45 protein-coding genes and 2 tRNA genes (2 of these 47 running past the window's edge) are annotated in these 57,671 nt (G+C 68.5%); 16 read left to right on the top strand and 31 right to left on the bottom strand.

The genetic code is table 11. The features are described 5' to 3' along the window. The 3 genes from AC1DC5_RS02925 to mnmA all read right to left on the bottom strand — a co-directional run. A protein-coding gene (locus tag AC1DC5_RS02925; RefSeq protein ID WP_476864117.1) for an ABC transporter permease crosses the window boundary here: on the bottom strand, positions 1-1,052 show its 5' portion. Its footprint begins 40 nt before the window's first position; only the first 1,052 of its 1,092 coding nucleotides appear in the window; the start codon lies at positions 1,050-1,052; its stop codon lies off the left edge, out of view. A gap of 130 nt (positions 1,053-1,182) precedes the next feature. Further along, complete coding sequence (locus AC1DC5_RS02920) at positions 1,183-2,817, bottom strand: ABC transporter substrate-binding protein (protein WP_441404549.1); 1,635 nt, start codon at positions 2,815-2,817, stop codon at positions 1,183-1,185. 328 nt (positions 2,818-3,145) lie between these two features. Then, complete coding sequence (gene mnmA, locus AC1DC5_RS02915; protein ID WP_476864116.1) at positions 3,146-4,270, bottom strand: tRNA 2-thiouridine(34) synthase MnmA; 1,125 nt, start codon at positions 4,268-4,270, stop codon at positions 3,146-3,148. 224 nt (positions 4,271-4,494) lie between these two features. On the opposite strand from mnmA, the gene AC1DC5_RS02910 reads away from it, so the two are divergent. Beyond that, positions 4,495-5,739 (top strand): NAD(P)/FAD-dependent oxidoreductase, encoded by a 1,245-nt coding sequence (locus tag AC1DC5_RS02910; RefSeq protein WP_476864166.1) that lies wholly within the window; start codon positions 4,495-4,497, stop codon positions 5,737-5,739. On the opposite strand, the gene AC1DC5_RS02905 is transcribed toward AC1DC5_RS02910, so the two are convergent. Then, positions 5,736-6,965 carry a cysteine desulfurase family protein gene (locus tag AC1DC5_RS02905; protein ID WP_476864115.1) on the bottom strand — a complete coding sequence of 410 codons (1,230 nt, stop codon included), beginning with the start codon at positions 6,963-6,965 and terminating at the stop codon, positions 5,736-5,738. The two genes, AC1DC5_RS02910 and AC1DC5_RS02905, sit on opposite strands and share 4 nt — an antisense overlap. 50 nt (positions 6,966-7,015) lie before the next feature. Here AC1DC5_RS02905 and AC1DC5_RS02900 point away from each other — a divergent pair, with 50 nt between their 5' ends. Continuing rightward, a complete protein-coding gene (locus tag AC1DC5_RS02900) occupies positions 7,016-7,945 on the top strand; it encodes a DMT family transporter (protein ID WP_476864114.1) in 930 nt (309 codons plus the stop codon). On the opposite strand, the gene AC1DC5_RS02895 is transcribed toward AC1DC5_RS02900, so the two are convergent. Then, positions 7,935-8,669: a helix-turn-helix domain-containing protein gene (locus AC1DC5_RS02895; protein ID WP_476864113.1), complete on the bottom strand. Its 735-nt coding sequence runs from the start codon at positions 8,667-8,669 to the stop codon at positions 7,935-7,937. The genes AC1DC5_RS02900 and AC1DC5_RS02895 overlap by 11 nt on opposite strands. Positions 8,670-8,758: 89 nt before the next feature. On the opposite strand from AC1DC5_RS02895, the gene AC1DC5_RS02890 reads away from it, so the two are divergent. Beyond that, entirely contained in the window at positions 8,759-9,172 is a 414-nt protein-coding gene (locus AC1DC5_RS02890; protein ID WP_476864112.1) for a hypothetical protein, read from the top strand. A 50-nt stretch (positions 9,173-9,222) separates the two neighbouring features. On the opposite strand, the gene AC1DC5_RS02885 is transcribed toward AC1DC5_RS02890, so the two are convergent. Further along, positions 9,223-9,954 (bottom strand): hypothetical protein, encoded by a 732-nt coding sequence (locus tag AC1DC5_RS02885; RefSeq protein WP_476864111.1) that lies wholly within the window; start codon positions 9,952-9,954, stop codon positions 9,223-9,225. Positions 9,955-10,062: 108 nt separating this feature from the next. Further along, a complete protein-coding gene (locus AC1DC5_RS02880; RefSeq protein WP_476864110.1) occupies positions 10,063-10,965 on the bottom strand; it encodes a diacylglycerol/lipid kinase family protein in 903 nt (300 codons plus the stop codon). 125 nt (positions 10,966-11,090) lie between these two features. Between AC1DC5_RS02880 and AC1DC5_RS02875 the strand changes: the two genes are divergently transcribed. From AC1DC5_RS02875 to AC1DC5_RS02860, 4 genes are all read left to right on the top strand, one after another. After that, on the top strand, positions 11,091-12,047 hold the full coding sequence (locus AC1DC5_RS02875) for a J domain-containing protein (protein WP_476864109.1): 957 nt from the start codon (positions 11,091-11,093) through the stop codon (positions 12,045-12,047). A 21-nt stretch (positions 12,048-12,068) separates the two neighbouring features. After that, on the top strand, positions 12,069-12,536 hold the full coding sequence (locus tag AC1DC5_RS02870; RefSeq protein ID WP_441404540.1) for a tRNA (cytidine(34)-2'-O)-methyltransferase: 468 nt from the start codon (positions 12,069-12,071) through the stop codon (positions 12,534-12,536). 230 nt (positions 12,537-12,766) lie between these two features. Next, entirely contained in the window at positions 12,767-13,372 is a 606-nt protein-coding gene (gene sigK, locus AC1DC5_RS02865) for an ECF RNA polymerase sigma factor SigK (RefSeq protein WP_441404539.1), read from the top strand. A gap of 1 nt (position 13,373) precedes the next feature. Beyond that, on the top strand, positions 13,374-14,264 hold the full coding sequence (locus AC1DC5_RS02860; protein ID WP_476864108.1) for an anti-sigma factor: 891 nt from the start codon (positions 13,374-13,376) through the stop codon (positions 14,262-14,264). Between the two features lie 115 nt (positions 14,265-14,379). On the opposite strand, the gene AC1DC5_RS02855 is transcribed toward AC1DC5_RS02860, so the two are convergent. The 6 genes from AC1DC5_RS02855 to AC1DC5_RS02830 all read right to left on the bottom strand — a co-directional run bounded on the left by AC1DC5_RS02855 (position 14,380) and on the right by AC1DC5_RS02830 (position 20,898). Beyond that, the gene (locus tag AC1DC5_RS02855; RefSeq protein WP_441404701.1) at positions 14,380-15,774 is read right to left on the bottom strand and encodes a GntT/GntP/DsdX family permease; all 1,395 of its coding nucleotides are present in this window, start codon (positions 15,772-15,774) and stop codon (positions 14,380-14,382) included. 55 nt (positions 15,775-15,829) lie between these two features. After that, positions 15,830-16,360, bottom strand: a complete 531-nt coding sequence (locus AC1DC5_RS02850) for a gluconokinase (RefSeq protein ID WP_476864107.1) — start codon at positions 16,358-16,360, stop codon at positions 15,830-15,832. A 74-nt stretch (positions 16,361-16,434) separates the two neighbouring features. After that, complete coding sequence (locus tag AC1DC5_RS02845; RefSeq protein ID WP_476864106.1) at positions 16,435-17,214, bottom strand: PIG-L deacetylase family protein; 780 nt, start codon at positions 17,212-17,214, stop codon at positions 16,435-16,437. Between the two features lie 4 nt (positions 17,215-17,218). Further along, complete coding sequence (locus AC1DC5_RS02840) at positions 17,219-18,172, bottom strand: electron transfer flavoprotein subunit alpha/FixB family protein (RefSeq protein WP_476864105.1); 954 nt, start codon at positions 18,170-18,172, stop codon at positions 17,219-17,221. A gap of 14 nt (positions 18,173-18,186) precedes the next feature. Beyond that, complete coding sequence (locus AC1DC5_RS02835) at positions 18,187-18,987, bottom strand: electron transfer flavoprotein subunit beta/FixA family protein (protein WP_476864165.1); 801 nt, start codon at positions 18,985-18,987, stop codon at positions 18,187-18,189. Positions 18,988-19,242: 255 nt separating this feature from the next. Beyond that, positions 19,243-20,898 carry a S1C family serine protease gene (locus AC1DC5_RS02830; RefSeq protein ID WP_476864104.1) on the bottom strand — a complete coding sequence of 552 codons (1,656 nt, stop codon included), beginning with the start codon at positions 20,896-20,898 and terminating at the stop codon, positions 19,243-19,245. Between the two features lie 308 nt (positions 20,899-21,206). Here AC1DC5_RS02830 and AC1DC5_RS02825 point away from each other — a divergent pair, with 308 nt between their 5' ends. From AC1DC5_RS02825 to AC1DC5_RS02815, 3 genes are all read left to right on the top strand, one after another. Then, positions 21,207-23,249, top strand: a complete 2,043-nt coding sequence (locus AC1DC5_RS02825; RefSeq protein WP_476864103.1) for a TPM domain-containing protein — start codon at positions 21,207-21,209, stop codon at positions 23,247-23,249. A gap of 128 nt (positions 23,250-23,377) precedes the next feature. Beyond that, positions 23,378-24,163, top strand: a complete 786-nt coding sequence (locus AC1DC5_RS02820) for a PspA/IM30 family protein (protein ID WP_441404532.1) — start codon at positions 23,378-23,380, stop codon at positions 24,161-24,163. Positions 24,164-24,329: 166 nt separating this feature from the next. After that, a complete protein-coding gene (locus tag AC1DC5_RS02815) occupies positions 24,330-25,769 on the top strand; it encodes a cryptochrome/photolyase family protein (RefSeq protein WP_476864102.1) in 1,440 nt (479 codons plus the stop codon). A gap of 271 nt (positions 25,770-26,040) precedes the next feature. On the opposite strand, the gene AC1DC5_RS02810 is transcribed toward AC1DC5_RS02815, so the two are convergent. The 4 genes from AC1DC5_RS02810 to AC1DC5_RS02795 all read right to left on the bottom strand — a co-directional run bounded on the left by AC1DC5_RS02810 (position 26,041) and on the right by AC1DC5_RS02795 (position 30,869). Further along, positions 26,041-26,114 (bottom strand) — tRNA-Met (locus AC1DC5_RS02810). A 168-nt stretch (positions 26,115-26,282) separates the two neighbouring features. Further along, positions 26,283-26,356: transfer RNA gene (locus tag AC1DC5_RS02805), tRNA-Met, on the bottom strand. Between the two features lie 187 nt (positions 26,357-26,543). After that, the gene (locus tag AC1DC5_RS02800) at positions 26,544-29,549 is read right to left on the bottom strand and encodes a UPF0182 family membrane protein (protein WP_476864101.1); all 3,006 of its coding nucleotides are present in this window, start codon (positions 29,547-29,549) and stop codon (positions 26,544-26,546) included. Positions 29,550-29,720: 171 nt separating this feature from the next. Then, a complete protein-coding gene (locus tag AC1DC5_RS02795; RefSeq protein WP_476864100.1) occupies positions 29,721-30,869 on the bottom strand; it encodes a YlbL family protein in 1,149 nt (382 codons plus the stop codon). 236 nt (positions 30,870-31,105) lie between these two features. On the opposite strand from AC1DC5_RS02795, the gene AC1DC5_RS02790 reads away from it, so the two are divergent. Next, entirely contained in the window at positions 31,106-32,596 is a 1,491-nt protein-coding gene (locus AC1DC5_RS02790; RefSeq protein ID WP_476864099.1) for a zinc-dependent metalloprotease, read from the top strand. Positions 32,597-32,740: 144 nt separating this feature from the next. Here AC1DC5_RS02790 and AC1DC5_RS02785 read toward each other — a convergent pair whose 3' ends face one another. The 3 genes from AC1DC5_RS02785 to nudC form a co-directional block, all read right to left on the bottom strand. Continuing rightward, entirely contained in the window at positions 32,741-33,421 is a 681-nt protein-coding gene (locus AC1DC5_RS02785; RefSeq protein WP_476864098.1) for a M48 metallopeptidase family protein, read from the bottom strand. Then, positions 33,421-35,562, bottom strand: a complete 2,142-nt coding sequence (locus AC1DC5_RS02780; protein ID WP_476864164.1) for an ATP-dependent DNA helicase UvrD2 — start codon at positions 35,560-35,562, stop codon at positions 33,421-33,423. Before AC1DC5_RS02780 ends, AC1DC5_RS02785 begins: the two co-directional genes overlap by 1 nt. Before the next feature lie 141 nt (positions 35,563-35,703). Next, positions 35,704-36,771, bottom strand: coding sequence for an NAD(+) diphosphatase (gene nudC, locus AC1DC5_RS02775; protein ID WP_476864097.1), 1,068 nt, complete (start codon positions 36,769-36,771; stop codon positions 35,704-35,706). 189 nt (positions 36,772-36,960) lie between these two features. Between nudC and AC1DC5_RS02770 the strand changes: the two genes are divergently transcribed. Then, entirely contained in the window at positions 36,961-38,478 is a 1,518-nt protein-coding gene (locus AC1DC5_RS02770; RefSeq protein WP_476864096.1) for a macrolide 2'-phosphotransferase, read from the top strand. On the opposite strand, the gene AC1DC5_RS02765 is transcribed toward AC1DC5_RS02770, so the two are convergent. From AC1DC5_RS02765 to AC1DC5_RS02755, 3 genes are all read right to left on the bottom strand, one after another. After that, on the bottom strand, positions 38,475-42,026 hold the full coding sequence (locus AC1DC5_RS02765; protein WP_476864095.1) for an ATP-dependent helicase: 3,552 nt from the start codon (positions 42,024-42,026) through the stop codon (positions 38,475-38,477). The two genes, AC1DC5_RS02770 and AC1DC5_RS02765, sit on opposite strands and share 4 nt — an antisense overlap. After that, on the bottom strand, positions 42,023-45,283 hold the full coding sequence (locus AC1DC5_RS02760; protein WP_476864163.1) for an ATP-dependent helicase: 3,261 nt from the start codon (positions 45,281-45,283) through the stop codon (positions 42,023-42,025). The genes AC1DC5_RS02765 and AC1DC5_RS02760 overlap by 4 nt, the downstream gene beginning before the upstream one ends. A gap of 152 nt (positions 45,284-45,435) precedes the next feature. Next, a complete protein-coding gene (locus tag AC1DC5_RS02755; RefSeq protein WP_441404524.1) occupies positions 45,436-45,852 on the bottom strand; it encodes an MGMT family protein in 417 nt (138 codons plus the stop codon). A 151-nt stretch (positions 45,853-46,003) separates the two neighbouring features. Between AC1DC5_RS02755 and AC1DC5_RS02750 the strand changes: the two genes are divergently transcribed. From AC1DC5_RS02750 to AC1DC5_RS02735, 4 genes are all read left to right on the top strand, one after another. Next, positions 46,004-46,714: an exonuclease domain-containing protein gene (locus AC1DC5_RS02750; protein ID WP_476864094.1), complete on the top strand. Its 711-nt coding sequence runs from the start codon at positions 46,004-46,006 to the stop codon at positions 46,712-46,714. 322 nt (positions 46,715-47,036) lie between these two features. Beyond that, on the top strand, positions 47,037-48,113 hold the full coding sequence (locus AC1DC5_RS02745; RefSeq protein WP_476864093.1) for a methionine ABC transporter ATP-binding protein: 1,077 nt from the start codon (positions 47,037-47,039) through the stop codon (positions 48,111-48,113). Continuing rightward, positions 48,110-48,781: a methionine ABC transporter permease gene (locus AC1DC5_RS02740; RefSeq protein WP_441404521.1), complete on the top strand. Its 672-nt coding sequence runs from the start codon at positions 48,110-48,112 to the stop codon at positions 48,779-48,781. Before AC1DC5_RS02745 ends, AC1DC5_RS02740 begins: the two co-directional genes overlap by 4 nt. Positions 48,782-48,886: 105 nt before the next feature. Beyond that, positions 48,887-49,729 carry a MetQ/NlpA family ABC transporter substrate-binding protein gene (locus AC1DC5_RS02735; RefSeq protein ID WP_441404520.1) on the top strand — a complete coding sequence of 281 codons (843 nt, stop codon included), beginning with the start codon at positions 48,887-48,889 and terminating at the stop codon, positions 49,727-49,729. 109 nt (positions 49,730-49,838) lie between these two features. Here the strand turns inward: AC1DC5_RS02735 and hemL are convergent, their stop codons facing one another. The 8 genes from hemL to AC1DC5_RS02695 form a co-directional block, all read right to left on the bottom strand. Further along, positions 49,839-51,170, bottom strand: coding sequence for a glutamate-1-semialdehyde 2,1-aminomutase (hemL, locus tag AC1DC5_RS02730; protein WP_476864092.1), 1,332 nt, complete (start codon positions 51,168-51,170; stop codon positions 49,839-49,841). An 18-nt stretch (positions 51,171-51,188) separates the two neighbouring features. Then, complete coding sequence (locus AC1DC5_RS02725) at positions 51,189-52,295, bottom strand: LLM class flavin-dependent oxidoreductase (RefSeq protein ID WP_476864091.1); 1,107 nt, start codon at positions 52,293-52,295, stop codon at positions 51,189-51,191. Next, the gene (hemB, locus tag AC1DC5_RS02720) at positions 52,295-53,275 is read right to left on the bottom strand and encodes a porphobilinogen synthase (RefSeq protein ID WP_476864090.1); all 981 of its coding nucleotides are present in this window, start codon (positions 53,273-53,275) and stop codon (positions 52,295-52,297) included. Before hemB ends, AC1DC5_RS02725 begins: the two co-directional genes overlap by 1 nt. Beyond that, on the bottom strand, positions 53,272-54,171 hold the full coding sequence (locus AC1DC5_RS02715) for a uroporphyrinogen-III synthase (RefSeq protein ID WP_476864162.1): 900 nt from the start codon (positions 54,169-54,171) through the stop codon (positions 53,272-53,274). The genes hemB and AC1DC5_RS02715 overlap by 4 nt, the downstream gene beginning before the upstream one ends. A gap of 128 nt (positions 54,172-54,299) precedes the next feature. Beyond that, on the bottom strand, positions 54,300-55,298 hold the full coding sequence (gene hemC, locus AC1DC5_RS02710; protein WP_476864089.1) for a hydroxymethylbilane synthase: 999 nt from the start codon (positions 55,296-55,298) through the stop codon (positions 54,300-54,302). After that, positions 55,295-56,575, bottom strand: a complete 1,281-nt coding sequence (locus tag AC1DC5_RS02705; protein ID WP_476864088.1) for a ferrochelatase — start codon at positions 56,573-56,575, stop codon at positions 55,295-55,297. The genes hemC and AC1DC5_RS02705 overlap by 4 nt, the downstream gene beginning before the upstream one ends. Continuing rightward, positions 56,572-57,285 carry a hydrogen peroxide-dependent heme synthase gene (gene hemQ / locus AC1DC5_RS02700; RefSeq protein WP_441404514.1) on the bottom strand — a complete coding sequence of 238 codons (714 nt, stop codon included), beginning with the start codon at positions 57,283-57,285 and terminating at the stop codon, positions 56,572-56,574. Before hemQ ends, AC1DC5_RS02705 begins: the two co-directional genes overlap by 4 nt. A 134-nt stretch (positions 57,286-57,419) precedes the next feature. Beyond that, positions 57,420-57,671 carry the 3' portion of a hypothetical protein gene (locus AC1DC5_RS02695; protein WP_476864087.1) on the bottom strand. It continues 399 nt past the right edge of the window, so the window shows 252 of its 651 coding nt (coding positions 400-651); its start codon lies off the right edge, out of view; it ends in the stop codon at positions 57,420-57,422.

Raw genomic sequence — 57,671 nt, 5'->3', positions numbered from 1 at the left:
TCCACGAAGAAGTTGGTAATAGCCACGATCACGGCCAGGAGGACCACGATGCCCTGGACGGCCACGAAGTCGCGGGCTGTCAGGTAGGTCGCGAGCTGGAAGCCCAGGCCCTTCCATTCGAAGGTGGTTTCGGTCAGCACCGCGCCGCCCAGCAGCACGGCGATCTGGAGTCCCATCACGGTGATGATGGGAATGAGGGCCGGCTTGTAGGCGTGCTTGGTGACCAGACGGTATTCGCTGACACCGCGTGAACGGCCGGCCTCGACGTAGTCCTTGCCGAGCGTGCCGATCACGTTGGTCCGGACGAGGCGCAGGAAGATGCCGGCGGTCAGCAGGCCAAGGGCGAGTGCGGGGAGCACGGCATGCGCCATGACGTCGGCCAGGGCGGCCATGTTGCCGCTGCGGATGGCGTCCAGCCAGTAAATGCCCGTGGGTGACTCGAGCGAGGTCAGGGCCAGCTCATTGGCGGGCGTGGCACGTCCGGCGACCGGGAGCCAGCCCAGCCAGACGGAAAATGTCAGCTTGAACAGCAGCCCGGAGAAGAAGACCGGCGTGGCGTAGCAGAGGATCGCGAAGACGCGCAGCCCGGCGTCCGGACCCTTGTCGCGCCGGTGGGCGGCGATCAGGCCCAGCGGAATGCCGACGACCAGGGCCACCAGCAGTGCGTTGAGGGTCAGTTCCAGGGTGGCCGCGCCGTAAGTGAGGAGCATCTCCGAGACCGGGCGGTTATCGGACAGGGTGGTGCCGAAGTTGCCGGTGATCAGCTGGGCCAGGTACTCGAAGTACTGCACCAGAATTGGCCGGTCATAACCGGCGGCTGTGATGCGTTCCTGGAGCTGTTCCGGCGGCAGCCTGCCGCCCAGGGCAGCCGTAATGGGATCGCCGGTGGTGCGCATCAGGAAGAACACCATGGTGACGAGGATGAGAATCGTCGGGAAGATCAGGAAGAACCTGATCAGGATGTAGCGGCCCAGTCCCCCACCGGACGTTTTCTTCTTGATCGGCAGGAGGCCTTCACCGTCGGTCGGCGGTGCCTCGATAAGTGTTGTCATTGGTACCTAAGTGTGTGTTCCGGAAAGCCTTGTGGGCTGCGGAAGCTGTTGTCCTGTATCACCACCAAAGGCGGGACGCCGTGTGGGCGCCCCGCCTCGTTGGCTGGTCAGAACCGGATGGGGAATGGACCTACTTGGAAATGACACCAAGGCGGGTCTTGAAGGAAGCATCCAGGGTCTGGTCTACGCCCTTGACGTCCTTGCCTGCGACCATGAGCTGGGCGCCCTGCAGGAGCGGCAGCGTGGACAGGTCCTTGGCGACGGCCGTCTGCGCCTCGCCGAGTACCTTTTCGCGTTCTGCCTTGTCGACGGTGGTCAGCTGCTTGCTGATGAGGTCCGTGACGGCGGGGTTTTCGTAGTGGTTCTTCAGGAAGTTGCCGGGGACGAAGAACGGGGTGAGGTAGTTGTCGGCGTCGGAGTAGTCCGGGAACCAGCCGAGCTGGTAGACCGGGTAGGCGTCGGCCGTACGGTCCTTGGAGTAGGTGACCCACTCGGTGGACTGCAGTTCAACCTTGAACAGGCCGGACTTCTCCAGCTGTTCCTTGATCATGGCGTACTCGTCGCCGGAGGACTTGCCGTAGTGGTCCGGGTTGTACTGGAGCTTGATGGTGACGGGACCGGTGACGCCCGCGTCGGCGAAGGCCTTCTTGGCCTTGTCGAGGCTGGGCTTGCCGCTTCCGTCGCCGTACATTTCCTTCAGCGGCTGGATGGCGCCGACGAAGCCGTCGGGAACGACGGAGTAGGCCGGCAGGTACGTGCCCTTGTAGACCTGGCTGGCGATCGCGTCACGGTCAACGACGTCGGCCATGGCCTGGCGGACTGCCAGAGCCTTCGCGGGATCGGCGTCAGCAGTCTTGGCACCAAACGGCATGGTGTCGAAGTTGAAGACGATGTAGCGCAGCTCGCCGCCCGGGCCCTTGTGGACCTTGACCTTGGCATCCTTTTCCAGGTCCGCGACGTCGGTCGCGGTCAGGCTGCGGCCGGCGACGTCGATGTTGCCCTGCTGGACGTCCAGCTTGAGGTTGTTGGGATCGGCGTAGTACTTGATCGTGGCGCCGCCGTTGGCCGGCTTGCCGAGGAGGCCCTGGTAGTCCGGGTTGACCTTGAGGCTGACGAGTTCGTTCTTCTTGTAGCTCTCGATCGTGTAGGGGCCCGCGAACGGCTTGCCCTTGACGATTTCGTCGTCGGTCATCAGCTTGTCGGCCGGGAAGACCTCTTCGTCGATGATCGGACCCGCGTTGGCGGCGAGGACGCCGGGGAAGACCTGGTCGTTGCCGGCCTTCAGCGTGAAGACCACGGTGGAGTCGTCCTTGACGGCGACCGATTCGAGGTTGCCGAGCAGCGAAGCCGGGCCGTTGTCGTCGGCGATCTTGACCACACGGTCGATCGAGAACTTCACGTCGGAGGACGTCAGCGCATGGCCGTTGGCAAACTTCAGGCCGGGCTTGAGCTTGACGGTGTATTCGGTGGGGCTCGTGAAGGAGGCCGACTCGGCAATGTCCGGGGTAGAATCCGCGGTGCCCGGCTTCGAGTTGAGCAGGAACGGATAGATCTGGTTCATCACCATGAAGGAGCCGGCGTCGTACGAGCCGGCCGGGTCGAGGGTGACAACCTTGTCGGTGGTGCCGTACGTAATGGTGCCTCCACCGGCGGCGCTGCCGGTGGCCGTGCCGCCACCGGAGGGGCCGGTGCAGGCGGTCAGCGCGAAGGCGGATACCCCGGCGAGCGCGATGGCGCTCTTGAGGGCCTTTTTGTTCATTGCCATCTGTGAACTTTCTGTTCGATGAGTACTAGTGCGCAGCCCGGAAGTCGCTAAGAGGACTCGGGGGCAGAAACACTGTCCTGATGCCTCGATTCAACCAGACGATCAGTAGGTGAATCGTTACATCCTGTGAGATGAGACACAAAATTTACACGAACGGGCACAACTCATCACTATCTTCAGTAATTCCGCCCGAAATTCGGCAGGCGCACAGACTCCGCACTCGCCTGCTCCGCGCGGCCCCCGCCCCCGCGCAGCAAACGAAAAAGCCGCACACCAACGGTGTGCGGCCTGGTCGCCGGCCTGGTACGGCCGCCGGATATCGGGAGGGTCAGAGTGCGGCCCGCTGCAGCGAACGCGCCGCATCGATCGTGGCCTGGCCCAGCACCCGGCTGCCCTGGTACAGAACAACGGTCTGGCCGGGAGCCACGCCGCGCAGCGGTTCGGTCAGCGTGACCACGAGGTCGCCGGCCCCTGCCGCGCCTTCCATGCGCGCGGTGGCGGGCACGGGATCCCCGTGGGCGCGGACCTGGGCGTAGCAGTCGAATTCCTCGCCAGTGTCGATCTCCGCGATCGGCAGGCCGGCCCAGGAGACCTTGATGCCGCGGATCTCGTCGATAGCGAGGAGTGCCTCGGGCCCCACGACGACCTTGTTTTCCTTCGGCCGGATCTCCAGCACGAAGCGCGGCTTGCCGTCCGCTGCCGGGGTGCCGAGCTTCAGCCCGCGGCGTTGCCCGACCGTGAACGCATTGGCGCCGGGGTGCTCGCCAACCTTGGCGCCGGACTCGTCGACGATGTCGCCGGTGGTCATCTCGATCTTCTCGGCCAGCCAGCCGGCGGTGTCGCCGTCGGGGATGAAGCAGATGTCGTGGCTGTCCGGCTTGTTCGCCACGGACAGGCCGCGGCGCTCCGCCTCGGCGCGGACTTCGGCCTTGGACGGCGTGTCCGCCAGCGGGAACATGGAGTGCTTGAGCTGCTCGTGCGTGAGCACGCCCAGGACGTAGCTCTGGTCCTTGGCCCAGTCCGCGGCACGGTGCAGTTCCGGGTTGCCGTCGGCGTCGCTGATCACCTTGGCATAGTGGCCCGTGCAGACGGCGTCGAATCCCAGGGCGATGGCCTTTTCCAGCAGCGCGGCGAACTTGATCCGTTCGTTGCAGCGCATGCAGGGGTTCGGGGTGCGGCCCGCGGCGTATTCGTCGATGAAGTCCTGGACCACGTCTTCCTTGAAGCGCTCCGAGAAGTCCCATACGTAGTACGGGATGCCGAGCACGTCGCAGGCGCGCCAGGCGTCGCGGGAGTCCTCGATGGTGCAGCAGCCGCGGCTGCCGGTGCGCAGGGTACCGGGCATCCTGGACAGCGCAAGGTGGACGCCGACGACGTCGTGTCCCGCCTCGACGGCGCGGGCTGCGGCAACGGCGGAATCGACGCCGCCGCTCATGGCTGCAAGAACTCGCATACTGACTTTCTTTGGGGTTCAGGGGTTATTGCCGGCACCGGCGGCTGCTGGACGCAGAAATAGCACAATGCCTGCCGCCCCATTCTATCGCCACGCCGAATCCTCACCCAAAAGACCTTGACGGCAGTCGGTGGCGATTCTAAAGTCAAAAATATCGTTTTTAGATGCACCTCCCGCGACATGCGGCCCCGGTTGCGCCGGCAGCCGCAGGAATCGAGCACATGATGGCCTCCGAAAACATTGTGATCGTGGGCGGCGGACTCGCCGGCGCCACCGCTGCCAAGACCCTCCGCGCGGAAGGATACGGCGGACCGGTGATCCTGCTGGCGGAGGAGCGGCACCATCCCTACCTGCGCCCGCCGCTGTCCAAGGAATACCTCCTGGGCAAGGCCGACGACGATGCGCTGCCCGTGGCTCCGGGCGGCTGGTACGAAGAGAACGGAGTCGAACTGCGGCTGGGTGCCACCGTCACGGGGATTGATCCGGCCGCCCGCAGCGTGAACCTCCGGGACGGCGGGACCCTGGGCTACGGCTCCCTGCTGCTGGCCACCGGCGCACGTCCCCGGCGCATTCCGCTGCCCGGAAGCGACGCGGAGGGGGTCAGCACCTTCCGCACCGTGGACGACAGCCGCCGCCTGCGCGCCGCGCTGGCCGACGGCGGCCGGAACGTCGTGATGATCGGTTCGGGCTGGATCGGGATGGAGCTCGCCGCGGCGGCGAGCGCCTATGGAAACTCCGTCACCCTGCTGGGGCTGGAGGAGGTTCCGCTGGGCGCGGCGATCGGGCGGGAGTTGGGCGGGTTCTTCCGTGGGCTGCACGAGGCGAACGGCGTCCGGTTCCGGCTCCCTGCCTCGGCTGCGGAAATCAGGGAACAGTCGGGCCGGGTCACCGGCGTGGTCACGGATGCCGGGGAGGTCCTGCCCGCGGATCTCGTGATCATCGCCGTCGGAGTCGTCCCCGAGGTCTCACTGGCCGAAGCGGCGGGCGTCGCCCTGCAGAACGGCATCCTCACGGATGCCTCGCTGCGGACGTCTGCGCCCGGAATCTTTGCCGCCGGGGACGTCGCCAACGCCCTGCATCCCTTCACCGGCGAGCACCACCGCAGCGAGCACTGGTCCAATGCCCTCAACGGCGGCAAAGTGGCGGCCCGGGCGATGCTCGGCCAGGACGCCGTGCTGGATGCGGTTCCCTACGTCTACACCGACCAGTTCGACGTCAGCATGGAGTACTCCGGCTTCCCGGCACTCGTCTCCGGGCCGCCCACGATCCGCGGCTCCCTCGAGGGCAAGGAGTTCCTCGCGTTCTGGCAGCGGGACAGCCGGGTGGTCGCGGGAATGAGCGTGAACTGGCCGCGCTCCGGCAAGCCGCAAAAGATGATCAAGCAGCTTGTCTCGGCGAAGACCGCAGTGGACCCGGCAGCCCTTGCCGATCCGGATGTCCCCCTCGACAGCCTGCTGCCGGAAGCCTAACCTTTCGCGGCAGTGTGGCGGGCGACGGTCCCGGCGGTCTGGATGCTGGACTCGTGGCCGGCCATGCCGGCCTGGCGTGCGCGGGTGTAGGCGCCGGGCAGGGCAGCCAGCAGCGCATCGACGTCGGCCTCGGTGGAGGAATGCCCAAGGCTGAACCGCTGGGCGCCCCGGGCCGCATCCTCGTCCAGTCCCATGGCCAGCAGCACGTGGGACGGACGGGGTACTCCCGCTGTACAGGCCGAACCGGTGGAGGATTCGACCCCTGCCAGATCGAGCAGGAACAGCAGTGAGTCGCCTTCGCAGCCGGGAAACGTGAAGTGGGCGCTGCCCGGCAGCCGCCCTGCGCCGGGGGCGCCGCGCAGCACGGCGTCCGGCACCGCCGCCAGGACGCCGTCGATCAGCCGGTCCCGGAGCGCGGCAATGCGCGCCGCCTCCTCCGGAAGTTTGGTGGTGACCGCCTCGGCCGCGGCGGCAAAGGCTGCGATGGACGCGGTGTCCAGGGTTCCGGAGCGGACGTCGCGTTCCTGTCCCCCGCCGTGCTGGACGGGGGTCAGCTTCACGGCGCGGCCGAGCATCAGCGCGCCGACGCCGACCGGACCGCCGATCTTATGCCCGGAGATGGACATCGCATCGAGCCCGCTGGCCCGGAAATCCACGGGCACCGAGCCGAAGGCCTGGACCGCATCGGAGTGCACCGGAACGCCGGCCCGGTGGGCCAGTTCGACGATCTCCGCGATCGGCTGGACGCTGCCGACTTCGTTGTTGGCCCACATCACCGTGACCAGGGCGATCGAGCCCGGGTCCCGCGCGAGCTCGGCGGCCAGCACCGCAACGTCCACGACGCCGTCCGCATCCACCGGCAGCCACAACACTTCGGCACCCTCGTGCCGCTCAAGCCATTCGACGGTGTCCAGCACCGCATGGTGTTCGACGGCGGAGCACAGGATGCGCGTACGGGCGGGATTCTCGGCTTGCCGGGCCCAGTACAGGCCCTTCACGGCCAGGTTGTCGGCTTCCGTGCCGCCGGAGGTGAAGATGACCTCGGAGGGGTGCGCCCCGGCCGCCACCGCCAGCACCTCGCGGGCGTCCTCGACGGCGCGGCGGGCGCGGCGGCCCGATCCGTGCAGGGAAGAGGGGTTGCCGGTCCGGGCCAGTTCACGGGTCAGCGCCGCCAGGGCCTCCGGGGCCAGGGACGTGGTGGCTGCATGATCAAGGTATACGGGCACAGGGTAATTCTACCCGCGGGCCCGCTGCTGCCCTGGTGTACATTCGAGCGGTGAAAGCGTCCCTGTACCTCGTCCTGGCCACTCTCTTCTGGTCCGGGAATTTTATTGTTGCCCAAGCTGCCGTCGCCTCAATGACGCCCATGGACCTGACATTCTGGCGCTGGGCGCTGGCCGCAGTGCCGCTGCTGCTGCTGGCCCACTTCGTGGAGAAGCCGGACTGGCGTGCTGTGCTGCGCCGCTGGCCGGTGCTGCTGCTTCTGAGTGTGCTGGGCATGAGCGGCTACACGCTCCTGCTGTATGGGGCCCTCGGCCACACGTCCGCGATGAACGCTTCGCTGATCACCGCTGCCAACCCGGCCCTGATCGTTGTACTGGCGATGGTCCTGACCGGTGAGAGGACCACCCGCCTGGGCTGGCTGGGCATCTGCCTTGGCCTGCTAGGCGTCCTGCTGGTGCTGACCCGGGGCGAGCTGCAGCGCGTGATCAGCCTGTCCCTGAACATTGGTGAACTCCTGATGATCGGCGCGATCTTCGTGTGGGGCTGCTACACGATCATCGCGCGCAGGCTGGGACTTCCCGCCATCGCGGCCACCGCCGTCCAGGTGGCGATTGCGGCCGTGACGCTGGCACCTTTTGCCCTCGCCACGAATGTGAGGCTCCCGGAAACTCCGGCCGAGGCCTGGTCTCTGGCGTACATCGTGGTCTTCCCGTCCCTGGGTGCCTACCTCCTGTGGAACCTTGCCCTGAAGACCACCCCGTCCGGCACCGCCGGGAACTACCTCAACCTCATCGTGGTCTTCACGGCGGTTATCACCGTGGCAATGGGGACACCGCTCACCCTGGTCCAGATCGCGGGCGGCGTGCTGGTGATCGCCGGGGTGCTGCTGACCGGGCTGAGGGGGCAGACCAAACCTCCGGCGATTGCCGCGCCGGGCCCTGCTCCCAGCACCGCTTCGAACGCCCAGGCCCCTAAGGCCTGATCCGGGCGCAGCACTGTGCCGGCAGCGCGGCGCCCTGCGCGCGAAGCTCGTCGATGGCGAGGGCCTGCACGCGGTCCGCGTCGATGCCGCAGCCGGCTGCGGCGCCGCCCAGGAACGCGCCGTTCATGGCGCAGACCACCTCAGTGTGCCCTTCGGCGATCCGGTGGAAGGGACAGTTGAGCAGCACCAGGCCGCCTTCGCCGTCGTCCTCGGGGCGGTAGCCCTCCGCGGCGAGGAACCCGGCAAAGTCGGCTCCCCCGGCGCCCGCCCGGGCATCCGATTGCCCGGCCGGGGCCACCTTGGCCTGGGCTGCCGCCAGCCCCCGCGCGTGGGCTGTCCGCACCAGCGCCTCGCGGGCGGAACCGCCGCGGGCGGTTGATTCCTCGATGGCTGAGACCAGCAGCTCGGCGGCCAGGTCATAGTTCCGGTCCGGCACGGACGCTGCGACCTCCCGGACGGCGGCGAGGTAGAGCTTGGCCGGGCGGCCGGACCCCGGCCCGCCCCTGCCGCCCAGCTTCCGGAATTCCACGGTCAGGAGCCCGTCCTGCACCAGCCGGTCCAGCTGGAAGGACGCCGTGCTCCGGGGCAGACCGAGGGCACCGGCGGCGTCGTCGCGGCTGACGGCACGCCCGGCCGACGCGACGTAGTCGAACAGCTTCCGGCGGCTCTCGTCCCCCAGGGAGGCGACGGCCGCAATCCTGCGGTTCCACGGGGCTCGGATCATGGAATCAGCCTAACTCTAAAAACAAGATTCATTGCTTAACTACTGGTTACATTCTAAAATCAAATTATCCATTTTTAGAAGGAGTCATGATGAAATCCTCTGCATCCCTTGCCTCGCCCGCCAGGCCCCTTGCCTCGGCTCCCGAGCGCCAGGCCCTCCTGCTGCTGCGGACGGTCTTTACGGTCGCCCCGGTGCTGTTCGGCCTGGACAAGTTCACCAACCTGCTCACCGACTGGACCATGTATTTGGCGCCTGTGGTCACAGATGTTGTGCCGCTGCCGGCGCAGACCATCATGTACGTCGTCGGCGTGGTGGAGATCGCCGCCGGCCTGGCGGTGGCACTGAAGCCGCGGTTCGGTTCGCTGCTCGTGGCGGTCTGGCTCCTCGGAATCATCGTCAACCTCATCATCCTGGGCAATTTTTATGACGTGGCCCTGCGCGACTTCGGCCTGCTGGTCGGGGCGCTGGCCCTGAACCGGCTCTCGCAGCCCAGGCAGGGGTGAACGGTTCCCGGCTGACTTATGCCGACGGCGGTCCCAGCCGGACGGAGGTCTCAGTCGGACGGAGGGACGACGGCGATCCGCGCCTCGGCCTCGGACCGTGCCGCAGCAAGGGTTCCGGCGTCGGGGCAGGAAACGGAGAGATACACCGAGGAGTCCGGCCTGCTGAACAGCCGGGCGTAGATCGCGGTGGCCCTGGCGCCGGACCGTTCGCCGCCCTTGAACACGAGCATCTCGACCGCCGGGGCGGGCCCGCCGGGCTCGCCGCCCCAGCGCAGGGCCGCCGGTTCCAGGTAGGCCGGGAGGATGCTGGCGTCCAGGTACTGGAAGAGGGCCTCCGTGGATGCCCTGTCGTCCCCGTCGACGGCAAGGGCTGATTGGTTGGTCCGCACCTTCGCGGAGACCACACAGCCGTCGTCTTTCACATATTCACTCGCGCCGGCCAGGTTCTCCTTGATGGGCTTCCATCCGGGCGCGTCACGCAGCCCGTCGGACAGCTGGATGGGCGCCCCGGCGGCCAGGTTCCCGCCGGCGGTGAAGGGCATGTCCTTCGCCGCGACGGCGGCCGCGTCGTGGCCGGGCGTGATGGTGGGGGTGGCGAGGGTCGGGGCCGCCGGTGCCGTCTTGGGGGCGGAGGGGTCCGGGATGCCGACGCTGCAGCCCGCAAGCGCCGCCGCCACGGCGCCCGCCAAGAATGCACGGCTCGCGCGGCGGGCCAGGCGGGAACCGCCGCCAGTGCGAGTGACGGCCGTTGCCGCGGCCCCGGATTCCAGCCTGTTTTCCATGCCCCCGCCCCAATGTCGCCATGCCCGTTCGCTTTTCCGTCCGGGCCTCCGCACGATTCTAGACTCCCGCCACGGCGAGGCCCGTCCCCTGCGCCCCGCGGCGACGGGCTACGCCAGGACGCGAACCGCCCCGGGAACCACCTCGATGGTGAGGGGCAAGGGACCGATCCGTTCCCCGTCGGCGTAGGCCACCACGTTGTCCGCCGACAGCTCGACCTTGCGGACCCGTCGGATGTGCACTGCCGGATGGCCGAGGTGGCCGCCGGAAAAGACCTTTGGAAAGACCTTCAGCAGGCCTGTCCGGGAGAGCCGGCTGACAATGAAAAGGTCCAGGAAGCCGTCGTCGAGCACGGCGTCGGGCGTGATCTTCATACCGCCGCCGATCGACTGGCCGTTGGCGACGGAAATGAGCATCGCGCCCTGCTGCCAGGTCGCGCCGTCGGCCGTCACGGTGTAGTCGATGGCCCCGAACGAGGCGAGTTCGCGGAGCATGGCCAAGTGGTAGCGCGCCTTGCCGCGGGGCCACCGCCAGGCGTTGGCCCGTTCGTTGACGGCCGCGTCGAACCCGGCGGACACCACCCCGGCGAACCACCGGGATGCCCCTCCGGAAGAGGCACGTCCGGCGTCGATCAGCCGCCCGCCGGAGTCCAGAGCCGCGAGCACCTTCGCGCAGGCGGCGGGGATGTCGTGGACCGGCACGCCGAGCGCCCGCGCCATATCGTTCCCCGTCCCGGTCGGGACTATCCCGAGCGGGACCGTCCCGAAGGGCATGCCCGATCCGGCGAGCGCATTGACGCCGAGGTGGACCATTCCGTCACCGCCCACCACAACGAGGGCGTCCACGCCTGAGGCCAGCGCCTTGTCCACCGACGCTGCCAGCGCGGCGTAGTTGTCCTCGCAGAGGAGCAGAACGTCGGCCCCGGCCGCCTCGAAATGAGCGGCCGCCTCGGTGCCGGCGTGCAGCCCGCGGCCAAAGGACGCACGCGGGTTGACGGCAAGGGCGATAAGCATGCGCTGAATTATGCCAGCCGCCGGGAACCTTCCGTGCCGGTGCGCGCGTTCTTCCCCTAGCCGGTTAAACTGGCCAGGCCGGACGTCCAGGCTGTGCTGGCACCATCGAGGCAAAGGATTCTTGCTTGACGCAGGGCAACAGCTCGCATTACCAGGTCCTCCGGATCCCCGTGACGGCGACGGACAAGGAAATCAAGGTGGCCTACCGCAAGGCCGCCCGCACCGCGCACCCGGACCACGGCGGCGACCCGGCTGCCTTCCGGCGCGTCACCCTCGCCTATGAGACGCTGATCGACGCCAAGAGCCGGGCCGACTACGACCGTTCCTACGGCGGCGGCCGCGGCGCCTTCGCATCCCCGCCTGCCGACGAGGGGGCCCACTTTGATGCCCCGGCTGCCGGCAGCCGCGCGTCAGCAAATGTCCGGCGTCCCAACACCCCCCGGAACACGGCCTCCGACGCGCCGGTCTACGTCCCGTCCTTCGAGCAGTACGCCGGGACCGGCGAGGTGCCGTTGATCCCGAAGGACCTGGCCGTACAGCAGGTCCACGGGCTGCCCCGCAAGCGGGGCATCTTCGGGGCTGAGGCAAGGATCCAGCGGGAAATGCGGACGGTGCAGCTCATCAGCCGGCAGGTCCTCCCCGCCATCCCGGCCGCCCGGCTCATCAACGGGCTGCAGTCCCCGGCGGACAACAGCCACATCGACCATGTGGTGCTCTCCGGCTACCGCATGGCGGTCATCGGCTCCATGCTGCTGCCGCCCGGCGCCTACGCCTGGAACGGCGCCGCCCTGACCCACGGCGGTCGGTCCATCGCCCCGCCCCAGCTGGCCCACGTGGTGCGCCGGATGCAGGACATCTTTCCGGAACTCAACGTCACCGGCTGGACCGTGGTCCACAGCACCGACGGAAACCTGCACGAACCGGTAATCGACCGGCACCGCCGTTCCGGCACCCACGAGACCGTCCAGGTGGTCAACGCCGCCGGGCTGGCGCGCGGCCTCAAGCAGTTCCTCAGTTCTGGCCCGGCCCCCAACACCGTCATCGTTCCCGTGCTTGCCCGGCTGCTGCGCGGGATGCACTAGCAGGCTCGCTAGGATGGGACAGTGTTCCGCATCCTCTTCCACACCCCAGAAATTCCCGGCAATACGGGCAACGCGATCCGGCTGGCCGCCATCACCGGCGCCGAGTTGCACCTCGTCGAGCCCCTGGGCTTCGATTTCTCCGACGCGAAGCTGCGGCGGGCCGGCCTCGACTACCACGACCTCGCCGTCGTGACTGTCCACCGGGACATCGACGCGGCCTGGGCGGCCCTCGCACCGGACCGCGTCTTCGCCTTCACCTCCGACGGAGAGGCGTCCTACACGGACATCAGCTACCGTCCCGGTGACGTGCTCATGTTCGGCCGGGAATCCGTGGGCCTGCCCGAGGACCTCAAACACGATCCCCATGTCACGTCCCGTGTCCGCCTGCCGATGCTGCCCTCATTGCGTTCGCTGAACCTCGCGAATGCAGCCTCGATCGCCGTCTACGAGGCCTGGCGTCAGAACGGATTCGACGGCGCCAAGCTCTAGCCTCCGCAAATTCGTCCCGCGTTACGCCCATCCGGGTCCCGCGCTGCCCCGAATCACCTATGAAGCCCAGTGAGCCAACGGGAGCCGGGGGCGGGGAAGGGAGCGAGGAGCGGCAGGTGACAACATTGCAGGTAGACAGGCGTACAGACCGTCGGTTCGCGGGCGGCCACGCCCCCCGAAGAGACCATCCTGACCCGCGATCGCCGGCAGGCACCTTATGCTTGAAGGTGATGGAAACTCCCAACGCCCCGAATCCCGAGGCCACCGCTCCCCCGGGCACTTCAGCCGATGTAAACCGGAGGCTCGGCGCATTGCTGGAACAGATTGCCCGCGGTGACCAGGCAGCCTTCGCAGAGTTCTATGAACTCACGTCCCGGCGCGTCTTCGGCATGGCCCGGCGGGTCCTGATCGACGTGGAACTCAGCGAGGACACCACCCAGGAGGTCTTCCTCCAGGTCTGGCAGAACGCCGCCAAGTTCAATCCCGAGGCGGGGAGCCCGCTCGCCTGGCTGATGACCATCTCGCACCGCAGGGCCGTGGACAAGGTCCGTTCCTCCCAGTCGTCCACCGACCGGGAAGCAAAATACGGCGCCAGCAGCCAGGACATCGACCACGATTCCGTCTCGGATGAGGTCGGCAGCCGGCTTGAGGCCGAGGCTGTGGTCCGTTGCCTGGAGACGCTGACCGATACACAACAGGAGTCCGTGCGGCTTGCCTACTACGGCGGCCTCACCTACCGGGAAGTCGCAGAGAAGCTCAATGCTGCGGTGCCCACCATCAAGTCCCGCATCCGCGACGGACTAATCCGGCTGAAGACCTGTCTGGGGGTGAGTTGAGATGACTGACATGAACGCACACAACAACGGCCGCGTCCCCGCCGGCTTTGCAGCCGAGATCGCCACTGACCTTTCCTCGGGCCGCGCGGCTGACCTCGCCGAGCTGTACGCCCTGAACGCCGTGGACGGCGCCGAGCGTGCCGCCATCGAGGAGTACCTCGCCTCGGCTCCGGCGGCCGAACGCGCCGCCTTCGACGAGCGCGTCCGGCAGGCCCGCGAGACGCTTGCCACCACCTTCACGGCCGAGGAAGAGCCGCCTTCGGGCCTGCTGGACCGGATCATGGCTTCCCTGCCCGCCCAGGACACGGCAGCTGTGGCAGGCATGCACGCGGGACAGGAGCCGACGGCGGCCCCGCCGGTCGTGGCCCGGCCTGTCCGGGAGACGACGGAGCTCTCCGTCACCGACGAACTCGGTGCCGCCCGCAAGCGCCGGGACGAACGACGCCGGCCGCAGGGCATGCGCAACTGGCTCGTCGGCATCGCTGCCGCAGCCATCATCGCCCTGGGCGGAGTCGGCGTCGGCGCCTACGTTGCGAACCAGAATGATCCGCTGAACCAGGTGCTGCAGGCCGGCGACGTGCGGCAGGCGACGGTCGACGTCACCGGCGGCGGCACGGCCACCGTGTCCGTCTCGCCGTCGAAGGACGCAATCGTCGTCAAGATGAACGACGTCCCGGCGCCTCCGCCCGGCAAGGTCTACCAGATGTGGCTGATCCCCAAGGACGGCTCGGCTCCGGTGTCCCAGGGGCTCATGGACGCGGAAGCGCTGTCCAAGCCGGCCGTCGTCAAGGGCATCAGCTCTGCGGCAGCCCTGGGCATCACGGTGGAACCGACGGGCGGCTCGGCCTCGCCGACCATGCCCACCGTGGCGGCTGCCACCCTGGGCGCGTAGCGTCCGGATACGGCACACCTACCGCCGTACACAAAGCCGCGCAGGCCTTGAACCCTCCAAAGGTTCAAGGCCTGCGCGGCTTTTGTCGTTGCTGAATGACGGGCCGATGACCCGGCTAGATGATCATCGAGAGGAGCATCACGAGGCCGAAGCTGACTACGGAAATTAGCGTCTCCATGACGGACCAGGTCTTGAAGGTCTGGCCGACCGTGAGCCCGAAAAGTTCCTTCACCAGCCAGAATCCGGCGTCGTTCACGTGCGAGAAGAACAGTGAGCCGGCGCCTATCGCCAGTGCCAGCAGCGCGGCGTGCGTCGGCGTGAGCGAGCTTGCCAGCGGCGCCACAATGCCGGCCGCTGTCACGGTCGCGACGGTGGCCGAGCCTGTCGCCAGGCGTAGGGCAACGGCCACAATGAACCCGAGCACCAGAACGGACATGTTCGTCCCCTCTGCCCAGGCCTTCACGGAGTCGCCCACGCCGGCGCCAATCAGCGTCTGCTTGAAGCCGCCGCCGGCACCGACGATGAGGAGGATCCCGGCGATCGGGCCGAGGCTGGCAGCAATCTTGCTCGTGATCTTGCCTCCGTTGAGGCCCACGGCGTAGCCAAAGGTCACCATGGCGAGCAGGACCGCCAAAGTCATCGCGACGAGCGGCTGCCCGACGAAGTCAAAGAAGGTCCGGATGGCCGGCGCAGTCTTGGGGTCGGGCCAGATGATGTCCATGACCGCCTTGAGCAGCATGAGGACCACCGGGAAGAGGATGGTCAATAGCGTGACGAGGAAGCTCGGCGGGCGTTTGACGCCCTCCATGTCCGCTCCGTGCACGGTATCAACGCCGCCGGCGACGGCGGGGGCGCCCACAGGCACCCACCGGGCCGCCAGGCGGGAGAACAGAGGGCCGCAGATGATCACCGTAGGGATGGCAACGATGATGCCGAGGGCCAGGGTGGTGCCCAGTTCAGCCTTAACGGCGCTGATGGCGATCAGGGGTCCCGGGTGCGGTGGCACCAGTCCGTGCAGCACGGACAGGCCGGCCAGGGCCGGGATGGCGATGCGCATCAGCGGCATTTTGGAACGCTGCGTGACCAGCACGATCACCGGCAGCAGCAGGACGAGCCCGATTTCGAAAAACATCGGCAGACCGATGATCACGGCGACGAGCGTAATGGACCAGACCAGCTTGTTTCCGGTGGCCTTGGCCAGCAGGGTGTCGACCACCCGGTTGGCGCCGCCGGAGTCAGCCAGCAGCTTGCCCAGCATCGCGCCGAGCGCTACCAGCAGGCCAACTTCCTTCAGGACACCGCCTACACCGTCCTCAAAGTTGGCAATCACCTTCGCGGGTTCGACGCCAGCGGCGAGGCCGACGAACCCTGACCCCAGAATTAGGGCCAGGAAGGGGTGGAACTTGAATTTGGCGATCAGCACGACGAGGAGGACGATGCCCAGGCCCGCGATGAGCAGTAGTTGGGTGTTGACGCCGGTCCCGGCCTCAACGGCAGCCGGAAGCTGCATTGCTATCAGTGATTTCACAAAAATTTCCTTGGTGACGGCAGAACGCGGGAGAGGCTCAGGGCCTGGCGTCCGCGCCGTCGAGGTGGAGCCGGTCGATGATCTCCTGCGCTTCCTCCGAGGGCGCCGAGCTGACGCTCAGCGTGATGGAGTTTTCCTCAGGCGTGGGGGCTTCGAGCGCCTCGAACTGCGATTCAAGCAGGGCTGCGGGCATAAAGTGCCCGTGCCGGGTCGCCAGCCGGTCCGAGATCCGGTCCCTGCTGCCGTCGAGGAAGACGAACACCACGCCTTCGCCGCGCAGGACATCCCGGTAGCGCTTCTTGAGCGCCGAGCAGGTGACGATGCCGGGGGTGCCGGTCTCGGTGTGCTGCCGGATCCATCCGGCGATGCTTTCCAGCCAGGGCCAGCGGTCCTCGTCGGTCAGGGGCTGGCCGGCGTGCATCTTCGCCACATTCGATGCGGGGTGCAGATCGTCGCCCTCCGCAAAGTCCCAGCCCAGCCGGCCGGCCAGCAGGCCGGCCACGGTTGACTTTCCGGATCCCGAGACGCCCATGATGACGAGTACGGGGTGCTGCGCAGTCTTCACCATTAAAGTCTGCCTTCCTCAATAAATATGATTTAAACAGATTCCAGCTTATGGGAGAAGGGCCGCAGGGGGCAACACTAGAAGCCGGCGATCGTCCCGGCGCCGTTGACTGCCACGACGTGGAACGCCTCGGCACTGCGGCCGGCCGGGAGCCCGCCGCGCTCTGCGGTGCGGACCATCAACCCGCGGACGGTGCGGTCCATGGCCTCGATGTCGGGGTGCTGGCTGACATGGATGTGGATCGCGGCGAGTTTGGCCTCGACATGGTCGGTGACGTCGACGACGTGGTTTTCGCGTTCTTCCGGTCCGGCGAAAAGCCACAGCCACGGCAGCTTGTAGGCCTCCAGCCCGGCTTCGGCCAGCTCCGGGTACGCAAACGGGTTCTCCAGGGCCGGGTACACGGCCCGGGTCACCGCCTCGCCCACGGCGAGGTGGTCAGGATGGCTCTTCTGGAGCCGGTTCCAGTTCCGTTCGGGGTGCATCGAGAGCACGACGTCGGGCCGGAGCTGCCGGATCAGGCGCACCACTTCACGGATCACGTCGTGCGAGGGCTCGAGGTAGCCGTCGCGCTCGTGCAGGTAGTGGATGTCGGTCACCCCGACGAGGGCCGCGGCGCGGCGCTGCTCCTCGTTCCGCAGCCGGACGATCTCGTCACGCTGCGCGGGGTCGAAGCCGCCGGCGTCGCCGTCGGTCATGATGCAATAGCTGACCTCGACGCCGGCGGCGGTCCAGGCGGCGATCGTGCCGGCGGCGCCGAAGTCGACGTCGTCCGGGTGGGCAGTGAAACAAAGCACCCGCCCGATCCGGTGGCGCTCCGGATCGAACGGGCTTTGCGCCTGTGTGGCGAAGGTGTTCAAGGACTCAGCCCCTGCGCTTCTTGATTTCTTCGGTGGCCTGCGGCAGGACCTGGAAGAGGTCCCCCACGATGCCGAAGTCGGCGATCTCAAAGACCGGTGACTCGGCATCCTTGTTGACGGCAACGATCACCTTGGCGGTCTGCATGCCGGCTTTCTGCTGGATGGCCCCCGAGATGCCTGCGGAGACGTACAGCTGGGGCGACACCGTCTTTCCAGTCTGGCCGATCTGGGCGTCGTGGCCGATCCAGCCGGCGTCCGTTGCGGCGCGCGAGGCGCCGATGGCCGCACCGAGGGCGTCGGCCAGGTCCTCGACGGGCCCGAAGTTGCCGTCCACGCCGCGGCCGCCGGCCACCACGATCCGGGCCTCGGAGAGGTCGGGGCGGCCGCTCACGGCCTTCTCGGTGCGGGAGGTGATCCGTGCCGAAGCCGCTGCGGCAGTCGCCGGCACCTCGACGGTGACCGTTGCCGGCGCGGTGCCGGTGACGGCGGGCTCCGGAGTGACGCTGTTGGATTTGACGGTCAGGACCGCGACCGGAGTCGTGGCCTTCGCCGTGGTGGTGTAGGAACCGGCCAGCACGGACTTGTGCGCCGTTCCGTCCGTGTCCACGGCAACGACGTCGGTGATGACGCCGGCGCCGAGCTTGATGCCCAGCCGCGCCGCGATCTCCTTGGCCTCCGCCGAGTTCTCGGTCAGGACGATCGTGGCATCCGCGGTCAGCACCGCGGCGGCAAGATAGGACGCCTTGGGACCCACGAGGTAGTCGTCGAGGTCCGCCGAGGAGGGCCGGTACAGCGCTTGGACGCCGTACGCGGCCAGGGTGGCCGCGACGTCGTCGTGCAGGTCGCCGGTGAACGCGACCGCAGGCTCACCCAGGGAACGGGCAATGGTGAGCAGCTCCAGGCTGGCCTTCTTCAGGGCCTGGCCGGGGGTGTCAATGAATACCAGTACTTTTGCCATGTCTGAGAATCCCCTTAGAGCAGCTTCTGGGCGGCCAGGAAGTCAACCAGCTTGATGCCGGCGTCGCCCTCGTCGGTGATGATGGTGCCCGCGGTGCGCGCCGGGCGCGCCTCTGCGGAGTCGACGGCGGTCCAGGAGCCGGCCCGTCCGACCTGCGCGGAGTCGACGCCGATATCGGCGAGTGCCAGCGTGGTGATGGTTTTCTTCTTCGCCGCCATGATGCCCTTGAAGTTCGGGTACCGGGGGTCGTTGATCTGGTCTGTGACCGAGACGAGGGCAGGCAGCGTCGCCTCGACGGTATCGGCGTGGGTGTCGCCGTCGCGGCGGGCGGTGAGCCGGGCGCCGTCGAGCTCCAGCGAAGACGCGAACGTGACCTGCGGCAGGTCCAGGCGCTCGGCGAGCTGGGCCGGCACCAGAGAGGTCTCGCCGTCGGTGGAGGCCATGCCGGTGATGATGAGGTCGGCGGGGGTGTCCGCGCCGAGGTGGCGGATGGCTGCGGCCAGGGCCAGGGACGTGGCGGCGGCGTCGGATCCGGCCAGTGCGTCGTCGGTGAGGTGGACGCCTTCGCTGGCGCCAATCTGCAGGGACTTCTTCACGGCGTTGACCGCGCCGGCGGGACCCATGCTCAGGGCGATGACTTTGTTGCCTGCGGCCTCCCCGCCGCGGGCCTCGATCAGCTGGAGTGCAGCCTCGAGGGCGTACTCGTCCAGTTCGGAGAGGATGCTCTCGGAGCGGTCCGTCGTGTTACCCTCGCCGGTGAGGTGCCGGTCGAACTGAGTGTCAGGGACGTGCTTGACCAGCACGATGATCTTCAAGGTCTCTTCCACTGTGTTTACAGCAGCCTTCCATGCGGGTGGACAGCCAGCCGGGAGGGGTCGTGGCCACGGAGTTCCGGGTGTGCCGGGTTTCTCCTAGCTAACCATATCGGGGGCGGCCGGCGCGGCTTGGGTTAACGCCTGTGTCAGCGCACAACGGGGCACGGCATAACGCAGTACGCCGAAGGCCGGACCGCTCCTTTTGGAGCGGCCCGGCCTTCGGATTTGTGCGCTGTGCGCTGCTGCTGATGCCTGTTACTGTTCGGCGGCAGTGCCGAGGGTCACATCAAGCTGCTGCTCCTTGCCGCCGCGGAGGACGGTGACCTTTACCGTGGCTCCGGCGGGCTGCTCCCGCACGGCTGCCGTCAGCTGGTTCGGGTCGCTGATGGTGAGGTCCTGGAACTTCGTCACGACATCTCCGACCTTGACGCCGGCCTTCTCTGCGGCGGAGCCGGGCTCGACCGTGGCGACCTCTGCCCCGACGGAGAACCCGGAACCCGAGGAACTCGCGGTCTTCTGCTTCACGCTCACGCCGAACTGGCCGTGGGTGGCCTTGCCGGTGCTGATGATCTCCTGGGCGACGCGTTTGGCGTGGTTGATCGGGATGCTGAAGCCGACGCCGATGTTGCCGCTGCTTGAAGAGTCGCCGCCGGCCGACGCGATGGCGACGTTCACGCCGATAATCTCGCCCTTGGTGTTGACGAGGGCGCCGCCGGAGTTGCCGGGGTTGATGGCCGCGTCCGTCTGGATCACGTTGATGGAGATGCTTCCCTGGTTGGCGGTGCTCTGGCCCTGCCCGCCGTCCGGCGGTGCGAACTGGAAGCCCTGGCCGCCGCCGCCCTGTGAGTTGTCCTCGCCTTGCTTGGGAGCTGCCGAGGAGGCAACGCTGATGGTGCGGTTCAGGGTCGACACGATGCCGTCCGTGACGGTCCCGGTGAGGCCGAGGGGCGAACCGATGGCGACAGCGGTGTCACCGACGTTCAGCTTGCCGGAATCGCCCAGGACTGCCGGGACGAGCCCGGAGCCGTTCTGGATCTTGACTACCGCGAGGTCCGACAGCGGATCCGTGCCGACGATCTCGGCGCTGTAGACCTTGCCGTCACTCATGCGTACTTCGATCGCGGCGTTGGCCGCCGTGCCGTCGAGGGTGACGACGTGGGTGTTGGTAAGGACGTGGCCTTCACCGTCAAGGATGATGCCGGAGCCGGTGCCGCCCTCGCTGCCGTTCGTTGCCTTGATGGTCACGACGCTGGGCGTGGCCTTCAGGGCAGCGGCGGTGATGGCGTTCACGTCTTCCCTGTTGTTCACGATGACGGGGCCGGCCTGGCTGCTGTTGCTCGACCCCGTGGACGTGACAGCCTGATCCCCCAGCAGTTGCGTGGTCCCGGCGACGACGCCGCCGCCGACGAGGCCGGCGGCAAGAATGCTGGCGACGAGGGTGGGAACACCGAACGCGGCTTTGCGCTTCGGGGCGTGGGCCGGGTTGGAGGCGTAGGGGGAACCGGGCTGGTTGCCGCCAAAGCCGCCGTGCTGCGGCTGGCCGAAGGAACCCAGGTTGTGCTGGGCGTTCGCGTACTGGCCCTGCGGCTGCTGGGACTGCCCGAAGGCGGAGCTCCCGGCTGCCTGGCCGTAGCCGGGGGTGTGCTGCGGGTTCGGCTGGCCCTGCTGGGCGGGACCCGGCGGTGCACCGAACTGCTGGGTTTCCGGTGCCGGGGGCCGGCCGTAAGACGGCTGGTGCTGCGGGTAAACCGGCTGCGGGGGGTTGTCCGCGGCACGGTCCATCCGGAGGGTCGGATTCTCGGGCGCTGAGTCCGGCGCGGGGGCAGCCTGCGGGTGCCCTGAAGGCCCCTCGTTCGGCGTGGCCGGCTCCCGGTTCTCTGGTGAAGCGCCCTGCGCTGGGTTCTCAGTCATAAGACTTCCTTTCATCCTCGTCTTCATTAACTATGGACGATTTCACTGAGACTAGGGCACACGTTTGCTGGGAGGTTGCTGTGCATCCGGACGGGGCCACTTCCGGTGCCTTCCCGACGGCGCCGTCGGCCGTTCAGCGCTTTTCGCTGGTGGCATATTCCCGCCGGTGGACGGTCCATTGGGTGCACCATAGAATCAAATGGAATCGCCACAGCGACCTGCGGCTTTACATCTGCGTGGGGGCGCTGCTGCATTCTGTGACGACCGGTTCGGCCCGAACTGGTCGCAGAAGTGCTGAAGGGTTGCACATGCGGTCTACCTATAAACGTTTCCTCGCCGTTCTTGGCGTCGTCGGACTGCTGGCGCTTCCTGCCGCTCCGGCCCTCGCCGAAGATCCGGTGACACTCGACCCCGTAACGAAGGTCGTGGACTCCGCCGGAGTCCTGGGCGACCGGACGGGCGAAGTCGAACAGGCCATCAAGCAGCTCGGCACCGACCACGCGATGACCTACCACGTCGTCTATGTGAAGAAGTTCGAAAACCCCACCGACCGATTTGAGTGGGCTAAAGCGGTGGCGGACAAGGCGAGCCTCGGTGCCAACGCCATGCTGCTGACGGTTGCCACGGATACGAGACAGTACCTGTTGAGCAAGCCCGCCAACAGCAAGATCACGGACGCCCAGCGCGACACCATCGTGAAAAGTGCAGTCGACCCGAACCTCCGCGAAGGGAACTATGCGCAGGCCGCCATCGACAGCGCCGCGGCAATCGGCGACGCCGCCGGCGGCGGCAAGGGCACCGTCCCGTCCGAGGGCGGCGCGGGCAGCGCCGTGCTGGTCGGCGTCGGCGTCGTTGCAGCGGGCGGCGCAGGCGCCTACCTCTACCTCCGCAACCGGCGGAAGAAAGCCGCAGCCGGGTCGGGAGCCGGCGCCGGAGCGCAGGGCGCCGAGCTGGATCCGCTCGCCGGACTCACCGTCGAGGAATTGCGCCGCAAGAGCGGCTCACTGCTGATCGAGGCCGACGACGCCATCAAATCCAGCGAGCAGGAGCTTGGCTTCGCGCAGGCACAGTACGGCGACGCCGCCGTCGGGAACTTCACGAAGGCTTTGGAGGACGCCAAGGGCCACATGTCCGAGTCCTTCAAGCTGCAGCAGCAGCTGGATGACCACATCCCCGATACCGAGGAGCAGCAGCGGACCTGGCTCGGCGAGATCATCCGCCGTTCCGAGGCGGCCCTCGGCTCCCTCCAGGAGCAGAAGGCGGACTTCGATTCACTCCGCGAGCTCGAGAAGAACGCCCCGCAGGCCCTTGCCGCGGTCAGCGCCGGTGCCAGCGAGGCCGAAGCCAAGATCGCCAGCGCCGAGCAGTCGCTCGCCGAGCTGCGCGCCAAGTATGCCGAGAGCGCGCTTGTGCAGGTCGGCGACAACATTAACCAGGCCAAGGAACGGCTGGCCTTCGTGCAGAACGCCTCCGTCACGGCCCAGGAGAAGCTCAGCGCCGGCGAAGGCAGCCTCGCCGCCGTCGCCGTACGGGCGGCCGAAGAGAGCCTGCACCAGACGAACGTGCTGATCGGCGCAATCACCAAGGTCGCAGGCAACCTCGATGAGGCCCGCAACGGCCTTGAGTCCGCCGTCGTCGACACCTCGCAGGACCTGGCCCAGGCCAAGGCCCTCATCCAGTCCGGAGCGCACCCGGAACTTGCCGGTCCCGTCGCCGCGGTGGAGGCATCGCTGGCACGGGTCAAGGCCGACATCCAGGCCGGCAAGATCGATCCGATCGCTACTTTGGAACGGGTCGAGACGGCGCACCAGTCCCTGGACGAGGCCCTGTCCGGCATCCGCGACCAGCAGGACCAGGCCCGCCGCGCGCAGGCCTCGCTGCAGCAGAGCATCATGTCTGCGCAGGCGCAGATCAGCGCGACCTCGGACTACATCACCGCCCGCCGCGGCGGCGTGGGCACCGAAGCCCGGACCCGCCTGGCCGAGGCCCAGCGGAACCTGGACTACGCACTGTCGATCTCGCGCACCGACCCTGTCACCGCCCTGCAGTACGCCCAGCAGGCGCACGCGCTGGCGGCGCAGGCAGCGCAGCTGGCCCAGTCCGACGTCGACCATTTCGGGGGCTACGCCAACCAGGGCTACGGCCGTGGCGGGATGTTCGGCGGCGGAGGTGGCGGCGGCCTGGGTGGCGCCATCCTGGGCGGCATCCTGATCAACTCCATCCTGCATGGCGGCGGTGGTGGCGGCGGCGGCGGCTGGGGCGGCGGCGGCGATTCCGGCGGCGGCTGGGGCGGCGGCGGTGACGCCGGCGGCGGCTGGGGCGGAGACTTCGGCGGCGGCGGCGACTTCTAGCAAGCCGCCACCGGCCGCAGACACAGACTAGGCGCCAGGGGGAACGCTCCGAACGGCGGATAGAAGCAATACGTACATAGTTCACCGAATTCAGTGGGAACCCACTGAGCAGGACGAAAGGTATCACCATGAAGCAGTCCATTTTCGGCCGCATGGCGCAGCTGGCGAAGGCCAACATCAACTCCCTGCTGGACCAGGCCGAGGACCCGCAGAAAATGCTGGACCAGATGGTCCGGGACTACACCAACAACATCGCCGAAGCCGAGGCCGCAGTGGCCCAGACCATCGGCAACCTGCGCATGCTCCAGGATGATTACAACGAAGACATCCGGAACTCCAAGGACTGGGGCAACAAGGCCCTCGCAGCCTCCCGCAAGGCCGACGAGTACCGCGCCAAGGGTGACATCACCGACGCCGAGAAGTTCGACAACCTGGCCAAGGTGGCGCTGCAGCGCCAGATGTCCGCGGAGAACGAGGCGAAGTCCGCCGAGCCGAGCATCGCCTCGCAGTCCGAGGTCGTGGACAAGCTCAAGCACGGCCTGGACCAGATGAAGGGCAAGCTCAACGAGCTCACCAGCAAGCGCAACGAGCTGGTGGCGCGGTCCAAGACCGCGGCTGCCCAGTCCCAGGTGCACGATGCCCTCAAGAGCATCGACTTCATGGATCCCACGTCCGAGGTGGGCCGCTTCGAAGAGAAGATCCGCCGCGAGGAGGCCAAGGTCCGCGGCCAGCAGGAACTTGCCGCGTCCAGCCTGGACGCACAGTTCAACTCGCTGGAGGACCTCGGCGAGCAGACAGAGATCGAGGCGCGGCTTGCCGCGCTGAAGTCCGGCGGCTCCCCCGCCGCCATCGGCGCCGGCGAGGGCCGGGCAGCCGGCTCGACGGTCGACGAAGCCGACTTCGACAAGCTCTAAGCACTCCCCCGGCGGGCTTCCGCCGGGCTGTGGGCGCCGGATAACTGCTGAGGCCGGGCCCGGGACCGTCGGTAGACGGTCACCGGGCCCGGCCTCTGCTGTGTCCTGCCGGGCAGCCGGTCTCCTGCCGTCCCGGGCACGGCGGTTGCGCGTGTACCGTTGATCCATGTCTTCGGGATCCCTGTCTTCGACCCTTGTCTGGCTCCGCGACGATCTCCGGCTGGACGACAACCCTGCCCTGAGCGAGGCGGCCACACTGGGCCAGCCGCTGACCGTGGTGTACATCCTCGACGAGTCCTCCCCCGGTGTGCGTCCCCTCGGCGGCGCCACGAAATGGTGGCTGCACCACTCCCTGGCGGACCTCGCCGCCGGCCTGGAGGCCGCAGGATCACGCCTGCTGCTGCGCCGTGGCGAGGCTGCGGGCATCATCCGTGAGCTCGCCATGGAAACCGGGGCCTCGACGCTGCTGTGGAACCGCCGCTACGGGGGGCCTGAACGCGAGGTGGACGCCGGCGTCAAAACCTGGGCCGCTGACCAGGGCCTCACTGCTTCCAGCTTCCAGGCGAACCTGATGTTTGAGCCGTGGACGGTGCGGACCGGGGCGGGCGGGCCGTACAAGGTCTTCACGCCCTTCTGGCGGGCCTGCCTGGATGCCCCGGAGCCCCGGCTCCCCCTGGACGTCCCGGAGCGCCTCCCGGCGCCTGCTGCGGACGCGGACGGTGGACTCCCCGCCGGCGACGACCTCGACAGCTGGGGGCTGCTCCCCCGCACGCCGGACTGGAGTGCAGGCCTCGCGGACACCTGGCAGCCCGGGGAAGCCGGGGCCCACGAACGGCTTGAGGACTTCCTCGACGGCCCGGCGGAGGACTACGGCAACGGACGGGACACCCCGGGCGTCGAAGGGACCAGCCGGCTCTCCCCCCATCTGCGGTTCGGCGAAATCAGCCCGTTCCGGATCTGGCACACACTGCGCGAACGCTTCGGGCCCGCGGCGCCGGCCGACGTCGGGATCTTCCGGTCCGAACTCGGCTGGCGGGAATTCTGCTGGCAGCTGCTGTACGAGAACCCGGAGCTGGCCACCCGCAACTACCGGCCCGAGTTTGACCGCTTCGCCTGGCAGACGCCGTCGGACGCCGAACTCGGGGCCTGGCAGCAGGGCCGCACCGGCTATCCCCTGGTCGACGCCGGCATGCGGCAGCTCTGGCAGACCGGCTGGATGCACAACCGGGTCCGGATGGCCGCCGCGAGTTTCCTGGTCAAGAACCTCCTGGCCGACTGGCGGCTCGGCGAGGCCTGGTTCTGGGACACGCTGGTGGACGCCGACGCCGCGAGCAACCCCGCGAACTGGCAGTGGGTGGCCGGGTCCGGCGCCGACGCCTCGCCCTACTTCCGGATTTTCAATCCCGTCACCCAGAGCAAGAAGTTCGACGCCGGCGCCCGTTACCTGCGCGAGTTCCTCCCGGAGCTGTCCGGGCTGGACGACAAGGCGATCCACGAGCCGTGGAAGGCCAACGGTGCGGCAGCCGGCTACCCGGACCCGGTGGTCGGGCTGCCGGAGTCCCGCGCCCGGGCGCTGGAGACGTACCAGCGGCTCAAGGACGCCTGAGGCGCTCTCCGCCTGACCGGCCGCAGCTACTGCCGCTCGCCGTCGGGGGCGCCTTTGGACACGATTTCCTGCCCTGAGGTCGGCCTCCGCGGCGTGTCCGTGTCAAAGTGCCCCCGGACCGCAGCGGGCGAGACCGGCGGCGCCCGGGGCCGGCGGCGCCAGGGGCCGGCGGCGCAGGGTCCCGGCAGGACTCAGGCGACAGGACTCAGGCAAACCGGGACAACAAGAAAGGCCCGGATCAGCAGATCCGGGCCTTTCTTTTCTTCTTCAGTTGCGGGGACAGGATTTGAACCTGTGACCTCTGGGTTATGAGCCCAGCGAGCTACCGAACTGCTCCACCCCGCGTCGCTTGATCAACACTACCCTACTTTTGGCGCCGTCCGAGCCACCGCCTGATCCGTCGCCCGGGCGACCGCCATGCCGTCGCCCGAACTGCCCCCTGCCGGCCTAAACTGCCGGCTTAAAGCAGAAGGTCCGGGACACTGTTTCCAGTGTTCCGGACCTTCTTTTCAGTTGCGGGGACAGGATTTGAACCTGTGACCTCTGGGTTATGAGCCCAGCGAGCTACCGAACTGCTCCACCCCGCGTCGCAAGATCAACTCTACCTGCCGGTGAACATGAGGCCAAATCGAGGTGGCGTGATGTGCGTCTCCCGGCGCCGCGCCGTGCAGCCGTCGGCTGCGACACAGTACGGTCCGGGAATGCCGAAGGCCGGGTTCCCGCCCCCAGAGGAGCGCGGACCCGGCCTTCAACCGTGTGTCCTTTAGCTGTGCATCAGCTGCTGGGCGTCGGGGCCGGGGTGGGCGCCGGCGTCGTGGCATCCGGTACCGGAGCGGGAGCCGGTGCCGCCGCCGCGATCTTGGCTTCGGCGTCAATGGCCCGCTGCAGGGCCGCCGAGAGCTTCCGCTGCTCCTCGCCGTAGGCGGCGAAGTCGCCCTTCGCGAGGGCCTCCTGGCCCGCCTTGATGGCGGCGTTCGCCTCGTCCAGGGCTGCCTTGAGCTCCGCCTTGGCGTCGGTGCTGCCCGGTGCGGACGGGGTGCCGCCCGGCGCTGGCGCGGCGGGCGTCCTTCCGTTGTTGGCCGAGTCGCCGGCGCTCGCTCCCGACGCACCGCCGAACAACTGGTTCAGGGCCTCATCCAGGGTGGGCGCGAAACCGATCTTGTCACCAAATGCCACCAGGACGCGCTGCAGCGTGGGGTACGAGGTTTCACCCGTGGACCGCAGGTAGACCGGCTGGACGTACGCCATGCCGCCGCCAACCGGCAGTGTCAGCAGGTTGCCGTTGAGCACTGCCGACGCACCCTGGCGCAGCAGGTTCAACGCCTGCGAGACCGTGGGGTCGGAGTTGAACTTGTTCTGCGCCTGGCCGGGGCCGGGGACGTTGGTCTCCGGCGGGATCTGCAGGAGCCTGAGCTGGCCGTAGCTCTCTGCCTTTACGCCCTTCTCCTTGCCGGCATCGGAGTCGGCGGCCAGGAAGCCGTAGAGCACGTTGCGGGCGTTTCCGTTGACCACCTGCGGAATGAAGGAGGAGGTCAGCTGGAAGGCCGGCTTGTCCTGGTCAGGCATTTTCAAGGACATGTAGTACGGGGGCTGCTTTACGTCGCTCTGTACGGTCGGATCGTTCGGCACGCTCCAGGCGTCGTTGTTCGTGTAGAAGTTGTCCGCCTGGGTCACGTGATAGCGGCCCAGGAGTTCCCGCTGGACCTTGAACAGATCCTCCGGGTAGCGGACGTGGCTCATAAGCGCCCCGGACATTTCCGAGAACGGCTTGAGCGAGGTCGGGAAGATGTTCTGCCACGCCTTCAGCACCGGGTCCTGATCGTCCCAGGCATACAGGGTCACCTTTCCGTCGTAGGCGTCCACAGTGGCCTTGACCGAGTTGCGGATGTAGTTGACGGAGGTGTTCGGCAGGGAGGCTGTCCGCCCCGCAGTGGTCTGCGAGTCAGCCGTGGCCTCGGACAGCTGCTCCTGCTGGGAGTACGGGTAGTACTGGCTGGTGGTGTAGCCGTCCACGATCCACTTCACCCGGCCGTCGACGACGGCGGGGTAGGCGTTGCCGTCCACGGTGAGGTACGGGGCAACCTTTTCGACGCGTTCCCGGGGGTTTCGGTCGTAAAGGATCTGCGACTCGGCGTTCACACCGTCGGAGAGCAGCAGGTCCGAGGACTGGAACTTGATCGAGTAGAGAACCTTGTTGAAGAAGCTGCCCACGTTCGGGCCGCCGTCGCCGGTGAAGGTGTACTGCGTTTCGCCCCCGCCTTCCTTGGCGGCGGGCCGGTCCTGCTCGCGGTTCGGGGCACCATCGGGGGCGCCGACGATTGAGTAGTCGGGCGAGTCTTCGCCGAAGTAGACCCGCGGCTGGTAGGTCGAATCATCGCCGAGAACGCCTGTGGACGGGATTCCGGACTGCAGGAACTCGGGCTTGCCGTCGACGGTGAACTTGTTGCCCTTGGCGGCGACGACGCCGTAGCCGTGGGTGTAGACAACGTGGCGGTTCAACCAGGACTGCTGGTTGGCGCTCAGGCCGTCGGGGTTGAGCTCGCGGACCGCAATGACCGTGTCCTGGATCTTCCCGTCAATCTCGTAGCGGTCCACGTTCAGTGCGCTGGGGAACTGGTAGTAGGGGCGGTACTGCTCGAGCTGGGAGAACGCGTCTGAGATCAGGTTGGGGTCAAGCAGGCGGATGTTGGCCGTGGTCTGCGCGTCAGGGGCCAGGGCGCCCGTGGTGGCGTTGGTGGTGGCGTTATACACCGTCTCCTGGACCTTATCCAGACCGTAGGCCGAGCGGGTCATGCTGATGTTCCGCTCGATGTACTGCTTCTCGAGCGTCTGCTCCGAGGGGCGGACCTGGAACTGCTGGATCACCCAGGGGTAGACGCCGCCGGCCAGGATGGAGGTGATGACCAGCATGGCGGTGCCGATGACAGGGAGCCGCCACTTGCCGATCACTGCGGCAACGACGAACAGCACGGCGACGAGGATCGCGGCCACGGCCAGGATGGATTTAGTGGGAATGACGGCGTTGACGTCTGTGTACAGCGCACCGGCCCAGCGGCCGCCGCTGTTCTGGACGGATGCGTAGCGGTCCAGCCAGAAGTTGGCGCCCAGCAGGAGCAGGAAGGCGGCACCGGTGACGGCGAGATGGATCTGCGCCGCACGGCTGGTGAAGATGCCGCGTTCCATGATCCGGATGCTGCCGTAGAGGTAGTGCGTCAGGATGCCGGCGACGCCGGCGACGATGGTGACGCTGATCAGGAAACCGGTGACGAAGCCCAGGAACGGCAGGGTCATCAGGTAGAAGCTGATGTCGAGCCCGAACTGCGGATCGTTTTGGTTGAAAGGTTCCTGATTCAGGAACAAGAGCACCCTCTGCCATTGACTGGCGGCGGCGCTTCCGGCGAACAGTCCGAAGAGGATGGGCAGGCCGATCATAACGACGCGTCGGACCGGTTCAAGCTGGACCTGGTAGCGGTTCAGGTTGTCGCGGATGTCCGAGTCCGGTGCGTACACCGGGCGCGCATGGTAGGCGATGCGGATGGCGAAGAAGACGGCGGCGAACATGATGGCGAAGCCGGCCAGGAAGATGGCGATGCGTGCCAGGTTCTCGGTCAGGAAAACTTCGAAGTAGCCCAGCTGCTGGTACCAGAGGACGTCCGTCCAGACATTGGCGAAGAAAATGAAGCCGACCACGATCAAGGCCACCACAATCAACGTCGGCGTCAATGCGCCTCGTCGTTGCTGGGGTCTTCCGGGCGGGACAGTGCTGGCGGGACGGGACAAACTCGGTACCTCATAGCTGGTCGTCAGTTACTGGTTTTTAGTTATCAGTGCGGTGCTTCGACGCGGCAACCCAGGTTGCCGCGCCGTGCCTGCCGCCGGCACCGCCCGTAAGGGGCGGCGGAGCCGTCATATGTGCCACGAGTGGCAGCGGTTCTTAGTTCCGCGGCCAGTCTAGTTGGTGGAGCAAATCGGAAGACCGGATGTGTCGGCCCCTGACGCGGCCAGTTCGACCGCCTTCCGCGCTTCGGCCAGGGTCTCGACCCGAACCACCTGCAGTCCGTCCGGGATATGGCCGACGACGTCGTCGCAGTTTGCGGCCGGTGCCAGGAACAGCGTGGCGCCGCCGGACCGCGCGCCGTGCATTTTTTGGCTGATGCCGCCGATGGGCCCAACGGCTCCGTCGGGGGTGATGGTGCCGGTTCCCGCGATGTGCTTGCCGCCGGTCATATCGCCGGGAGTAACGGTGTCCACAATGCCCAGGGCGAACATCATCCCGGCGCTGGGACCGCCGACCTTGTCGAGGGAAATCTTGACGTCGAAGGGGAACTTGAACTGGTACTGCAGCATGACGCCGAGGATGAACCGCCCGGCGGGGGTCTTCGACGGCGTGATGTTTGCCGTCACATTGCTGCCGCCACGGTCGACGACGACGTCCACCGGGGCGCCGTTTCCGGCGGCCAGTTCGGCCTGGACGACGCTCAGCGCGGTGGCCGGTTTGCCGTTGATGGACACCAGCACGTCGTTTTCCTGGAGCTTGCCGGCGGAGGCGGACCCCTCAGGGATACCCGCGACCTGCATTTTCTGCTCGAACGGAATGCCCAGTTCCTTGAGGGCGGCAGCTACGGCGTTCTCCTGCGAGGTGGTCATCGCCACAGCGCTCTCCTGCTGTGACTGTTCCTTCGTGACCCCGGTGGGGAAAACGAGTTCTTCCGGGTAGACGGCCTTGGAGCCATTGAGCCAGGCCGACAGCGCTTCCACGACGGTCACCGGACCGTTGGGACCGCCGTCGACGTAGACGGTGGTGAGGTCCAGGTTGCCTTTCGCCGGGAACGACTCATGGCCGGTGACATTGATGACCGGTTTGCCGTTGTCACTGCCGAGAGTGTTAAACGTCGGGCCGGGTGATTCCACGACGTAGGGGACGGGCAGGCTCACCGCGGTGATACCCAGCGCCAGTGCGAGCAGCCCCGACACCAGCATGGCTGATGAGCGCTTGTCCGGCTTCCCCGCGGAACGTGGTCCGGAGAGGAGCGATCGTCTGCCCCGGGACTGGCCGGCGGCCGGCTCGCTGGCGGGCTGCCCGCCCTGCGTAATTGTCAATGAAGGACCTCTCCGTGCCGGCGCCCGGGGACCCTGCGGATCCCCTGGTCAGCGCACCGCGTCCGCAGCCTGGGCCGCGGCTGCCGCCTGCAAATATTCCAGTGTCTAACACTACGCGCTCGGCTGCCTGCCGGGCTCTTTGCCGACAGCGAACGTGGCGGGGTTTCAGCAGACAGCCCGCTGGCAGCGGGGTACCGTGAACGTGAGAAGCAGCCACACCGACGATCGGCGGGATCATGACCTCCAACCCACTTAATCCGTCCAATGGCGACGAGGAACCCCAGGATCCGCTGGCAGAAATGTTGAAGAACCTGATGGGCGGCCAGGGCATGGGGAACATTGACCCTGCGGAACTGGCGAAGGCCGCGGGGCTTCCGGACGACCCGAACCTCCTCGCCCAGATGTTCTCCCAGGTTCAGGCCATGATGAGCGCCCCGTCGGATGGCCCCGTCAACTGGCAACTGGCGCACGAGAACGCCCGGCGCGTAGCCGCCAGCGGCTCCGACCCGTCTGTCACGGCGCAGCAGTCGCGGGAAGTGGATGAGGCCCTGAGGCTGGCCGAACTGTGGCTTGACCAGGTCACCGGGCTGCCTGCCACCGGGCTGATCGGCCGGGCCTGGTCCCGGGCCGAGTGGGTTGAAGAAACGCTCGGCACCTGGAAACGCCTGACCGAGCCGGTAGCCAACAGCATCGCGAATGCGCTGTCCGCCGCCATGACCGAGCAGATGCCGGAGGAAATGAAGTCCATGATGGGCGGCGCCTCCTCAATGCTGCAGAACATGGGCGGGGCGATCTTCGGCATGCAGCTGGGCCAGGCCATCGGCGCCCTGTCGGCAGAAGTTGTCAGCTCCACGGATATCGGGGTGCCGCTCGCCGACCTCGAAATGGCATTGCTGCCCTCCAACGTGGCCAAATTCGGCGAAGGCCTCAGCCTGCCGGAGAACGACATCCGGCTGTTCCTCGCAGTCCGTGAAGCAGCCCACGCCCGGCTCTTCGTCCAGGTTCCCTGGTTGCGGGGGCACCTCCTCGGCGCGATCGAAGCATACGCCCGCGGCATCCACATCGATACGTCCAAGATCGAGGAACTCGCCCGCGAACTGGATCCGGGCAACCCGGAGGGCATCCAGGAGGCCCTGTCGCAGGGCGTCTTTATGCCGCAGCGCACCCCCGCGCAGGAGCAGGCCCTCGAGAAGCTCGAGACTGCCCTTGCCCTGGTGGAAGGCTGGGTTGATGAACTGAGCTGGGCCGCCACCGAAAAGATGCTGCCCTCGGCTGCCGCGCTGCGCGAGACGGTTCGGCGCCGCCGCGCCACCGGAGGACCGGCCGAACACGCCTTCTCCTCCCTCGTGGGACTGGAGCTGCGGCCGCGCCGGCTCCGGGAGGCCGCCGCGCTGTGGGCCTCGCTCAAGGACGAACGCGGTGTAGACGGCCGCGACGCCATCTGGCACCACCCGGACCTGTTGCCCACCGCCGAAGACCTGGAAGACCCGAAGGGTTTCAGCGAACGCCGGAAGCTTGCCGAGGCCAGCGACTCCGAGGTTGACGACGCGCTGCAGAAGCTGCTGAGCGGCGGATTCGACGAGCCCGAGGACGCGGGTCAGTCCATAGAAGGCACCGAAGACACCGATGGCGCAGGGGAATCAGGGAAACCCGGTGACGCCGGTGAAGAGTCCGGCGAGGCCGGAACCGGCGACGCTGCCGGCAACGGCGAGAACCCCAAGCCCTAGCTGAATACCCGGTGGCCCCGGCCGGAACTTCGGTTTCTGCCGGGGCTTTTGCGTGCCGCCGGCAACCGGTCTTCGGCGACGCGGGCGGGTCGGCTAGGGCCGGTCGTGTGGTGCCAGCCCGAACGGCCAGCCCGAGCAGGGAATTCAGACGCTTATGGTGTCCGCGTCCACGTTGCCCTCGCAGGCGCCGTCCACGTCGTCCTCGTCACCGGCCGGCGCGAGGCCGCGGGACGTGGCGAAGGAGACGCCCTCGAGGAATGCCTTGGCCCGGGCCGTGTCCGGGTAGGCCTCGAGCAGCCGCCAGAACGCGGAGTTGTGGCTGGCCACCAGCAGGTGCGCCAGTTCGTGGAGGAGCACATAGTCGATCACCCACTGCGGCATGGGCTGAAGCTTGTCGGAGAGCCGGATGGTCCCGTCCGACGGCGTCGCGGACCCCCAGCGCGAGTTCTGGTTGCCCACCCAGCGGACAGAGGACGGCACCGCCCGGCCGCCGAAGTACCTGGCGGAGAGCTCCGCGGCGTGCGCCGCCAGGGCGGCATCGCTGCGCGGACGCCGCCTGCCGGCGCCGCGGGTACCGCGCTCCCCCTGGAGCCGCAGCTTCTCCAGCATCCGGTGCACCCATTCGCGTTCCTGGGCGCGGCTGAAGGAGGCCGGTATGGCGACCACGGCGGTGCCGTTTTCCCAGAATGCCGCAACGGTGCGGCGGCGGCGGGCGGAGCGCCGCACTTCCACCGGGGCGCCGTCGGCGGTGGTCAGCGGCGTGGCTGCGGGGGTTGCCGGGCTGCCTGCCTGTTTGCCGGAACGTGTGGTGCTGCGGCCGGCCATCAGACGGTGGCGCTTTCGACCAGCACTGCCAGTACTGCCTCACCGTACTTCTCCAGCTTGGACGGGCCCACACCTGGCAACGTGGCCAGTTGCTCGAGAGATTCGGGCCGGGCTTCGGCGATGGCGGTCAGGGTTGCGTCGGTGAAGACCACGAAGGCGGGGACGTCGGCCTCGAGCGCGATGTCCTTGCGCCATTGCCGGAGCGCATCGAAGGTCTGCTCCTCGTAGCTGGGCGGGCACTGGTTGCAGCGGCCCACCTTGCGTTCGGCGCCGGAGGAGAGCATGGTCCCGCAGACCCGGCAGGTGGCCGGCACGGCGGCCTTGCGCCGCGGCGCGGGTCCCTTGCCGCGGGCCGAGGAGCTGGCCACGGAGTCGGGACGCAGCCCGTCCAGGAAGCGCGAGGGCTTGCGGTTGGCGCGCCCGCCCGGCGTGCGCGCCGTGGACCAGGACAGGAACAGGTGCTCCCTGGCGCGGGTGATCCCCACGTACAGCAGCCGGCGTTCCTCATCGACTGACTCGGGGCTGTCGGCGAAGGAGATCGGCATGAGGCCCTCGCTGAGCCCGACGAGGAACACGGCATCCCATTCGAGGCCCTTGGCGGCGTGCAGCGAGGCGAGGGTGACGCCCTGCACGGTCGGGGCGTGCTGGGCGAGGGAGCGTTCCTGGAGTTCGTTGACGAACTCCGAGAGGGTGAACAGGGCACCGCGGCTGACCACGAGCTCGTCGGCCAGCGCCACGAGCGCCGCGAGGGATTCCCAGCGTTCCCGGAGGGCACCGCCGCTGTGCGGGGCGGCCTCGGTGTATCCCAGCGAGGCGACGATGTCGCGGACGAGCTGGCCCAGCGGCTCGGGGCTGGCGGTTTCCGCCACGGCCCGGGTGGCTGCCCGCAATTGCAGGATGGCGTCGCGGACTTCCTTGCGCGCGAAGAACCGTTCGCCGCCGCGCAGCTGGTAGCCGATCCCGGCGGAGGCCAGCGCCTGTTCGTAGGCCTCGGACTGGCCGTTAGTGCGGAACAGCACGGCGATCTGGCTGGCCGGGGTGCCGGCGTCGAGGAGTCCGCGCACCTTGACCGCCACGGTGGCGGCCTCCGCCTCGTCGTCAGAGCACTCCGTGAATTGCGGGACCGGGCCGGGCGGGCGCTGCGCCACGAGCTGCAGGGGCGTGGCCCAGGCGGCGTCGGCAGCGGGGCCGCCGCTGCGCCGGCCGCCCAGCAGCTCGTTGGCCAGTTTCACCACCTGCGGGGTGGAGCGGTAGTCGCGGATCAGCTTGACCACGGTGGCCTCGGGGTACTGCGCCTTGAAGCCGAGCAGGTGCTTCGGCGAGGCGCCCGTGAACGAATAGATGGTCTGGCTGGCGTCGCCGACGACGCACAGCTCGTCACGACCGCCCAGCCACAGTTCCAGCAGCCGCTGCTGCAGCGGCGAAACGTCCTGGTACTCGTCGACGACGAAATGCCGGTACTGCTCGCGGACGGTGGCGGCGACCTTCGGGTCCTCCTGGAGGATGCCGACGGTGATCAGCAGGACGTCTTCAAAGTCGATGACGTTCCGGTCGGTCTTGACGTCCTCGTAGGACTGGAAGACACGGGCGACGGCGGTCAGGTCAAAGCCCCCCGGCGTGCCGCGGCCCTGGGCTTTTTCCAGGTAGTTGGCGGGCGTCAGCATGGACACTTTGGCCCATTCGATTTCGGAGGCCAGGTCCCGGATCGAGGCGCGGTCGGTGCTGAGGCGCAACCGCCGGGCGGCCTCGGCGATCATCTGGGCCTTGTGGTCCAGCAGGTTGGGCAGGACTCCGCCGACGGCCTGGGGCCAGAAGAACTGAAGCTGGCGCAGCGCTGCCGCGTGGAAGGTCCGGGCCTGGACGTTGCCGACGCCGAGGTCGCGAAGGCGGCTGCGCATTTCGGCCGCCGCCCGGGCGGTGAAGGTGACGGCCAACAGCCGCTGGGGGCTGTACACCCCGGAGTGCACGCCGTAGGCGATCCGGTGGGTGATGGCGCGGGTTTTTCCGGTACCGGCGCCCGCGAGGACGCACATGGGTCCCTGCAGGGTGCTGGCGACGTCGCGCTGTTCGGCGTCGAGGCCACCGAGGATGCGCTCCTCAAGGGAGCGGTTGTCCGGCGCCTGGGGTTCCGCTTCCGGCACCCCGTCGCCGGACGGGAAGGCGCTGGACTGGAAGATATCTGTGTTCACTTTTGCTGCTCAGCCGTTCGAGGATGTCCTGTGGATGCGCCGCGGCGGAGGATCTGCCGCGGGTCGGTGCCGTTGGGTGTTGTCACGAGGGCCTCATGCGGTGTCCGCGCGGTCCTGGATGACACCGCCGTACCAGTGCTCGATCAGGGACCGGGCAATGGACAGCCTGCTGGAGATGACGATGTCGCCGCTGAGCACTGCTTCCTGCAGTTCGCTCCGGCTGAACCAGCGTGCCCGGGTGACTTCGACGCCGTCGGGCGTGGCTTCGGTGTCCTCGGTGGTGGCCGTGAAACCGAGCATCAGCGAGGCGGGGAAGGGCCACGACTGGGACCCGAGGTACTGGCACGCGGTGACCCGCACACCGACTTCCTCGCCGATCTCCCGCACGACGGCCTGTTCCAGCGACTCCCCCGGCTCGACAAAGCCGGCGAGGGTGGAGTAGTTCCTGGCATCGAGCGGGCCGCCGCCGCCGAGCAGCAGCCGGCCGTCCGGTCCGACGACAGTGACAATGATGGCCGGATCGGTCCGCGGGTAATGCTCTGAGCCGTCCGAGGGGCAACGGCGTACCCAGCCTCCGGCTTCCGGCGCCGTTGGGGTCCCGCAGCGCGGGCAGTGGGTGTGGGTGGCGTGCCAGTTCGCGATGGCGCTGGCTTCGACGAAGATGGCGGTGTCTGTGGGGTTCAGCGCCGCCGCGACGTCACGGAACCCGGCCCACTGCGCGCCCTCGGGGATCCCGGCAATGTGGGCCTCGAATTCCTCGGCCTGGACCTCGAACTGCTGCGGCAGGATAAACAGCACCAGTTCGGTGCCCGCGGCGAGATCCGTGCCTGGCAGGGCAGAACCCAGGTAGATCAGCTGATCGGGGGCGTAGGCAGTGTCCTGCAGGTGCCGGGCCAGTTCGGCCGCATCCAGCAGCACCAGGCTGTTGCCGTCGATGAGGGCCTGCCGGCCGGACAGCACCATGGCGCGTGCGCCACCGGCGGCCATGAGCGCCTCAAGCATTCCGGGCTTCAGCCGGGCCGCTGATCCGCGGTCGATCAGCGCCGGCCGCACGGGAAGGGCGAAGTCATCGAGCAGGTTGGCTGCCGGGCCGGGGTGCGCGGAGGTTAACGTGCCCGTCCGGGCTTGGTGATTGGGCGCCGGTGACTCCGCAAGACTCATGTACCCACCGTACTGACTCGCGCTGACAAATGACATTTTTCTCCCTCGTATGTGGGCATCCGCACGTGCCCGGCGGGCGGCCGCCGGGGCGGTTTGGCAACGGATTCCCGGGGCGCAATTTATTCCTGATCTTTCAGACTCGCCGTGGTGCATCGCAGTCTTCGGCGCCGGTCAATCTACCGTGGAAGAGTGAGAAGAAAACCAATCGAACTGGCAGCTGTGGCAACCGCGGCAGTCCCCGGACTGACCCCGACCGCCGTTAGCTCTGCGCCCGACGATCCGGCAGACTTCGATTCGGCTTTACTCGTGGATTCCGAAGGCAAGCGCTGGCGCGTCCGCTCGCCGCGCCACGCCGAGGCCAGTGCCCGGCTGGAAACGGAATTCCTGGTGCTCCGCGCTTTCGTCCCGGCCATCCGGGCCGAGCTCCCCTTCCTGATGCCCACCATTGCCGGCACGGTGCGGCAGGGACCGCTGAGCACTTTCGTGTACTCCCATCTGGCCGGTTCCACGCAGTCCGTTGAAGAACTCGGCGCCGCGCCCCCCGCAGTCGCCCGCGAAATCGGCGCGGCCCTCGCCGCCATCCATGACCTGCCCCACTCGCTGGTCAGCAACGCCGATCTGCCCAGCTACACGCCCAACGAGTTCCGCCAGCGCCGGCTCAACGAACTGGACCAGGCCGCGACCACCGGCAAGATTCCGCCGCTGCTGCTCCGCCGCTGGGAACATGCCCTCGAAGACGTCTCCCTGTGGCGCTTCAACCCCTGCGTGGTCCACGGGGACCTCCACGAGGACAACCTGATGGTCGACGGCGACCGCGTCACCGCCGTGACCGGCTGGACCGATCTGCGCATCGGTGACCCGGCCGACGACATGGCCTGGCTCGTCGCATCCAACGACCAGGATTTCGTGGACTCCGTGCTGGAGCACTACACCTCCTCCCGCCGCGACGTGCCCGACGCCCACCTGTTGCGCCGTGCAGCGCTCTCCGCGGAATTCGCCTTGGCACAGTACCTCGTCAAGGGCCTCGCCGCCGGGAACCAGGACATGATCGACGAGGCCGAGTCCATGCTGACCGTGCTCGCCGACGACGTCGCCGAACACGGCGGGCAGCCGATCAGTGTTGAACCACTCCCGGCGCCGGCGCCCGCCCCTGATCTTGGCCAGGCACCGCGACCGGACAACGTGCCGCTCCCGGCCGTCAGCAAGGTCACGCTGCTGGCCCCGGATTCGGTGTCCGGGCTTGCCGCCGTTCCAACCGGCAGCGCGATGCCTGCCGTCCAGGTGACGCCGATCCCTGTCGACGCCCCTGACACCGACGGCGCAGCCGACAGCGTCGAAATCGACAGTGCCGGCGAAGAGGAGCGTGCCGGCACCGCCGACGGCGCCGGGCAGGCCGGGCCTGCGGCCCACAAGGTCTCCAGCGTCTCAGTGACGGCAATCCCCGTCGACGAACCGGCCGCCGACGAGAAGTCCGACGAAGACACCTCGACGCAGTCGATCGCCGCAGTTCAGGCAGACGGTCACGTTCAGGCAGACAGTGCCAATCAAGCAGGCGGGGCAGTTCCAGCAGGCGGTGCAGTTCAGCCGGTTCAGGCAGACGGTCCGGTTCCGGCCGATGCTGACGCGGTGGCCCCTGAAGACCAGGCGCGCGCTGCCGACGACGCGTCGACCACCGCTCTCACGGTGGTCGAGGCGAAGCTCCGCTAGCCTGCTCCCAGGGCCGTGGCCACGATTTGTTCGAGCCGTTCCGCTGAGCCCAGATCGTGCGGGCGGACCACCTGGTTGTCCGCCACGTAGTAGAACGCTGCCCGGACCTGGTCCAGGGGAACGTCCTTGAGCCGGGCCCAAGCGAGCCGGTACACAGCCAACTGCACGGCCTTGGTCTTGAGCTGGGCGGCGGAAGGACGGCGGCCGGTCTTCCAGTCCACCAGGTCCCAGCCGCCGTCGGCATCGCGGAAGACGGCGTCGATCCGGCCGCGGACCACGACGTCACCGATCCGGGTCTCCACCGGCACCTCGACGTGGGCCGGGGCGCGGTTGGCCCACTCGGACCGGCGGAAGGTCTCCACCATGGTGTCCAGTCCGTAGGCCTCGTCGATATGGTCATCGGAGCCTGCCGCCTCGCCGAGGTCCAGCATGCCGGCGGTGCCGAAGTACTCCTCCACCCAGGCATGGAAAGCGGTGCCCTTGCGGGCGGACATCCCCGGTTCCCGCGGGACCGGACGCCGCAGCCGGGCGACGACGGAGCCGGCGTCGTCTTCCAGATCCACCAGGGTGGACGCGGAGATGTGGCCCGGCAGGTGCACATCCTGCACCAGGGTGCGGCGGGAGCGGCGTTCCAGCAAGGTCGCAGCCTCGAGCGCCCAGCCGCCGGCCGGGCCGCGCAAGGGCCGGCGCCGTCCCCGATCAGCGCCGCTTGCCTCTGCCGCGGCGGCCACGAGCACTCCGGAATCGAGTGAGTCCAGCACGCGTGCCGCCGCAGACTGCATGGCCGCACGCCGGCCCGGAACCAGCCGCAGCCGGGCTCCTGTGCGCGGATCGGTCGGCCCCTCAAGCGGGTCATACGGCCACCCGGCCACTTCCAGTTCCGAGGTCAGCGGGCTCTCGTCCGGCAGCGATTCCTCACTGACGGACTGGGGGTGGATCCCGGCGGCGCCGTCGGGAATAAGAATCTCAAGCTCGGCCAGGAAGGGCGACATGTCGGCCATGCCGGCGCGGGAGCCGACCCATGCGGCGCTGGAAACCCAGAGCACGTGTTTGGCCCGGGTGTAAGCCACGTAGGCGAGCCGACGTTCCTCGGCCTCGCCGTGTACCTGCACCGCGGACTTGAACTCCTTCTCGGCGTCGAGCCAGCCTTTTTGGTCCGGGTGGTCGAGGTCCCATTGCGGCAGGTCCGCGCGGTCCCCGCGCAACGGCCACGGCAGCGCGGCGCTGCCGCTGCTCCAGCGCGAATCCCGGCTGCTGGGGAACGCCCCGGCATTAAGCCCGGGCACGAACACCACGTCCCATTCCAGGCCTTTGGAGGCATGGACCGTCAGAAGCTGCACGGCTTCGTGGTTCACCTCCGGCGCAGCGGCGTCAAGGCCGTTCTCTTCGGCGGCCGCGGCCTCCAGCCAGGCCAGGAAGGCGAGTACATCGACCCGCTGTGACGTGTACAGGAAACCGGCTGCGGCGTCCTGGAAGGCGTCCAGGTTGCGGCGGGCCTGGTGGATGCTGATTCCGGGCCGCGCGGCCACTTCGATGTCCAGAAGCATGGCCCGCTCCACCTCGCCGAGGAGGGTCGTGAGGTCATCCCCCATGTAGCCGCGCAGTTGCCGCAGCTCCGCCGAGAGCCGGTGCAGGCGTTCCAGCGCCTCGGGGCTCAGCCGGCGGCCGTGCGCCGAGGTCCAGTCCTCGCGCGGCAGCCAGTCAAGGGCCTCGACCAGGCTGGCGGCGTCAGTGAGGTCACCCTCGATCACCGCAGCCTCTGCAACGTCGGCGGCGGCGGCGTCGTCGTCCGTGCCGCCGGGCCGGCCGCGGCGCCGGGCAAGGAAGCTGGACCAGTCCCGCAGGGCCATCAGGTCCGCGGCGCCGATCCGCCAGCGCGCCCCGGCGAGCAGGCGCATGAGCGAGTCAGAGCGGCCCGGATCGGCCAGCACCCGGAGGGTTGCGACCAGGTCGACAATCTCGGGGGTGTCCAGGAGCCCGCCGAGGCCGACGATCTCATACGGGATCCCGCGCACCTCGAACTCGCGGCGGATGCATTCCATCTGGGCGCGCCGCCGGCACAGCACAGCCATGGCGGGGGGCTCAGGCTCCGCTGTCGAGGCGTCAAAGTCGGTCACCCGGAACTTCAACACGTCGTCCGCGATCGCCGTTGCCTCGTCCTCGTCGGTGCCGAAGCGGCCCATCAGCACGCGCCCCTGGACCGCGGCCGGGCTGGGCTGCAGCGGCGGCACTTCGACGCCGCCGGCGGTGTCGCGTTCGCCGGCCGGGCCGGTCTGGGCTGCGGCCTGGCTGAGCGGTGCCGAGATGACGTTGGCGGCGGCGAGGATGTTCCGGCCGTTGCGCCACGCGGTGGTGAGGTACGACGTCGGCGCCACGGCAAAGCGCGCGGTGTTGTCCGTGCCGGCAACGCCGGACTCGGGAACCCCGCCGCCGGCAGATTCGTCCGCAGATTCGTCTGCGGCAAGCCGTACCGGGAATTCGCGGACGAAGTGGAAGAGCTGGCCGGCGGATGCGCCGCGGAACCCGTAGATGGACTGGTTCGGGTCCCCCACCGCCGTGACCGCGTGGCCGTCGGCGAACAGCCGGGAGAAGAGGACCAGCTGGGCGTGCGAGGTGTCCTGGAACTCATCCAGGAGCACCACCTTGTAGCGCTGCCTTTCGGTTTCCGCGGCGACCGGGATCTCGTTGGCGACACGGGCCGCGAGGGCCACGAGGTCGCCGAAGTCCAGGGCGCCGCGGGCGCGCTTCGCGTCCGTGTAGCGTCCCACCATCTCCGCGACGCTGGCCCGCGTGCGCAGCAGCCCGCTGAGCTCCCCCGCCGCCTGGCTGGGGTTCTTCTTGGCCGTGGCGAGATAGGGCAGAGATTCGAACTCGGCCACCCGGTCCAGCAGCCAGCCGCGGACCCCGGACGGGTCCTGGAGATGTTCGGCGCACTCGCCGGCGAGCTGGATGACGGCCTTGACCAGGGTGGACTTGGCGGCGCGGAAGTGTTCGTAGTCGCCGTCGAACGCCTCCACGACTTCGCTGGCGAGCTGGAAGGACTGGGCGCCGCCGAGCAGCACGACATCCCGTTCGACGCCGAGTCGGAGACCGTAATCGGACACGATCCCGCTGGCGTAGGAGTGGTAGGTGGAGACCTTGGGTTCCAGGGCGTCGGTGCTGAGCAGTCCGGCGGGGAAGACCTGGTTCTGGGTATCGGCCGCGGCGATGCGCTGCAGCGCGGCCAGCTTGGCGCGGATGCGGGTGGCCAGCTCCCCGGCGGCTTTCCGGGTGAAAGTCACGCCGAGCACTTCCTCCGGCCGGACCCACCCGTTGGCGACGAGCCACACAACGCGGTCGGCCATGGTGGCGGTCTTGCCCGACCCGGCGCCGGCAATGACGAGCCGGGGTGACAGCGGCGAGGAAATGATGTGCGACTGTTCGGCGGTGGGGCTGTTCTTTTCCCCCAGCATGGCGGAGAGCTCCCCGGGGGTGAACCGCGGCCGCGGCAGGGCGTCCGGCCGCGTGGCAGCCTCCAGCCCTGCCGCCGTGGTTGTCTCGGCGCTCATTCGGTGACCTGCTTTCCCCGCACGCACAGCGGGCAGACTTCGGGAAGGCGGCAGCCGTGGCCGCCGTGGCCGCCCTTGGACGGATCGTGGCGGGCCTCGAAGGCGCTTCCGGACATGACCCGCGCGGCATCGCCCACCATGTCCAGTGCCCAGTTCTCCGCCGGGTCCAGCGGCGTCTGGGCCTGGATGCCCGGGCTCTTGGTGGTGGTGCCGAGCTGGGCCAGGACGGCCCCGCCGGGGAGCGGGGGCGGCCCGTCGTCGGGGCCGGCAAATCCGCCGGCCAGCACGGCCGCCTGGTAGGCGCCAAGCTGCGGATGCCGCTCGAGATCGGCTTTGCCCGGCTGCCGCTTGCCGGTCTTGAGGTCCACGACGACGAGCCGGCCCTCCGCGTCGATTTCCAGCCGGTCGACCTGGCCGCGGAGCACGGCCGGGCGGGCCGGCCACGATTCGCCCTCGGTGCCGGCGGCGTTGTCGCCGGGGGCGTTGGCGCTGCGGGCCGAGGCCGCAACGTCCGGGAGTTTCACTTCGAAGTCCTGCTCGACGCCCACCAGGGACCGGCCCTCGCTGCGCATCACCAGCACGTACTGGGCGAGCTTTCGGACCATGTTTTCGGCGCGCTGGAAGTCCAGCTTGCCTTCCCAGTTGTCCTTCATCCCGAGCGCCGGCCAGCGGCGTACCAGCTCGGCCACGTATTCGCTGCCGGAGGCATCCGGCAGGTCCTGCCCGATGGCGTGGACCAGGGTGCCCAGGCTGCGGGCAAAGTCGGTGGCGGCCTCGCCGCCGGCCGCCTGGACAAACCAGTCCAGCGGCGACTTCTGCACGGTTTCCACTTTCGACGGCGACACATAGACGGTGCCGCCCGGGGGTACTACGGGCTCCTCGGTGGACAGCGGCGCCAGGCCCCACCAGCTCGCGGGGTGCGCGCCGGGGACGGGCGGCTCGGCGGCGGCCAGGGCACCGAGCACGGCGCCGGCTTCCAGCGCTTCGGGGACTCCGGCGTCGAGCTGGGCGTACTGGCGCAGTTCGGCCACGAGGGCGCGCAGGGTGAGCGGACGCTCCACCGGGGTGAAACCGCGCCGGTCCTGGTCCGGGTCCAGCGGCGCCACGTAGTCCAGGAACGAGGAGGGCTGCTCGTCCTCCGAGGACACGGCCGTGCAGATCAGCACCTCCTGCGCCCGTGACACGGCGGTGGAAAAGCTCCGCAGTTCGTCATAGCGGATTTCGCGCAGCCGGCTGAGGGGATCCAGCTGCAGGGCATAGTCCACGCCATGTTCGACGGCGTCGGCGAACAGCGTGCTGCCGAGCAGTTCGCCGCGGAGCCGGGTGTTGGGCCACACGCCTTCCTGCAGGCCGGGGACGATGACCACGGGCCATTCCCGGCCGGCGGCGCTGGCCGGCGTCATGAGTTCCACGGCGTCCTCCAGCTGGGCCCGTGCGGCGAGGGTGTCCATCGGGAGTTCCTGGCTGAGCAGGTACTCGAGGAACTGTTCCGGTCCCGATCCGGGCAGCTGGTCCACGAAGCGCTCGGCGGTGTGGAAGAGAGCCATCATAGCGTCGAGGTCCCGGTCCGCCCGGGCCCCGGCCGCTCCCCCGGCCAGCGCCGCCTCGGTCCAGCGGGAGGCGAGGCCGGTGGAGCTCCAGAGCGCCCACAGCACGGTTTCTGCGTTGCCGCCGGGAGCCTGGGCCGCGTCCCGGCCGGCCTGGATCATCCGGGCAATCCGGCGCGCGGAGTGCCCCTCGATGCCGAGGGTGGCCAGCGCGCCAGGTTCGAGCAGCGCCTCGACGAGGAGAACATCGCTGGTGCGGCCGCCGCCGCCCAGGAGCTCCTCCCGGCGCAGGGACTGGCGCAGGCGCCGCAGCTCGATCGCGGTGGCCCCGCCGATCCGCGAGGTCAGCAGCGCCACGGCCGCCTCGGGGCTCAGCAGAGCCGGGTCCAGGACCACGGCATAGGCGTCGAGCAGGGGCCGGACGGCGACTTCGTCACGGACCGCGGATTCGGCCACGGGGATCCGGACCGGGATACCCTGGCCGGCGAGGTAGCGCTGCAGCTGGCTGAGCTGGCCGCCGTTGCGGACGATGACGGCGATGTCACCGAGTTCGCGGCCGTCGTTCAGCTGGGCTTCCAGGATCCGTTGGACGACATACCGAAGTTCGTGCACCGGCGACGGCAGCAGGTGCGCCTCCACCGTGCCGCCGGCGGGGCCGGAATCCCGGGGTTGTTCGAGCCGCCGCGCGGACTGTCCGCCGGCCCGGCGGGAGATCCGCCCGGCGACGGAGAGCCAGGCGTCCGCGACGGCCGGAGTGTGGCGGTGCGCGGTCCAGAGCGGCCTTTCGATGACGGTGCCGCCGGCGGGGGCGAGCAACCGGGGAAGCTCAGCCACGAGGTCGGGGCGGGCGCCGCGGAATCCCTGGACCACTGTGTCCGGCGATGAGGTGATGAGGACGTCCTTGCCCGCGGCGATATCCGCGAGCAGCTCGAACACGGCAGGGTTGGCTTCCTGCATGTCGTCCACGAGGACCAGCTGGAGCCTGTCGCGTTCGGCGGCCAGGAAGTCCGGTTGGTCCTGGAAGATCTGGCGTGCGGCGGTGATGATGCCGGCCGGGTCAAAGGATTCGGGCATGCGCAGGTCCAGCACGTCGCGGTACTCGGCGTACAGGGCCGCCGCGGCGACCCAGTCCGGCCGGTGGCAGCGGCGGGCGAGGACCACGAGGTCCCCGGCGGTCCGTCCGGATTCGATGATCCGGTCAAAGAGCTGCCGGACCTCCTGCCGGAAGCCGCGGGTCTGCAGGGCCGCGCCCAGGTCCTCCGGCCAGGGCAACTCGAGCCCGGGCTGCGCGTGCCCTTCCAGCAGTTCCTTGATGATCAGGTCCTGCTCCGGGCCGGACAGGAGTTTCGGCGGGCGGGGCAGCGGCAGGATTCCCTCCGCCTTGGCGCGCCGGATCAGGTCGAAGGCGTACGACGCCCAGGTGCGGGCCGGCGTCGTACTCAAGCTGCGGTCCAGCCGCGCGGTGAAGCGGTCCCGGAGCGAATCGGCGGCGAGGCGTCCGGGGGCGAGGATGAGCATCCGTTCCGGGTCGAGGCCGTCCCGCTGAGCGCGCCGGACGGCCGCCTCCACGAGCACCGTCGATTTGCCGGTCCCCGGCGCGCCCGGGACCAGGACGGGACCGGAGCCGTGGGGCACGTCGACGGCGGCGAGCTGGTCCGCGGACAGCACGGGCACCGCACTGTGCAGCTTGCGCGGCGGCAGCAGGCGCAGCGCGGAACCGGAGTTGCCCGAGGTGCCGGACCGGGCAGGACGCGGCCCGCCCTTCGAAGGCGCGCCCGACGTCGGCTGTTTTTCTGTGGGCTGTGCTGCTGTGGGCTGTGTTGCTGTGGGCGGGGCGGACGCAGGATTCTGGCTGGGGATGCTCACACAGTCATTTCATCATCGGGGGCCGACAGTTTATGCAAGGAGCGCTCCAGCCGTTCGGCAACCGCGTCGATCATGTCGAACTCGCCGTCGCCCGGTGCCCAGCGGGCGGCCATGAGGTCCACGCGCCAGCGTCCCTCGCCGGCCCGGAGATACTCGGCATAGCTGCCCAGCAGCGGGGTGCCTTCCTGCAGGTACAGGGCAAGTGCCTCGCGCTCGTGCCCCGGAGGCGCGTCTCCGCTGGCCTTCAGGACCCGCCACCAGGGCACGGAGCTGCCATGGTGGCTCATGACGGAACCGATCTGCCGGGCACCGCCGGACCCGAGTAGTTCGGCGACGTCGCCATACGCCACCGCGGTGCCTGCGGGGATCAATGCCACCACTTCCAGCACCGCTTCCACATACTCCATCCGCATGGCACAAGCCTAGCGTCCGGAGGACGCCGACCGCCCACCGCGCAGGTCCGCTTCGGCCCGGTTCAGCCGCTGCGGCCGCAAGTCAGGCGGCGCCGTGCGGGGCACGGGGTGGCGGCGCATTACCGTCGGTGGCAGCAGGTAGCGTTGAAGCATGAGCACCTGGAACACCCTCCCCCGCGCAGCCTTCGACCTTGAAACCACCGGACGGAACTCCCGTGCCGCCCGGATCGTCACGGCGTCCATCACCGTGGTTGACGCCGCGGGCGGGATCATCAACGAGCACGAGTGGCTCGCCGATCCGGGGGTCGAAATCCCGACGGAGGCCAGTGACATCCACGGCGTCACGACCGAGCGTGCCCGCAGCGAAGGCCGCCCCGCCGCGGAGGTGACGCGGGAGGTCGCCGCTGTGCTGCAGGAGCTCTTCGACACCGGGGTGCCGGTCATCGCGTTCAACGCCAGCTACGACTTCACCGTGCTCGCCGCGGAATCGGCCCGCTACGGCGTGCCGCAGCTGAGCCGTTTCCCCGTGCTGGATCCGTACATCATGAACAAGCAGGTGGACCGCTACCGCAAGGGCAAGCGCACACTCACGGCCCTGTGCGAGGAGTACGGGGTGAACCTGGACAACGCCCACACCTCGGCGGCTGACGCCCTGGCCACCCTGCGTATGCTCGACGCCATGGCCGGGAAGTTCCCCAAGCTGCGGATGCCGGCCAGCCACCTGCACCAGCTCCAGGTCGAATGGGCCTCCGCGCAGGCCTCGGATTTCCAGAGCTACCTGCGCAAATCCAAGCCCGCCGCCGTCATCGAGGGCGACTGGCCGGTCCTCCCGCCCGAGGACGCCAGCCGCGGGGACTTCTAGCCCGGCAGTTTTTTGTCCGACGCACCGCCCCGGCGCCCGCCCGGACGGGAGGTCCGGCCGCCGCCGCGCAAGTCGTTGGGACGGAAATCACAGTCCGCCCCGGCCCCCGCCACACCCCGACGCCGCTGTCAGGGATTCCGGGAACCGGGGAGGCACAGCCGCGCCGCCCGGGCAATCGGGCGCACAGCTGAATTATCCGCATCGTTTTACCCTTTGTGACGAACTAAATGCGCAAGTGGATGCCAAATGGCGCCCCTGACATAATTAAGTTCAGAACCCGGCGTGTGTTATGCCGCGCCGACCCCAAACCGCCAAGGGATAGATGATCACAGTTACCGACCTGCGCAAGGTCTACCAGCAGGGCAAAAAAGAGGTGGTAGCCCTCGACGGCGTCACTCTTTCGGTGCCCAAGGGCTCCATTCACGGCATCATCGGCCATTCGGGTGCCGGCAAGTCGACCCTGGTGCGCTGCCTGACCCTGCTGGACCGTCCGACGTCGGGCTCCGTCAGCATTGACGGCACCGAGCTCAGCTCCGTGAAGGACTCGGAAATCCGGGCCGCGCGGCGGCGCATCGGCATGGTCTTCCAGCACGCGAACCTGATGGACTCCCGCACCGCGGCCGGAAACGTGGCGCATCCCCTTGAACTCGTGAAAACTCCGAAGGAAAAGATCCGGACCCGGGTGGCCGAGCTCCTGAAGCTCGTCGGACTCGAAGGGTTCGAGAATGCCTACCCTGCGCAGCTCTCAGGCGGCCAGCGCCAGCGTGTCGGCATCGCCCGGGCCCTGGCCTCCGATCCGGACGTGCTCCTGTGCGATGAGCCCACCTCGGCCCTGGACCCGGCCACCACGGAAGAAATCCTGGACCTGATCCAGGACCTCACCAAGCGCCTGCAGCTCACCGTGCTGATCATCACGCACGAGATGAACGTCGTGAAGCGTGTCTGCGAATCCGTGTCGCTGCTCTCCCGCGGCCGCATCGTCGAGCACGGCGCGCTGCGGGACGTCGCGGGTGACCTGGACAGCAAACTTGCCAAGGCACTCTTGCCGCTGCCGGCGTCCGAGCCCCTGACGGGTGCACTGCAGCGCGGGCCGGTGCTGGAGATCCTGTTTTCCGGCGACAGCGCCAAGGAACCCGTCCTCACCGGCGTTGCCCGGCATTTCGACATTGACATCAACGTCCTGGCCGGCAGCGTGGAGACCCTCGGCGGCCAGCAGTTCGGCCACCTGCGTGTTCAGCTGGCCGAAACCACGGACGCTGACGCCGTGCTGGCCTACCTGCACGAACGCGGCATCGGCGCGAAGCGTTCGGCCTCCGCCGCAGCCCAGGACCCCAACACCGCCGGCTCTGCCGTTCCGGCCTCTGTCCTCACCAACGGGGAACAGGGAGGTAACTCATGAACGACATCTTCAGCAATCCCGTCCTGGCCAAGGCCCTGCCCGAGGCCATCATCGAAACCCTCCAGATGGTGGGGATATCGTCCTTCTTCACCGTGCTGATCGGACTGCCGCTGGGCGTGTTCCTGCACGTCTCCGCCCCGGGGGGACTCCGCCCGATGCCGGTCACCAACCGGATCCTCAGCGACGTGATCGTCAACATCACCCGTTCCATCCCGTTCGCCATCCTGATGGTGGCGCTCATTCCGCTGGCCCGCGCCCTGACCGGCACCAGCCTCGGCCCGGTGGCCGCCTCGGTGTCACTGTCGATCGGCACCATCCCGTTCTTCGCCCGGCTGGTGGAAAACTGCCTGCGCGACGTGCACCACGGCAAGATCGATGCCGCCCAGGTGATGGGGTCCACCAAGATGCAGGTCATCAACAAGGTGATGCTGCGCGAATCCCTCCCCGCCCTCGTCGCGGCCGCCACCACCACGGTGGTCACCCTCGTGGGGTTCTCCGCTATGGCAGGCCTGGTCGGCGGCGGCGGCCTCGGCAAGCTCGCCTACAACTACGGCTTCCAGCGCTTCGATGTCACGGTCATGCTCGTCACCATCGTGCTGATCATCGTCCTGGTCCAGGTCATCCAGCTGGTCGGCGAGCGGATCTCCCGCAGCCTCGACCACCGCTGACGCCGGACTCACCTCCTAACCCTGCAGCGGGTAGCCGCCCTCTGCATCTGCGCGGACCACGGCGTCGTCGTCGTGAATCCAGCTATTTCGAAAGGAACGCATCCAATGCGTAAGTCACTCACCCTCCTGGCCACCGGCATTGTCACTGCCCTGGCGCTGACGGCTTGCGGTGGTTCGTCCACCCCCAGCGCCCAGACCACTGCCCTGGATCCGGCCAAGCCCGTCACGCTCAAGGTCGGCGCCAGCCCCGTGCCGCAGGCGAAGATCCTCGAGTTCATCAACCAGGACCTCGCCCCCAAGGCCGGCCTGAAGCTGGACATCAAGGAAATCGAGGATTACCAGACGCCCAACACCGCACTCAGCGACGGCTCCCTGGACGCCAACTACTACCAGCACCTTCCCTGGTACGAAGACCAGGTCAAGACCAAGGGCTACAAGTTCGGGCACGGCGAAGGAATCCACATCGAGCCCTACGCCGCGTTCTCCGAGAAGGTCAAGGACATCAAGGACATCCAGGACGGCGCCAAGGTGGCCATCACGAATGACCCGTCCAACCAGGTCCGGGCCCTCAAGGTCCTCCAGGTCGCCGGCCTGGTCAAGGACATCAAAGATGACTCCTCGGTGATCACGCTGACTGATGAGCAGAACCCGAAGAAGCTTAAGTTCTCGGAGAACCAGCCGGAACTGTTGATCAACGACCTCAAGGACCCGTCAGTCGACCTGGCCCTGATCAACGGCAACTTCATCCTCAAGGCCGGCCTGAGCACCAAGGACGCCCTCGCGGTCGAGTCCGTGGAGAACAACCCTTACGCCAACTTCCTGGCCTGGCGCGAGGACTCCAAGGACGATGTGCGCATCAAGAAGCTCGACGAGCTCCTGCATTCCCCCGAGGTCAAGGCCTTCATCGAGAAGGAATGGCCCAACGGTGACGTGACCGTGGCGTTCTAGTCCCCGGTTCAGACACCGCTTAACAACTTTGGGCACCCGCCGCGGCGGGTGCCCAAAGTGTTTAACGACGACGCCGTAACGCCGCCTTTAGCTTCTGCTGCCTTTGGGCCTAGGCCTTCGCGGCGGCCGCGGCCTTGGCGGCGGCGGGCAGGGCGTCGAAGATCCGGTTCATCGCGACGTCGTCGTGCGCGGCGGAGAGGAACCAGGCTTCGAAGACCGACGGCGGCAGGTAGACCCCGGAGTCCAGCATGGAGTGGAAGAACGGCGCGTACCGGAAGACTTCCTGGGCCTGGGCGTCGTCGTAGTTATGCACGCCGCGGGCGGACGTCCCGAAGGCCACGGAGAACAGGTTCCCGGCGCGCTGGATGGAGTGGTCCACGCCCGCCGAGTCTAGCGCCGAGGACAGGGCTGCAGAGAGTTCCTGCGACCGGGCGTCCACGAAGGAGTAGACCTCGGGCGTGGCGTGGGTGAGGGTCGCGACGCCGGCGGCCATTGCCACCGGGTTCCCGGAGAGCGTGCCGGCCTGGTAGACCGGTCCCAGCGGGGCAAGATAGTCCATGACCTCGGCGCGGCCGGCGAGGGCCGCCGTCGGCATGCCGCCGCCGATCACCTTTCCGAAGGTCAGCAGGTCCGGGGCCCACGGCTCGGCGGCGCCGGCCGCCCCGCCGGTGAGGCCCCAGTAGCCGGAGTAGCCGGTGCGGAAACCGGTGAGGACCTCGTCGAGGATCAGCAGGGCGCCGTGGTCGCGGGTGATCCGGGCCAGCCCGGCGTTGAAGCCCTCGCCCGGGGTCACTACGCCCATGTTGGCCGGCGCGGCCTCCGTGATGACGGCGGCGATGCTGTCGCCGTGTTTGGCGAAGGCGGCTTCGACGGCGTCGAGGTCGTTGTAGGGCAGCACCAGGGTCTCGGCGGCCGTGGCTGCGGTGACGCCGGCCGAGCCGGGCAGCGCAAGGGTCGCGAGGCCGGAGCCGGCGGCGGCGAGGAGCCCGTCCAGGTGGCCGTGGTAGCAGCCGGCGAACTTGATGATGAGGTTCCGGCCGGTGAAGCCGCGGGCCAGCCGGACGGCGGTCATGGTCGCTTCGGTGCCGGTGGAGACCATCCGGACCCGCTCGGCGGCCGGGACGCGCTCCTGGACGATCGCGGCGAGGTTGGCCTCATCCGGGGTGGAGGCGCCGAAGGACAGCCCGCGGTCGACGGCGGCGTGCACGGCGGCGAGGACGGCCGGGTGGGCATGTCCCAGCAGCGCCGGCCCCCACGAGCAGACGAGGTCGACATACTCGTCGCCGTCGGCGTCGGTCAGGTACGGGCCTTTGGCGGAGACCATAAAGCGCGGGGTCCCGCCCACGGAGCCGAACGCGCGGACCGGGGAGTTGACGCCGCCCGGCATCAGCTGGCGGGCGCGGTCGAAGAGTTCCTCGTTGCGAGGATGGCTGGAAGTCATGGTTCCTATTCTTTCAGTTCAGTTCGGGGGCGCAGACGCCAGCAGGGCGGCCACCCGGGGGGCCACCTCGGTGCCGAACAGCTCGATGGAGCGCATCATCGCCTTGTGCGGCAGGGTTCCGTTGCTGTATTTGAGGTCGAAGCGGTCCACTCCGAGGTTCTTTTTCAGCAGTGCGATCTTCGCGGCGACGGTGTCCGGGGAGCCGACGTAGAGGGCGCCCTCGGGCGTGCACATGGCGTCAAATTCGGCCCGGCTGGCCGGCCCCCAGCCGCGCTCGGCGCCGATCAGGTTGCGCTGTCCGAGCCAGTGCGGGAAGAACTCGTCCCGCGCCGCCTCGTCGGTCTCGGCAACGTGTCCGGGTGAATGTGTGGCCATCTGCTGCATCGGATGCCCGTACTTGGCCATCGCCTCGCGGTAGAGGTTCGCCAGGGGGCCGAAGGACCGCGGCTGTCCGCCGATGATCGCGAAGATGACCGGGTAGCCGTACTCGGCGCAGCGCAGCACGGACTCGGGGGTCCCGCCGACGCCGATCCAGGCCGGCAGGAGGTGGTGCTCCAGCGGCGGGTAGGCACTGAGCCCGTTGATGGCAGGGCGCGTGCGGCCTTCCCAGCGGATGGGTTTCTGGGCGCGGACCTTGTCAAAGAGCTCGAGCTTCTCCTCGAACAGGACCTCGTAGTCGGCCAGGTCGAGGCCGAAGAGCGGGAAGGACTCAACGAAGGAGCCGCGGCCCAGCATGACCTCGGCCCGGCCGTTGGAGATGGCGTCGACGGTGGAGAAGCGCTGGAAGACCCTGATGGGGTCATCGGAGCTGAGGACGGTGACGGCCGAGCCGAGCCGGATGTGCTTGGTCCTGGCCGCTGCCGCGGCGAGGAACACCTCCGGGGCGGAGACTGCGAAGTCGCGGCGGTGGTGCTCCCCCACACCGAAGGCATGGAGCCCCACCTCATCCGCCAGCTCTGCCTGCTCCAGCAGCTGCCGCAGCACCTGGGCGTGCGGGACGGGGTGCCCGTCGGGGAAGACCCCCACGTCGCCGAAAGTGTTCAGTCCCAGCAGGATGCGGCCAGGCCCCACTGGGGCAGTCGGGTTCGCCCGCGATGCCGGGCCGGGGGTTGTCGTGTTGTTCATCAGGACTCCTTCAGCCAGCCGGCAAGCTCGCTCGCCCAGTAGGTCAGGACCATGTTGGCCCCGGCGCGCTTGATGCCCAGCACGGATTCGGTGATCGCGGCCCGGCGGTCGATCCAGCCGTGGGCGGCGGCGGCCTCGATCATCGAGTACTCACCGGAGATCTGGTAGGCGGCCACCGGGACCGGGCTCATCGCGGCGACGTCGGCGAGGACGTCGAGGTAGCTCATGGCGGGTTTCACCATGACCATGTCGGCGCCTTCCTCGAGGTCCAGCTCCACTTCGAGGATCGCTTCGCGGCGGTTTGCCGCGTCCATCTGGTAGGTGCGGCGGTCGCCCTTGAGCTGCGAATCGACGGCCTCGCGGAACGGGCCGTAGAAGGCCGAGGCGTATTTCGCGGCGTAGGCGATGACCGCGGTGTTGGCGTGGCCGGCGTCCTCCAGGGCCCGCCGGATCACGCCGATCTGGCCGTCCATCATCCCCGACGGGCCGAGCACGTGCGCGCCCGCCTCCGCCTGCGCCACGGCCATCTGGCCGTAGATCTCCAGCGTGGCGTCGTTGTCCACATAGCCTTTGGAGTCGAGGACGCCGCAGTGCCCGTGATCGGTGAATTCGTCCAGGCAGACGTCGCTCATGATGACGAGTTCGTCACCGACCTCGGCGCGGACGTCGCGGATGGCCTTGTTCAGGACGCCGTCGGGGTCCAGCGAGGCTGTGCCCGCGGCGTCGCGGACGGCGGGGATGCCGAAGAGCATGATGCCGCCGACGCCGAGCTCCACGGCTTCGGCGGCGGCGCGTTTCAAGGTGTCCGTGGTGTGTTGCTGCACGCCGGGCATGGACGCGATGGGATTCGGCTCGCTCAGGCCTTCACGGATGAACGCGGGCAGGATGAGTTCCGAGGCCGAGAGGCGGTGTTCGGCGGTCAGCCGGCGCATGGCCCGGGTGGTGCGCAGCCGGCGGGGGCGGTGGGTCGGGAAGCTCATATGGTGTCCTTTGCTGGGGGCTCGGCGACGGGCTGATGAGGTGTGGACGGTTGGCTGGCCAGGGCCCGGATGACGGCGGCAACCAGGCCGGAGGCGGTGGGTTCCTCGGCGGTGGAGGCAACGCTGAGGCCAAGCGACTCTGCCTCGGCGGCGGTCGAACGTCCGATCGCCACGAAGCGGCAGGTGCCCAGCGGGGCGAGGTCCTCGCGGATCCGCCGGGCAGCGCTCGGGGAAGCGGCGACGACGGCGTGCAGCCGGCCGGCAACGATTTCGGCCTTCGCCTGGTCCGGGGTGAGCACCGTTGCCCCGTTGTCCCGATGTGAGCCGGCCCCGGGCGGCGCTGCCGGCTGGCACACGGTGAGGCTGCGGCCCGGGTCGGCCGGATAATCCACGGTGCGGTACGCGGTCACTGCCTGGACGGAAGCGCCCCGGGCCTCCAAACCGCGGCGGAGCCGGGGGGCGGCGATGTCGGCCTGCGGCAAGAGCACGCTGCCTTGGTGTTCGGGCCAGATGTCAAGGAGCCCCGCGCCTGACTGCTGCCCGGTCGGTGCCAGGTCGACGGCGACTCCGCGGCCTTCCAGGAAACGGCGGGTCGCGGGTCCGACCGTGGCGACGAGGAGGCTGCCCGGGAGCCAGTTGCTGAGGGTTGTGCCCCGCTCGGCGGCTTTGGCCTCGAGCGCCAGGACCGTGGTCACGCTGCTGACCACCAGCCAGGCGTAGGCACCGGCGCCGAGGGCGTCGAAAGCCACATCCAGCGAGTGCTGGTCGCTGGCGAGTTCAAAATCGATGAGCGGCAGCAGCAGCGGCTCGGCACCGGCTCCGCGCAGGGCGGTCACGAGCTCCGCCGCGCGGTCCGGGCTGCGGGCAACGAGGACCCGGGCGCCCGGAGCCCTCATGCCGGGCTGCCCGCTGCGGACCGGGTCGTTCCGGGCGTCGTTCCGGGCGCCGTCGTTCCAGGCGCCGTCGTTCCGGACCTCGTCGTTTCGGGCGCTGTGCCGTCCCATGACCTGATGGATTCCGCGGTTCAGGAAGCGGCCAGGTCCGCGATGTCGGCGGCGCCGCGGGCCAGCAGGACTTCGGCGAGCTCAATACCGAGCAGGGTTGCCCCGACTTCAGTCAGTCCGTCCGTGGCCTTCTGGTCCCGGACGAAGGCTGTTCCGTCGACGGCACAAACCACGGCTTCGAGGTGAAGGAGGCTGCCCTTGCGGTAGGCGTATGCACCTACCGGCGCGGCGCAGCCGGCTTCCAGCCGGGCCAGGAGCGCCCGCTCTGCGGTGACGGCGAGCCGGGTGTCGAGATCGTCGAGGGCGGCGAGGGCCTGCGCCAGCACACCCTGCGATCCCTCGGTGGATCCCGCCTTGCGCGGCGCATCGGCCGAGCGGCATTCGATCGCGAGGGACCCCTGCCCGGCTGCGGGCAGCATGACGTCGGTTTCGAGGTACTCGCTGACCGCGTCCAGCCGGCCGATCCGGTGCAGCCCGGCAGCGGCGAGCACGACGGCGTCGAGGTCGCAGCTCTTGCCTTCCACAACGGCGTCGGTGGTGTTGCCGGGCAGTCCGGGGACGCGGCCGAGCCGGGTGTCCACGTTGCCGCGGATGTCCCGGATGTCCAGGTCGGGGCGGGCGGCGCGCAGCTGGGCAGCGCGGCGCGGGGAACCTGTGCCAACGGTGGCGCCGGCGGGCAGGTCGGCGAGCTTGAGCCCGTCGCGGGCGCACAGCACGTCCCGGACGTCGACGCGTTTGGGTGTCGCGGCAAGGGTCAGTCCGAGGGCGGGGCCGGTGGGCAGGTCCTTGAGCGAGTGCACAGCCACGTCGCATGCGTCCTGCAGCAGCGCATCGCGCAGGGCCGCGACGAAGACGCCGGTGCCGCCCATCTGGGACAGCGAGCCCTTGAGGACATCGCCGTCGGTGCGGATATGGACCAGCTCGACCGGGAAACCGCCGACGGCGGCGAGCTGGTCAGCGGTCTGCTGCGTCTGGGTGAGGGCCAGTTTGCTGGCGCGGGTTCCGATCCGGACGGTCATGATGCGTTCCCGCCTGCCGGAGCGGACGCGCCTGCCGGGGCGGAGGCCGCCGGGTAGGGATCGTGGCCGGTGCCGACGGTGGTGTCGGCTCCTGCGATGGTGGGCTTTTCGCCACGGAAATTGGCGCAGCAGCCCGGGCGGCAGACGTCGTACCAGGGGCCGAGTTTGGTCAGGTGGGGCCGGTCGGCGATGTTGTTGGCGGCGGTCCGCTCGCAGATGAGGTCCACGATGCCGCCGACGAACTTGCGGTGCGTCCCGGGCGTCGGGACCCGGCTCGCGGCGAGGCCCAGCCTGGCGCAGGTTTCCAGGGCTTCGGTGTCGAGGTCCCAGACAACTTCCATGTGGTCGCTGACGAAGCCGAGCGGCACGATCACGATGCCCTTGACACCCTGGCCGGCGAGTTCCTCGATGGCGTCGTTGATGTCGGGTTCCAGCCACGGCACGTGCGGGGCACCGGAGCGTGACTGGTAGACGAGGGACCAGGGGGCGGTGTCGCCGGTCTCGGCTGCGACCCGGCGGATGATCTCGGTGCCGGTCGCGAGGTGCTGCGCGGCGTACGCGGAGTCTTCCGCGAAGTGGCGCGGCTCGGCGTCGGAGCGGCCCGCCGCCTCGGCGTCACGGGTGGGGATCGAGTGCGTGGCAAACAGGATGTGCACGGGCGCGTCGGGGGTGCCGTCCGCGGCCAGCTTGGCCCGGACGTCGGAGAGGCCGGCGGCTGTGCCCTCGATGAACGGTTCGACGAAGCCGGGGTGGTCGAAGTACTGGCGGACCTTGTCGACTTCGAGCTTCCCGTCAAGGCCGGACTCGGTCAGCGCGATGCCGATGTCCTCGCGGTACTGGCGGCAGCTGGAGTAACAGGAGTAGGCGCTCGTGGTGACCATGAGGACCTTGCGGTGCCCGGCGTCGTACATGTCCTGGAGGGTCTGCGGGATGTAGGGGGCCCAGTTGCGGTTGCCCCAGAACACCGGCAGTTCGATCGCGCGGGCGGCGAGCTCGGCCTCAATGCCGGCCTTGAGTTCCCGGTTCTGCTGGTTGATCGGGCTGATGCCGCCGTTGGCGCGGTAGTGGTGCGAGACCTCTTCGAGCCGCTCGTCCGGGATGCCGCGGCCGCGGGTGACGTTACGCAGGAACGGAATGACGTCGTCCTGGCCTTCGGGCCCGCCGAAGGAGGCGAGGAGCACGGCGTCGTACTCCTTGGGGGCCATCCGGCCGGCTTCGGTCACCTCATTGACGGCTGTGACGGCAGCTGCAGTTTCCGCCGGATCCAGCGGGCTCATGACAGGACCTCGGCGATCTCGGCGGCGCCCACCCGGCGGCCGGTGTAGAACGGGATCTCTTCGCGGACGTGGTGGCGTGCTTCGGTCGCCCGCAGGTGGCGCATCAGGTCCACGAGGTCCACGAGGTCGGGGGCTTCCAGGCCCAGGATCCATTCCCAGTCGCCCAGGGCGAAGGAGGACACCGTGTTGGAGATGACCTGGGGGAAGTCACGGCCCAGCATGCCGTGGTCGCGGAGCATTGCGCCGCGCTCGGCGTCCGGCAGCAGGTACCACTCGTAGGAGCGGACGAAGGGGTACACGCAGAGCCACTCGGCCGGCTCCACGCCGCGGGAGAAGGCGGGGGTGTGGTTCTTGGCGAACTCGGCCTCGCGGTGCACGCCCATGGCGGACCAGGCGATCTCGGTGCCGGTGAAAAGCTTGCTGCGGCGGATGTCCCGGATGGCCCGCTGAAGGGCTTCGGGCTGGGGGCCGTGCAGCCAGATCATGATGTCCGCATCTGCGCGCATCGCCGACACGTCATAGCTGCCGCGGTGGACCACCCCTGCCTCGGCCAGCCGCGCAATGAGGGCGTCAAACTCTTCGGCAGCATCGCCGCTGCGGAGCACGTCGGCGGAGCGCTTGAAAACCGTCCAGAGCGTGAAGAACTGCTCGGCTGCTTCTTCGCTTGCTGATTCAGTTTTAGTGACAGTTTCGGCAGAAGTGTGGCTCATGGATACCAGTTTGCCCCTTCCCCTCAGCTAAGTCGAAATGAAGCACTTCTACAGCGCGTAGAAGTGCTTTATTTCACATCGATGGGGATTCCGGCGCCGGATCCGGCGCTCCGGGCAGGGAGGCGTCAGCGCCGTCAGACGCGCCGCATCCGTAGGACCACAGCACCGGCGACGAGAGACAGCGCAACGAGGCCGATGCCCGCACCCAGCAACGGCGACGGCCCAGCGGCCTGGCGCGTCGACGTAGCCTCCATGGAAGTGCTGCCGGACCGGGGCTTGGCCGACGCCGTGGCGGGGCCGCCAGTGGCCGTCGGGGAAGCGGCGGCGGCCGACGGCGATGCGGGAGCACTGGCCGACGGCGACGGTGCGGCTTCCGCCGGCGCCAG

The organism is Arthrobacter sp. 10L424 (assembly GCF_056395325.1).
The sequence above is the reverse complement of the archived record's forward strand: the minus strand, read 5'-3'. Positions and strand labels throughout refer to the sequence as shown.

What these genes read in the sequence shown, in the direction of transcription:
- AC1DC5_RS02745 (WP_476864093.1), top strand. Translation starts at nt 47,037, where the DNA reads ATGATCACAGTTACCGACCTGCGCAAGGTCTACCAGCAGGGCAAAAAA.
- AC1DC5_RS02715 (WP_476864162.1), bottom strand. Translation starts at nt 54,171, where the DNA reads ATGAGGGCTCCGGGCGCCCGGGTCCTCGTTGCCCGCAGCCCGGACCGC.
- AC1DC5_RS02850 (WP_476864107.1), bottom strand. Translation starts at nt 16,360, where the DNA reads ATGGTGAAGACTGCGCAGCACCCCGTACTCGTCATCATGGGCGTCTCG.
- AC1DC5_RS02855 (WP_441404701.1), bottom strand. Translation starts at nt 15,774, where the DNA reads ATGCAGCTTCCGGCTGCCGTTGAGGCCGGGACCGGCGTCAACACCCAA.
- sigK (WP_441404539.1), top strand. Translation starts at nt 12,767, where the DNA reads ATGGAAACTCCCAACGCCCCGAATCCCGAGGCCACCGCTCCCCCGGGC.
- AC1DC5_RS02790 (WP_476864099.1), top strand. Translation starts at nt 31,106, where the DNA reads ATGACCTCCAACCCACTTAATCCGTCCAATGGCGACGAGGAACCCCAG.
- hemB (WP_476864090.1), bottom strand. Translation starts at nt 53,275, where the DNA reads ATGAGCTTCCCGACCCACCGCCCCCGCCGGCTGCGCACCACCCGGGCC.
- AC1DC5_RS02735 (WP_441404520.1), top strand. Translation starts at nt 48,887, where the DNA reads ATGCGTAAGTCACTCACCCTCCTGGCCACCGGCATTGTCACTGCCCTG.
- mnmA (WP_476864116.1), bottom strand. Translation starts at nt 4,270, where the DNA reads ATGCGAGTTCTTGCAGCCATGAGCGGCGGCGTCGATTCCGCCGTTGCC.
- AC1DC5_RS02815 (WP_476864102.1), top strand. Translation starts at nt 24,330, where the DNA reads ATGTCTTCGGGATCCCTGTCTTCGACCCTTGTCTGGCTCCGCGACGAT.
- AC1DC5_RS02880 (WP_476864110.1), bottom strand. Translation starts at nt 10,965, where the DNA reads ATGCTTATCGCCCTTGCCGTCAACCCGCGTGCGTCCTTTGGCCGCGGG.
- AC1DC5_RS02825 (WP_476864103.1), top strand. Translation starts at nt 21,207, where the DNA reads ATGCGGTCTACCTATAAACGTTTCCTCGCCGTTCTTGGCGTCGTCGGA.
- AC1DC5_RS02755 (WP_441404524.1), bottom strand. Translation starts at nt 45,852, where the DNA reads ATGCGGATGGAGTATGTGGAAGCGGTGCTGGAAGTGGTGGCATTGATC.
- AC1DC5_RS02750 (WP_476864094.1), top strand. Translation starts at nt 46,004, where the DNA reads ATGAGCACCTGGAACACCCTCCCCCGCGCAGCCTTCGACCTTGAAACC.
- AC1DC5_RS02725 (WP_476864091.1), bottom strand. Translation starts at nt 52,295, where the DNA reads ATGAACAACACGACAACCCCCGGCCCGGCATCGCGGGCGAACCCGACT.
- hemL (WP_476864092.1), bottom strand. Translation starts at nt 51,170, where the DNA reads ATGACTTCCAGCCATCCTCGCAACGAGGAACTCTTCGACCGCGCCCGC.
- AC1DC5_RS02860 (WP_476864108.1), top strand. Translation starts at nt 13,374, where the DNA reads ATGACTGACATGAACGCACACAACAACGGCCGCGTCCCCGCCGGCTTT.
- AC1DC5_RS02785 (WP_476864098.1), bottom strand. Translation starts at nt 33,421, where the DNA reads ATGGCCGGCCGCAGCACCACACGTTCCGGCAAACAGGCAGGCAGCCCG.
- AC1DC5_RS02890 (WP_476864112.1), top strand. Translation starts at nt 8,759, where the DNA reads ATGAAATCCTCTGCATCCCTTGCCTCGCCCGCCAGGCCCCTTGCCTCG.
- AC1DC5_RS02820 (WP_441404532.1), top strand. Translation starts at nt 23,378, where the DNA reads ATGAAGCAGTCCATTTTCGGCCGCATGGCGCAGCTGGCGAAGGCCAAC.
- AC1DC5_RS02910 (WP_476864166.1), top strand. Translation starts at nt 4,495, where the DNA reads ATGGCCTCCGAAAACATTGTGATCGTGGGCGGCGGACTCGCCGGCGCC.
- AC1DC5_RS02740 (WP_441404521.1), top strand. Translation starts at nt 48,110, where the DNA reads ATGAACGACATCTTCAGCAATCCCGTCCTGGCCAAGGCCCTGCCCGAG.
- AC1DC5_RS02895 (WP_476864113.1), bottom strand. Translation starts at nt 8,669, where the DNA reads ATGATCCGAGCCCCGTGGAACCGCAGGATTGCGGCCGTCGCCTCCCTG.
- AC1DC5_RS02765 (WP_476864095.1), bottom strand. Translation starts at nt 42,026, where the DNA reads ATGAGCGCCGAGACAACCACGGCGGCAGGGCTGGAGGCTGCCACGCGG.
- nudC (WP_476864097.1), bottom strand. Translation starts at nt 36,771, where the DNA reads ATGAGTCTTGCGGAGTCACCGGCGCCCAATCACCAAGCCCGGACGGGC.
- AC1DC5_RS02885 (WP_476864111.1), bottom strand. Translation starts at nt 9,954, where the DNA reads ATGGAAAACAGGCTGGAATCCGGGGCCGCGGCAACGGCCGTCACTCGC.
- AC1DC5_RS02840 (WP_476864105.1), bottom strand. Translation starts at nt 18,172, where the DNA reads ATGGCAAAAGTACTGGTATTCATTGACACCCCCGGCCAGGCCCTGAAG.
- AC1DC5_RS02920 (WP_441404549.1), bottom strand. Translation starts at nt 2,817, where the DNA reads ATGGCAATGAACAAAAAGGCCCTCAAGAGCGCCATCGCGCTCGCCGGG.
- AC1DC5_RS02705 (WP_476864088.1), bottom strand. Translation starts at nt 56,575, where the DNA reads ATGAGCCCGCTGGATCCGGCGGAAACTGCAGCTGCCGTCACAGCCGTC.
- AC1DC5_RS02830 (WP_476864104.1), bottom strand. Translation starts at nt 20,898, where the DNA reads ATGACTGAGAACCCAGCGCAGGGCGCTTCACCAGAGAACCGGGAGCCG.
- hemQ (WP_441404514.1), bottom strand. Translation starts at nt 57,285, where the DNA reads ATGAGCCACACTTCTGCCGAAACTGTCACTAAAACTGAATCAGCAAGC.
- hemC (WP_476864089.1), bottom strand. Translation starts at nt 55,298, where the DNA reads ATGACCGTCCGGATCGGAACCCGCGCCAGCAAACTGGCCCTCACCCAG.